We start from the raw sequence: 56,741 nt of genomic DNA, 5'->3' as shown, positions 1-56,741 counted from the left end.
GCCGTTCACCCTTGATGCCGGTGGAGGACGCGCTCGAGCAGTTGTTGCTCATGGCCAATGAACAACAACTGGCCGACAGCGAAGTGCTGGCGCTCGATGAGGCGCGCGGCCGGGTGTTGGCCAGTGATCTGGTAGCGACCCTCGATTTACCGCCGTGGCCGAACAGCGCCATGGATGGTTATGCGTTGAACCTGGCCGATCTGGATCAGCAGCCGCTAGCGGTGTCGCAACGGGTTTACGCGGGGGCCGCTCCTGAGGTGTTGTTGCCTGGAACTTGCGCGCGGATCTTCACCGGCGCGCCGGTGCCGCCCGGTGCCAACTGCGTGGAAATGCAGGAAAACATCGAGGTACTGGACGACGGTCGCGTGCGGTTTTTGCAGCCGTTAAAGGTCGAGCAGAACATTCGCGCACAGGGTCAGGAGAACCGCGTCGGCGATATTTTGCTGCGTGCGGGCAAGCGCCTCGGTCCGTTTGAACTGGCGGTGGCGGCGGGGCAGGGGCTGGCGCAGTTGCATGTGGTGCGCCGGCCGAGGGTGGCGCTGTTGTCGACCGGTGATGAGCTGGTCGAACCGGGTCTGCCGTTGCGCCCCGGCAGCATTTACAACAGCAATCGTGTGCTGTTGGGGCATTGGCTGCGTGAGTTGGGTTGTGAGGTGATCGACGCCGGGATCCTGCCGGATCACCCGGCGCAGACACGGCTCAAGCTTGAGCAACTGCAAGTGAGCGCGGATCTGATTCTGACCACGGGCGGCGTGTCTGCCGGTGATGCCGACTGCCTCGGGCAGGTGCTGCGCGACAGCGGCAAACCGCTGTTGTGGAAACTGGCGATCAAGCCAGGCAAACCGCTGACGGTCGGGCATTTCGGCACGGTGCCGGTGATTGGTCTGCCGGGCAATCCGACCTCGGCGCTGGTGACGTTTGGCTTGTTGGCGCGGCCGTATCTGCTGCGCATTCAAGGTGTCGAAGATGTCATGCCGCTGAGTTTTACGGTCGATACTGGTTTCGATTGGCACAAGGCGGGCGGCCGCCGTGAATACTTGCGGGTGAAGCTGGAAGCGGGGCGTGCGGTGCTTTATCCGAATCAAAGCTCCGGCGTCCTGCTCGGCGCGACCTGGGCCGACGGCCTGGTGGAAATCCCTGAGAACAGCACGCACAACCTCGGCGACCCGCTGCGCTTCATCCCCTTCAACGAACTCTTCTGACCTCAACACAAATTCAACCTGTGGGAGCGAGCTTTATGGCGCTCATCAATATCCGGGTGTGAATGCAAAACCTGTAGGAGTGAGCCTGCTCGCGATGACGGAGGGTCAATCGACGAAGATGTTGACTGGGCCGGCGCCATCGCGAGCAGGCTCGCTCCCACAATGGATTTGGTGGTCATCAATATCTGCGGTGTACGCGAACCCTGTGGGAGCGAGCCTGCTCGCGAATGCGGAGTGTCAGTCAACATCGATGTTGGCTGATACGGCCTCTTCGCGAGCAGGCTCCCTCCCACAGGGTTTTGGGGTATCTGGAGAGCTAAGGATCAGCTCAGCACATAGTCCACAGGCTTCAGCGCCGGCGGTACTTCTGCACCCAGTTCGCTGAGGATGTCACGTTCGATGGTGCGCACCAGTGCATCGGTGGGCAGGTCGTTTTCGTCGCGGCCGAAGGGGTCTTCCAGTTCATCGGCAATCGCATCCAGGCCAAAGAACGTGTAGCTGACAATCGCCGTGAACAACGGTGTCAGCCAGCCCAGCGGTTCAGCCATGGCAAACGGCAGCAGGATGCAGAAGAGATAAATCGTCCGGTGCAACAACAGCGTGTAAGGAAACGGCAGTGGCGTGGTTTTGATTCGCTCACACACCGCTTGCGCCTGGGTCAGGCTGGTCAAATGGTTGGCCAGCAACATGTAGCGCCACTCAGTCAGCTCACCGTTCTGATGCAGATCGGAACACTGCTGGCCGACCGTTTGCAGGATGCGCCCGCTGTAATCCGGCGTCTGCGGATCGGGTTTCGGCATGATCCATTGGTTGCTCGCATCGGCCTCGCTTTCCTTGCGTAATCGCGCGTTCAGCGCATGGGCAAAGCCGCACAGATTGAGCAACAACGGCTTGCGCTCAGCCGACTCCCGAATGACATGGGTTTCACGAATCACCGAACGAATGTGCACGATCACTTCGCCCCAGGCTTTGCGCGCTTCGTACCAGCGGTCATAGCAGGCGTTGTTGCGAAAATTCATGAAGATCGACAGCGACAAACCGAGCAAGGTAAACGGCGTGGCGTTGACCTTGGTGAAGTTGCTCGGATGGAGGATTTCCACCAGCACGATAGCCGAAGCGAGCAGGGTGACCATCAACGTGCGCATGGCGATGCGCTTGGCGATCGAACCCTTGAGGGTGAAGAGAATGGCGAACTGGTTGACCTTGGGTCTGATGATCATGCTGTGCGGTTCCGATAACCCTTGGAAGGGGCGGTCTAGCCGCCCGTCATGTTCATGAAGCGCACGACCTGAACATCATCGTTCACTTCGAAATTATGCCGATACGGCTTGAGTTTCATCGCCTCGATGATGGCTTTCTCCAGCCGCTGCGGTTGCCTCGGATGCGCACGCAGCACCGCTTTCAGATCCACCGCATGCTCGTTACCCAGACACAGTAGCAGGCGCCCTTCGACGGTGAGGCGCACACGGTTGCATGTGCCACAAAAGTTGTGGCTGTGCGGCGAGATAAAGCCCAGGCGAATCTCCGGCGCCTCGGCCAGCCGCCAGTAGCGTGACGGGCCTTGCGTCGACTCGGCAGAGTCAATCAGGGTGTAGCGCTCGGCAATCTTTTCGCGCACCTGTGCGCTGGAGAAAAATGACTCGGCACGGCTGTGTTCGCTGATGATCCCCAGCGGCATCTCTTCGATGAAAGAAACGTCGAGCTGACGGTCGATCGCGAAGCTGACCAGATCATTGATCTCTTGATCGTTACGGCCCTGCATCACCACGACGTTGAGTTTAGTGCGGGTAAAACCGGCCTTGCGCGCGGCATCGATGCCGTTGATCACCTGCGCCAGATCGCCGGTGCGGGTCATCTGTTTGAAGCGCTGCGGATCGAGGCTGTCGAGGCTGATGTTCAGGCGTTTGACCCCGGCATCGAACAGTGGAACGGCGAGTTTGCCCAGTTGCGAGCCGTTGGTGGTCATGCACAACTCGCGCAGGCCGGGCAGGGCGGCGATCTGCTCGCACAACTTGACCACGCCCGGACGGATCAGCGGCTCGCCACCGGTGAGGCGAATCTTGCGCGTCCCCAACGCCACAAAGCTTTGCGCCAGTTGATAGATCTCTTCCAGAGTGAGGATTTTCTGCCGTGGCAGGAACTGCATGTCTTCAGCCATGCAATAGACGCAGCGGAAGTCGCAGCGGTCGGTCACCGACATGCGCAGATAGTCGACACGGCGGTTGTAACCATCGATCAAGACACGCTCTGACATGACAGCCTCGCAGGAATGAAAACCCCGGTTGAAGGAGTTTGGTCAGCGCAGGTTATGGCTAACTTTAAGTGCCGTCCAATCACTGTTAATGAACAGCTGATTGATGCCGTCGATGATGAATTATTTTTCGCCGAAAGTTGTCTCGTTAGTTTCACAAAGTCCCGTAAATAAAGGGTTTTTGACCGTGATAGATGCTTTCGATAAGACGGTCATTAATAGCGATTAGACAATGTTTTGTAACGGTTCATATCCTTGCCCCGGCAAACCCAACGACCCCTTTTCAATCTTGAAAGTCGGCCGTCGCTGTTTAACCGAATCAGGTTCATCCCTGTGTGCATCGTCATGGAGAGTCCCATGTCACAAGTCGACCGTTACAAACCCTACAAAGGCGCCGCTGCCGGTTGGGGCGCTGTTATCAGCCTGACCAAGAGCTGGCTGGGCAGTGAAAACGCCCTGAAAAACATCCGCGCCATGCTCAAGACCAACCAGAACGGCGGCTTCGACTGCCCGGGTTGCGCCTGGGGCGAGGCGCCCGGCGCGAGCATGTTGAAGTTCTGCGAAAACGGCGCGAAAGCGGTGAACTGGGAAGCGACCGGGCGTTTGGTCGACCCAGCGTTCTTCAACAAGTACACGGTGTCGAGCCTGGCCGAGCAGAGCGACTACTGGCTGGAATATCAGGGTCGTCTGACCCACCCGATGCGCTACGACGCGCGGGTCGACCGCTATGTGGAAATCAGTTGGGAAGATGCGTTCGCGCTGATCGCTGATCACCTGAAAAACCTCAAATCGCCGCATGAAGCCGAGTTCTACACCTCGGGCCGCGCGAGCAACGAAGCCGCGTTTCTCTATCAATTGTTCGTTCGTGCATTCGGCACCAACAATTTCCCCGACTGCTCGAACATGTGCCACGAAGCCAGTGCGGTGAGCATGATCGAGACCCTCGGCGTCGGTAAAGGCACCGTGGTCTACGAGGACCTGCATCACGCCGACGCGATTTTTGTGATCGGCCAGAACCCCGGCACCAACCACCCGCGCATGCTCGAACCGCTGCGTGAAGCGGTGAAACGTGGCGCCCAAGTGGTCTGCATCAATCCGCTGAAAGAGCGTGGCCTGGAGCGTTTCCAGAACCCGCAGAACCCGATCGAAATGCTCAGCAACGGCTGGGAAGCGACCAACACCGCCTACTTCCGCCCGGCACTGGGTGGCGACATGGCGATGATTCGCGGCATGGTCAAATTCCTGTTGCAGTGGGAGCGCGAAGCACAGGCAACTGGCGGCGAACCGGTGTTCGATCACGCCTTCATTGCCGAGCACACCACAGGGCTCGATAGCTATCTGGCTGAAGTCGAAGCAACAAGCTGGGAGCACATTCTCGAGCAGTCCGGCGTGCCGTTGCATGACATCGAACTGGCCGCGCGCATGTATGGCCGCGCCAAAAGCGTGATCATGTGCTGGGCCATGGGCCTGACCCAGCACGTGCATTCCGTGGCAACCCTGCAGGAAGTCATCAACCTGCAACTGCTGCGCGGTAACGTCGGCCGTCCGGGCGCCGGGCTTTCCCCGGTTCGTGGCCACAGCAACGTGCAGGGCGACCGCACCATGGGCATCAACGAACTGGCGCCGAAAGACTTGATGGACGCGTTGGAAAAACGCTTCAACTTCGACGTGCCGCGCATGCACGGGCACAACACGGTGATGGCGATCGGCGCCATGGAACGTGGCGACGCCAAGGTGTTCATCGGTCTGGGCGGCAACTTCGCCCAAGCCACGCCGGACACCCCGCGCACCCACGCGGCGATGCGCAAACTCGACCTGACCGTGCACATTGCGACCAAGCTCAACCGCAGCCACTTGGTCACCGGTCGCGATGCGCTGATACTGCCGTGCCTCGGGCGCACCGACATCGATATCCAGGCCGAAGGCCCGCAAGGCGTGACCGTCGAAGACACCTTCAGCATGGTGCATTTGTCGTTCGGTCAGTTGAAGCCGAAGTCGGCGCAGTTGAAATCCGAGCCGGCGATCATTGCCGGGATCGCCGCCGCGACGCTGGGCAAGCATCCGATCGATTGGGAGTGGGTGGTGGGCGACTACGGGCGCATCCGCAACCTGATTGCCGACGTGATTCCGGGCTTTGAAAACTTCAACGAAAAACTGCTGATTCCAGGTGGTTTTCACCTCGGTAACGACGCTTCGGATCGGGTCTGGAACACCGCCAGCGGCAAGGCGCAGTTCACCCCGTGCGTGTTGCCCGAGCACTTGATCAGCGAAGGCGTGCGCAACTTGCCGGTCAAGCCGCATTTGATTCTGCAAACCATGCGCTCCCACGATCAGTACAACACCACGCTGTACGGTCTCGATGACCGTTATCGCGGGGTCTACGGCATGCGCGACGTGATCTTCGCCAACGAGCAGGACATCCAGCGCCTGGGCTTTGAACCGGGGCAGAAGGTTGATCTGGTGGCGCTGTGGGATGACGAACGCGAACGTCGAGTCAGTGGTTTTACCCTGATTGCCTACGACATTCCGCCAGGGCAGGCAGCGGCGTATTACCCGGAGACTAACCCTTTGGTACCGCTGGAAAGCTACGGCGACCGGACCTACACGCCGACGTCCAAGTTCGTCGCGATCCGCCTCGAAGCCGCGAAGGTCAGCAACCTGATCCCGTCGTCGGTGGCGTAACCCGCCACTCATAAAAATCATAGCAATTTGACTGGCTGCAGGCGTTCGCGCCTGGCGGTGGCCCGGGTTCGTGCTGCCGCTTTTCAGCCTGGATGAGGACATCATCATGTTCAATCTGGAGGCACTGGACCTGGCGCGAATCCAATTCGCGTTCACGGTTTCGTTCCACATTATTTTCCCGGCGATCACCATCGGCCTGGCGAGTTTTCTTGCGGTACTCGAAGGTCTGTGGCTGAGAACCCGTAATGACACGTACCGCGATCTCTACCATTTCTGGTCGAAGATTTTCGCGGTCAACTTCGGCATGGGCGTGGTCTCGGGGCTGGTCATGGCGTACCAGTTCGGCACCAATTGGAGCGGCTTCTCGGATTTCGCCGGGAGCATCACCGGGCCGTTGCTGACCTATGAGGTGCTGACAGCGTTCTTCCTTGAGGCCGGTTTCCTCGGGGTGATGCTGTTCGGCTGGAACCGCGTCGGCCGTGGCTTGCACTTCTTCGCTACGGTGATGGTCGCGATCGGCACGTTGATTTCGACGTTCTGGATTCTTGCGTCCAATAGCTGGATGCAGACGCCGCAGGGCTTTGAAATCGTCGACGGTCGGGTGATGCCGCTGGACTGGCTGGCGATTGTGTTCAACCCGTCATTCCCGTTCCGTCTGGCGCACATGGCGATTGCTGCGTTTGTGGCGACGTCGTTCTTCGTCGGTGCGTCGGCTGCCTGGCATTTGTTGCGCGGCAACAACACCGCGCCGGTGCGCAAGATGTTTTCCATGGCGTTGTGGATGGCGCTGATCATTGCGCCGATTCAAGCGGTGGTCGGTGACGCCCATGGCTTGAACACGCTGGAGCATCAACCGGCGAAGATCGCCGCCATTGAAGGTCACTGGGAAAACGCCGACAACGGGCCGACGCCGCTGGTGCTGTTTGGCATCCCTGATATGCAGGCGGAGAAGACCAAGTATGCGTTGGAGATTCCCTATCTCGGCAGCCTGATTCTTACCCACAGCCTCGATAAGCAGATCCCGGCGCTGAAGAGCTTCCCGAAAGAAGACCGGCCGAATTCGACCGTGATCTTCTGGAGCTTCCGCGTCATGGCCGGGTTGGGGATGTTGATGATCCTCGTCGGTTTGCTCGGTCTGGCGTTGCGCCGGGGCGGCAAGCTTTATCAGCATCGCGGCTTCCAGCGTCTGGTGTTGCTGATGGGGCCGAGCGGCTTGATTGCGCTGCTGGCCGGTTGGGTCACCACGGAAGTCGGGCGTCAGCCGTGGGTGGTGTACGGCTTGCTGCGCACCCACGACGCCGCGTCGCATCACTCGGTGGCGCAGATGAGCACGTCGCTGGCACTGTTCGTGGTGATCTATTTCACCGTGTTCAGCGTGGGCATCGGCTACATGATGAAACTGGTGAAAAAAGGCCCGCAGCCGCACCACGAACATCCGCCTGCGGGCGATGAATTGCAGACGCCGCGTCGACCGATTTCGGCGGCTATCACCCCTGTGAAGGAGCATTGAGTCATGGGTATTCAAGGTATCGATCTCTCGTTGATCTGGGGAGTGATCATCGCCTTCGGGGTGATGATGTACGTGATCATGGACGGTTTCGATCTGGGTCTCGGGATCCTGTTTCCGCTGATCCCGGACGAGCAGGAACGCGACGTCATGATGAACACAGTCGCGCCTGTCTGGGACGGCAATGAGACGTGGCTGGTGCTTGGCGGGGCGGCGTTGTATGGCGCGTTTCCGCTGGCGTACGGGGTGATTCTCGAAGCGCTGTACCTGCCGCTGATCCTTATGCTGTGCGGGTTGATTTTTCGTGGCGTGGCGTTCGAGTTTCGCTTCAAGTCGTCGCCGCAAAAACGCCATTGGTGGGACAAGGCGTTTATCGGTGGTTCGCTGCTGGCGACGTTCTCCCAAGGCGTGGTGATTGGCGCGTATGTGTCCGGGATCCCGGTGGTCGATCGGCAGTTTGCCGGTGGCGGTCTGGACTGGTTGGCGCCATTTCCGTTGGTGTGTGGCGTGGGCCTGGTGATTGCGTATGCGTTGCTTGGCAGCACGTGGTTGCTGGTCAAGACCGAGGGCATGCTGGAGTCGCGGATGCGTCTGTTCACCCGGCCGCTGGCCTTGCTGTTGATGGCGATGGTGCTGGTGATTGGCGTGTGGACGCTGCAACTGCATCCGGAGCTGGCGGCGCGTTGGTCGACGCACGGGCATCTGCAGGTTTTCGCCGGGTTGGTGGTGTTGGCGTTGCTGGCGCTGTTCGGGCTGCTGCGCACGTTGCGTCAGCGGCATACGCACTGGCCGTTCGTGTTCACGCTGGTGCTGATGCTGCTCGGTTACATCGGCCTGGCGCTGAGCATCTGGCCAAACATCATCCCGCCGTCGGTGAGCATTTGGGCCGCTGCGTCACCACCGTCGAGCCAGTTATTCGCGCTGATCGGTGCACTGTTCATCCTGCCGGTGATCCTGATGTACACCTTCTGGAGCTACTACGTGTTCCGCGGCAAAGTGAGGATTGGCGATGGCTACCATTGACTCGCGAGAAGTGAAATCCAGCCGCTGGTACAAGCGTTTGGGCTGGCTGTTGTTGATCTGGCTGGGCAGCGTGGTGTCGCTGGCGGTTGTCGCCAGTCTGCTGAAACTGGCGATGTACGCCGCGGGGATGAGGACCCATTGATCATAAAAAACCGGAGCCTGGCTCCGGTTTTTTATGGTCGGGGATTTTGGATGTACCACCGGACATTGTGGGAGCGAGCCTGCTCGCGAAAGCGTCGGGTCAGACAACATTGATGTTGAATGTAATGGCCCCATCGCGAGCAGGCTCACTCCTACAGGGATTTGTGGTGGTTGGAGAATATGTAAACACCGCCGGACACTGTGGGAGCGAGCTTGCTCGCGAAGGCGTCAGGTCAGACAACGTTGATGTTGAATGTACTGGCCTCATCGCGAGCAGGCTCAATCCTAAAGGGATTTGTGGTGGTTGGAGAATATGTAAACACCGCCGGACACCTGTGGGAGCGAGCCTGCTCGCGAAGGCGTCAGGTCAGACACATTGATGTTGACTGTAAAGGCCTCTTCGCGAGCAGGCTCGCTCCCACAGGTGTTGTGGTGTTTTTGAGATTTGAGTTATTGGGCGCCAAACATCGCGGTCCAGTAAATGCCGGCACTGCTTTTCGGGTCGGTCGCGTAGGCGGCGCCGAGTTCCTGGTATTGCGGGTTCATCAGGTTGGCGCAATGGCCAGGGCTGGTGAGCCAGCCTTCGACGACTTTGTGCACGGTGTCTTGGCCGGCGGCGATGTTTTCGCCGACCAGTTGACCGCTGTAGCCGGCGAGTTCTGCGCGATCGCCCGGGGTGCGGCCGTCGCGGTCCTTGTGGTCGAAGTAATTGTTGTTGGCCATGTCGCGGCTGTGATCCTGGGCGATCGTGCCCAGTGTCGCGTTCCAGGCCAGTGGTGCGGCAGCGGCGAAAGCCTGGCCGCCACACTGACGCGCCTGGCTGCGGGCGACGTTGAGTTCACTGAGCAATTTCTGCCCCTCACTTTGCGCATCGCCAAGCTTGGCCGACAGCAGCGGCCGCGCCAGCACGATGCGCCAATCACGGTCATCACGGCTGACACCGACATCGACGAACTGCGGATCGAGCACCACCTGACAGAAACTTTCCTGAATCGCTTTCATCGCCGACGCCGCATCACGCGGGCCGTTGAGCGTGATCGCCTGCACATTGACCATCGGGTAACTGGCGCTGGCCATGGCTTGTTGCAGATCGACAGCACCGGTGGCGCGTAATCTCAGCCGTGGATCCGCCGACAGCGGTGGCAGTTCATTCGATGCCTGCGAACCGCAACGCTGCGGCTGGCTGCGGTAGCTGTTGATCGACTCGATCAGTTGCGACTCATCGCCGGCCATGGCCGGAATGGCAAACACAACGCCCACGGACAACGCGGCACAACGCAAAACGAATGGCATGAAGCGCATGGAAATCTCCCTTGAGCTGAATGCGCCCATGATGCGCGAAAGGCCCCCGGGGAGTGCAATGTCTTTTTTCTTCATTCACTCGGTTTTCTGCGCAACTTTGCCTCTGGGTTTGCCGTCTACACTCACCGAAGAGCCCGGAAACCGGGTGTCTCCCCGACGTAACACCTTGCCCGCATCGGGCGCTGCCGGAAGAACAGACATGGGATTGAAAGGCTGGGCGGGTTGTCTCGTATTCACCCTGTTGGCAGGCTCTGCATGGGCCACCGATCAGGCCCCGATCAAAGCGAAGGCTGAAGAAAAAGCCCAAGTGCTGGAAGAGAAAGCGGCGGACAAGGTTAGCGCTGCACCGGCACCGAAAGCCGAAGCCATCACCCCGACCGAAGTGCAGGCGGTCGACCCGGCCGGCGCGGCGCCGCTGGATGATCCGATCACCTGTCTGGCGCGCAGTATCTACTGGGAAGCCAAAGGCAAAGACACGCCGGAAATGGAAGCCGTGGCCAGTGTGGTGATGAATCGCCTCGGCCATGAAGGCTTTCCTGACACGGTGTGTGCCGTCGTCAAACAAGGCTCGGAAAGCAAGAGCTGCCAGTTTTCCTGGTGGTGCGACGGGCGTCCGGATCAGGTCAAGGAAGATGCCGAATACACGCTGGCCAAGGATATCGCCCGCAAAGCGCTGAACCGCCAACTCAAGGATCGCACCAACGGCGCGCTGTATTTCCATGACCGTAATGTTCATCCGAGCTGGGCCAAGGAATACCGCAGAACCGCTGAAACGAAAAAATTCCTCTTCTATAAACCAGCCGGTGGCGACGCGCGTTAAGCGCAGACTTGCCGCACACATTCGCGCAACCAGCGATGCGCCGGGTCAGCGTCCATGCGCGGGTGCCAGAGCATCGACACACTGATGTCCGGCATCGCGAAGGGCAGGGCGAAACTGTGCAGGCCCGTGCGCAGTTTGCTCGTATGCCTTTGCGGGACCGTGGCGATCAGGTCTGATTCACGCACCAGCGTCAGCGCCGCCGAGAAACCGCCGAATGAGGTGACGATGTCCCGCGTCAGTCCGAACGTGAGTAGCGCTTCGTCGACCGGGCCGCTGTTGCGTCCGCGCCGTGAAATGAGAATGTGCTCGCCGCCGGCAAAGCGCTTGCTGGTGATTTTCCCCGCGCTCAACGGATGCCCCTCACGCACCACACCGATCCACTGATCCTGAAACAGGATGCGGCTGTGCAGCGTCGGGTCGGTGCTGTCGTCGACCACGCCGGTTTCCAGATCGACGCGGCCTTCGCGCAGCGGCGTGCTGTCCTTGTCGGCTTTCTGCACAAAGCGCAGGCGTACGCCGGGTGCTTCTTCAGCGATGCGCGCGAGCAGGGCGGCGGCGAAGGTTTCGACAAAGCCGTCGGTGTTGCGCAGCGTGAAGGTGCGTTGCAAGCGGCCGGGGTCGAGTACTTCGGCGGGCCGTAAAACCGCCTCGGCGTCCTGCACCAGATGACTGACCCGTTCGCGCAACTCGAGTGCGCGCGGCGTTGGCACCAGGCCACGACCCGCGCGCACCAATAACGGATCGCCGGTGGTTTCGCGCAGACGGGCGAGGGCGCGACTCATGGCCGACGGGCTCAACCGCAGGCACTTGGCGGCGCGGGCGACGCTGCCTTCGCGCAGCAAGACGTCGAGGGTGATCAGCAGGTTCAGGTCCGGCGCGGTCATGATATGGCGTTCCATGCAGGTATTGAGTGCAAAGCATGCGTCTTGCGCCGTGTGTTGTCGAGGCTCAGGCTATGACGCATCACCTATGCGTTGCGAGCCGATCATGCCCCGAGAACCCTTGAGCAGTCCCGCCCGATGGGCGCTGACCAGTCTGGCCCTGTCGATGTTGATGCCGTCGCTGGACACCAGCATCGCCAACGCCGGGTTGCCAATTCTGGCGACGGCGTTCGAGGCGACGTTTCAACAGGTGCAATGGATCGTGCTGGCTTATCTGCTCGCGATCACTACATTGATTGTCAGTGTCGGGCGTCTGGGCGATGGTTTTGGACGGCGGCGATTGCTGCTGATCGGGATCGGCATTTTCACCAGCGCTTCGTTGGCTTGCGCGTTGGCTCCGGGACTCGGTTGGCTGATCGGCGCACGGGCGGTGCAAGGTGTTGGCGCGGCGATCATGTTCGCCTTGACGGTGGCGCTGGTGGCCGATGCGGTGCCGAAGGCGCGGGCGGGCAGTGCGATGGGCTTGCTGGCGACAATGTCGGCGACGGGCACCAGTCTTGGGCCGTCGCTGGGTGGGCTATTGATGACGCATGTCGGCTGGCAGGCGATTTTTCTGCTCAACGTGCCGTTGGGTTTGCTCAATATTTGGCTGGTGTACCGCTTTTTGCCAGCGGATCGGGCCGCAGGGCCAGGGCCGCGTGTCGCGTTCGATTATTCAGGCAGCGCGGTGCTGGTGTTGACGCTGGCGGCCTATGCGCTGGCGATGACGCTTGAAGGTTTCACCGTGCCGTTGCTGTTGGCCAGCCTGTGCGGCGCGGGGTTGTTCTTCATGATCGAGAAGAAGGCCAAGGCGCCGCTGATTCGTTTGTCGCTGTTTAGCGATCCTCGACTGAACAGCAGTCTAACGCTGACGTTGCTGGTGACGACGGTGATGATGACCACGCTGGTGGTCGGGCCGTTTTACCTGCACCGGGGTTTGGGTCTCAGCAGCACAATGGTCGGAGTAGCGTTATCGATCGGACCGTTGTTGTCCGCAATGAGTGGGGTACCGGCGGGACGTTTGGTGGATCGCTTCGGCGCACGACGGATTGTGCCGGGCGCATTGCTCGGGATGGCCGGCGGTTGCAGCTTGCTGGCACTGTTGCCGATGAGTATGGGACTGGCCGCGTATGTACTGCCGATCATGGTAATAGCTGTCGGTTACGCGTTGTTCCAGGCGGCCAACAACACCGGATTGATGGCCGGGGTCAGTCAGGATCAGCGTGGCGTGGTTTCGGCGATGCTCGGGCTGGCGCGCAACCTCGGCTTGATCACTGGCGCGGCGGTGATGGGCGCGGTGTTTGCGCTGGCAGCGGGCGATCCGACACAGGCGCCGGCTACGGCCATTGCCAGTGGATTGCACATCACTTTTGGCGTAGCGGTGGCATTGATGGCTATGGCTTTGATCATAAGCCGAGCGCAGTTCAACTGTAGGAGTGAGCCTGCTCGCGAAGAGGCCGGCAATACCAACATCTCCAGTGACTGACACAGCGCTTTCGCGAGCAGGCTCGCGAAGAGGCCGGCACAGCCAACATCTCCGGTGACTGAAACACCGCTTTCGCGAGCGGGCTCACTCCTACAGGGGATCGGGTTGATCAGCAGAACTTCGGCCGAACCGAGATCAAATGTGGGAGCGAGCCTGCTCGCGAAGGGGCCGGCACAGCCAACATCTCCAGTGACTGACACTCTGCTTTCGCGAGCAAGCTCGCTCCCACAGGGGATCGGATTGATCAGTAGATCTTCGGCCGAACCGAGATCAAATGTGGGAGCGAGCCTGCTCGCGAAGGGGCCGGCACAGCCAACATCTCCAGTGACTGAAACACCGATTTCGCGAGCAAGCTCGCTCCCACAGGGGATCGGATTGATCAGTAGATCTTCGACCGAACCGAGATCAAATGTGGGAGCGAGCCTGCTCGCGAAGGGGCCGGCACAGCCAACATCTCCGGTGACTGACACTCCGCTTTCGCGAGCAAGCTCGCTCCCACAGGGGTCGAGTTGATCAGTAGATCTTCGGCCGAACCGAGATCAAATGTGGGAGCGAGCCTGCTCGCGAAGGGGCCGGCACAGTCAGCATCTCCGGTGACTGACACACCGCTATCGCGAGCAGGCTCACTCCTACAGGGGATCGGGTTGATCAGTAGATCTTCGGCCGAACCGAGATCAAATGTGGGAGCGAGCCTGCTCGCGAAGAGGCCGGCACAGTCAGCATCTCCGGTGACTGACACACCGCTATCGCGAGCAGGCTCACTCCTACAGGGGATCGGGTTAATCAGCAGAACTTCGGCCGAACCGAGATCAAATGTGGGAGCGAGCCCGCTCGCGAAGAGGCCGGCACAGCCAACATCTCCGGTGGCTGATACACCGCTATCGCGAGCAGGCTCACTCCTACAGGGGATCGGGTTGATCAGCAGAACTTCGACCGAACCGCGATCAAATGTGGGAGCGAGCCTGCTCGCGAAGGGGCCGGCACAGTCAGCATCTCCGGTGACTGACACACCGCTATCGCGAGCAGGCTCACTCCTACAGGGGATCGGGTTGATCAGCAGAACTTCGACCGAACCGCGATCAAATGTGGGAGCGAGCCTGCTCGCGAAGGGGCCGGCACAGTCAGCATCTCCGGTGACTGACACACCGCTATCGCGAGCAGGCTCACTCCTACAGGGGATTTGTGGTGGTCTGTTAGCTCGCGTGGGTATTGAGGATGCTCGCCACCTGTTGCGGCTGGCAGTTGAGGTACGGCGAAGACTTCAGCCAGCGCTGATCCGGGTACCACGAAAACATGAACTGGCCATTCTTCAACCGGTCGATCACCTGCTTGGCGATCTGCGGCCGTACCGCCGGGCAGCCCTGACTGCGGCCGATGCGCCCCTGTTTCTTGCTCCACAACGGGTTCACATAACTGGCGGCGTGAATGACGATGGCGCGATCGCGAGCCATGTCATTGAAGCCCGGCTCCAGACCGTCCATGCGCAGCGAATAACCGTGGGTGCCGCTGTAGCTTTCCTGGGTGCGGAACAGGCCAAGACTGGACTGGTAACTGCCTTCGACATTGGAAAACTGCGTGGCGAAGTTTTCCCCGGAATTGGAACCGTGAGCAACCAGATCGCGCAGCACCAATCGCTTTTTGCTGAGATCGAAGATCCACAGACGGCGTTCGGTGGACGGTTGCGAATAATCGATGATCGCCAGGTGGCGGGACGGTTTCGCACCGTTGTTGACCGCGCATTGCATGGCGTTCAACGCACCTTTCAGCGCTTGGGGATTGAGTTCTGGCGCGGCGTGCGCGAGGCTGGTGTAGAGAACCGGCGATGGTTTGCCGGCAGCAAAAACGGGACTGGACACCACGACAAGGGTCGCGGTGGTCAACAGAAGTCGGCGCAAAAACGTCAACATTTTATAAAGTGTCCTCACTTGCTACTTATTTGGCACTTTGGCTCCTGACTCCCAGTCAATACCCGCAAGCCCGTTGATCGAGCCTGACTCTCAAGCGCACCTGATGTAAGGTTGGCCATCATCTGGACGGCCATGGATTGGAGTAAAGCAGTTGTTCAAAAAGTACGCATGCTACTTGAGCATTTGTTTGCTCGCTGCGCCGTTTGTCGCTTGTGCCGATGAGCCGTTGCCGCCGCTGGAGACACTGCCAACGCCACCGGCCGAGATGCCGGTCGAGCCGCAAAGTCCGTTGCAGGCTGTAATGATCAATCTGCCGCAGTCGTGCCCGGCGATTGCCGCGCATCTCAACGGCCCGGCGCTGACGCAATTGCAGGCGTTCTACCAGCAGCAGGACTGGATGCCGTTGTGGGCCAGTGAGTCGGCACGATTGCCGGTGTTGCGCGCGCAATTGCAGCTGTTGGCCGATGATGGTCTCAATCCAAAGCGCTATCCGGTCGCGACCGCGGCGCCGCAGGATGGCGAGTTGTGTGCCGACATCGACATCAGCCGCAACTACCTCCAGGCCCTGCAGGATCTGCATTACGGAAGCCTGCTGCAATCACACTTCGAGCCGCTGTGGCATGCCGACGCCAGCCCGCGTGACCGTCAGGCGGAGTTGTTGGCGATCGCCGTACCGGGCATGCACGACATTCCCGCCGCGTTTGATCTGGCCCGTCCGCGTCTGGCGCAATATCAGGACCTGCGTCAGCTGTACGCGGCGCAACGGCTCAAAGCCTTGCCGCAATGGCAATCGGTGGGCAGCGGACCGCTGTTGCGCCCGGCCATGGAGGACAAACGTGTGCCAGAACTGGCTCAGCGGCTGTACAGCGAAGGCTATCTGACTCATGTGATTGGTACGCCTGACAATGCTTATGACGGCGTGCTGGTTGATGCGGTGAAGAGTTTTCAGGCCAACCACTCCTTGCAGGCCGACGGCGTGGTCGGGCCAGGAACGATTGCCGAACTTAACATCAGCCCGCTGATTCGCCGTGAACAATTGCGCGTCAACCTTGAGCGCTTCCGCTGGATGGCTCAGGACATGGAACCCAATGGCCTGCTGGTCAACGTCGCCGCCGCTGAGTTGACGCTGTATCAGGGCGGCGTGCCGGTGTGGCAGACCCGCACCCAAGTCGGTCGCGCGGAACGCCAGACGCCGTTGCTCAAATCGCGGGTCACGCGCCTGACCCTGAACCCGACCTGGACAGTGCCGCCGACCATCTGGAAGGAAGACAAGCTGCCGGCAATCCGCAAGGACCAGACCTTCCTCAGCCGGCAGAACCTGCAAGTGCTCGACGCCAACGGTCAGCCGCTGGCGGCCGCGGATATCGACTGGGACAACCCCGGCAACATCATGCTGCGTCAGGACGCCGGGCCGCGTAATCCGTTGGGGCAAATGGTCATCCGCTTTCCGAACCCGTTCTCGGTGTACCTGCACGACACGCCGAGCAAGGCGCTGTTCGAAAAAGGCCCGCGTGCTTTCAGTTCCGGCTGCGTCCGGGTCGAGCATCCGATGCAACTGCGCGATCTGCTGCTCACCCCGGCGGAAAAGGCCCGCACCGAAACCCTGCTGGCCACCGGAACCACCCACGAATTTCGTCTGTCGGCGCCGGTGCCGATCCTGATGACCTACTGGACAGCGCAGGTCGACAGCAGCGGCCGCGTGCGTTACTCACCGGACATCTACAGCCGTGACAGCGCCTTGCTCGTCGGGCTTGACCGGGCGCACTGAGCCTTAGCGGGTGCTTCTGTTCCAGAACACCCGCGCCAGCCACGCATCGACACTCAATTTGCCCGCCCCGGCGAACACCAGCGGCAGCAGCGCGGCCAGGTAAATCGCCGGCAGCTTGAAGTTGCCGAAGCCTTTGTTGGTGATCGCATAACCCTGCGCCAACTCGCTCAATGACGACCAGTCGGCCGGCCAGTGCACGGCAGCGGTGGCGACTACGGTCACTACGATCAGCGAGATCGCCGAAATACGCGTGCCGAAGCCGACCAGAATCGCCAGCGCGCAGATCAGTTCGGCCCACATCGACAGCTCCCAGTTCAGCGTTGCCGGTAGGTGGTCGAAGGGGAAGGGGAATTTGTCCTGGATGTCTTCAAACCAATTCTGCCCGTTGAATTTCTCCAGTCCGGACTCGAAGAATTCCCAGGTGATGAACAGGCGCAGGGTCAGCGGGGCGAGCCAGGTGCCAGCGCGATCGAGGTTCTGGTGCAGGTGTTTGACGGTGGTGGAAAGGGTGGTGGTCATGATGCAGCTCCGGTGGGTTGGGCAAGTTGGATCGACCGGGGTATTTCAGCGTCGGGGTGTATCGGGGATGTGTCGGCGGGGTGGCAGATTGTGCTTTTGGTGTGTCTGCGGCTTCGGGGTATACAGTGCGATACAGTCAAAAGCCCCTCACCCTAACCCTCCCGAAACGTCGGACCGCCCAGAGGGAGAGGGGACTGACCGTGGGATATTGAAGAGGTACGCCGACGTGAGAGTTTTCTTCTGAATCCATAATCGACTCAGTCTTTCAGGTCGATGTATCCGCCAGACACCTCGGTCGGCTCCCTCTCCCTCCGGGAGAGGGCTGGGGTGAGGGTGACAAGGCTGGACGCGCCCCCAAAGCGCAGTCAGCATGGCCAAAAAAACGGACCACCTCCATGCGAAGACTTCCCTCACTGGCCGCTCTGCGCACCTTCGAATGCGCCGCCCGCCACGCGCATTTCGGCCGTGCAGCCGCCGAACTCTGTGTCACCGACAGCGCCGTCAGCCATCAGATCCGCCAGCTCGAAGAACAACTCGGCGTCTCACTGTTCATCCGCGAAGGTCGGCAAATCCGCCCGACCATCGCCGCCGGCCGCTTGATGCAAAGCCTGCAACAGGCCTTCGAACTGATCGGCGAGGCCTGCGATGAGCTGCGCGATCCATCGTCACTGGCAGTGCTCAGGCTGGCCGTCACCGCCGAACTCGCGCAGAAGTGGCTGATGAGTCGACTCACCGATTTCTACGCGCGTTATCCGCACATCACCTTGCACCTCTATGAACAACCGATCGACGCCACAGCGCCCGGCGAAGACATCGATCTGGCGATCACCTACGGCACCGGTCCGGTGGACAGCAGCGCCTACTTCGTCCGCCCGTTGCCCGCTCTGCAGTTTTTCCCGGTGTGCAGCCCCGGCCTGTTCAACCAGGGCACCTTGAAAACACCCAAGGATCTGGCTCGCCACTGCCTGCTGCACGACGATCAGGACGGCAAGACCTGGACCGCATGGCTGACCAGTCACGCCGGTGATCTGCGCCCGCAGCGTCAGCTGTATTTCGCCCACGCCGGTCTGGCGCTGGAAGCGGCGGCGCAAGGGCAGGGCGTGGCGATGGGCGACAACCTCACCGCGCAGGAAGATCTGCAAAGTGGCCGGCTGGTGCGGCCCTTCGCCTCGAGCATGACCGCCCTCGGCCAATACGCACTGGTCTGCGAACGGCTGCGGCTGGAGCGCCCGGCGGTGGCGCAGATGCTCGAATGGTTCAACGATCAACTGGTCGATTGATGAGTTGAATTCAACTGTTCCGCAATATTCCTCGTTGGCGGGTATGCGGCCTGCGCCCTTAGCCTGTGGTCATTCCAATCCCATCGCGAAGACGAGGTTTGACCATGGCACGTTTGCTCGACTCCACCCCCAAACACGACGGCTTCCGTCTGCCCGGCGAATTTGAAGCCAAGTCCGGCTGCTGGCTGGGCTGGCCGGAACGCACCGATGTCTGGCGCAACGGCGCGAAACCGGCGCAGAAAGTCTGGGTGCAGATCGTCACCGCCATCTCCCACAGCGAACCGGTCACCGTGTGTGCGTCCGCCGCGCAATTCGCCACGGCGCGTCGGCAGTTGCCGCCGCAAGTGCGCGTGGTCGAGATGACCTGCAACGACACCTGGTTCCGCGATAGCGGCCCATGCTTTGTGGTCAACGATCAGAGCGGCGAAGTGCGTGGCGTCGACTTCGAATTCAATGCTTATGGCGGGCTCGACGGGGGCCTTTATTACCCGTGGGACAAGGACGACCAGATCGCCAGCAAGATCCTCGAAATCGAGCGTTTCGACCGCTACCGCGTACCACTGATTGCCGAGCTGGGCGGCATCCAGAGCGACGGCCAGGGCAGCATCCTCACCACCGAACAGTGTCTGCTCAACCGCAATCGCAACCAGCATCTGGGCAAGGACGAAGTTACCCGACGCCTGACCGATTACCTCGGTGCCGAGCAAGTGATCTGGCTGCCACGCGGCTGCAAGTTCGACGAAACCGATGGCCATGTCGATGACCTCGCCTGTTTCGTCCGTCCCGGTGAAGTGGTGCTGCAATGGACCGAAAACCGCGACGATCCGCAGTGGGAGATTTACCAAGAGGCCTACGACATCCTGCGCAGCACCCGCGACAGCCGAGGGCGCGAGCTGATCGTGCACAAACTGCCGCAACCGGATGTGCTGGAATGGACCGCCGAAGAAGCCGACGGCCTCGATCAGCAGGACAGCACCCACACCCGTCAGGCCGGCACGAAAATCTGCGCGTCGTACATCAACTACTACGCCGGTAATAGTTCGATCGTGGTGCCGTTGTTTGGTGATCGCAATGACAAGGTTGCCATGGCGACGTTGGCCGAACTGTTCCCGCAGCACAAGATCGTCGGCATCGAAAACTCCCGGGAAATCCTCCTCGGCGGCGGCAACGTCGCGTGCATCACCATGCCGCAATACGCCGGCCTGAAAAAAGGAGCCTGACCATGCGCCTGCACAAACTGACTCAAGCGTTATTGCTGGTGCTTGCACCCTTGTGTGTGCAGGCCGCCGACAGCGCGAAACCGGTAGTTAATCTGTACATCTGGGGCGAGTATCTGGCGCCGGATACGCTGAAGAATTTCGAGGCGCAAACCGGCATTCATGTGGTTGCCGATCACTTCGATTCACTGGAAACCGTCGAGACCAAACTACTTACCGGGCGCAGTGGCTACGACCTGGTGCTGACCGCCGGCCAGCATCTGTCGCGGGCCATCGAAAGCGGCGCGATCCAGCCGCTGGACAAGGCCCGGGTGCCACACTTTGCCGGGGTTGGCGAGGAGTTTCGCCAACACATGGCGGTGTTCGATCCGGGCAATCGCTACGCGGGGATTTACGCTTGGGGCACCACTGGCGTCGGCTATCAGGAAGAGGCGATCAAGCAGCGTTTGCCGGATGCGCCGACGGACAGTTGGGCGATGTTGTTCGATCCGGCGGTGGTGGCGAAATTCGCCGATTGCGGAGTGAGTCTGCTCAACGATCCCAACGAAGTATTCGCCGCTGTCATGAAGTACATGGGGCTGGACATCAATCGGCAGAACCTTGATGACTTGAAGCTTGCTGAACAGCAACTGGCGAAGATCCGGCCGTACATTCGTTACTTCGACAACGACCTGAACATCAGCGATCTGGCCAACGGTAATACGTGCGTGGCGATGTCGTGGAACGGTAATGTGGCGATCGCGGCGGGGCAGGCGGAAGCGGCGAAGAAGCCGTTCAAGTTGAGTTACCGGATTCCGAAAGAGGGCACGTTGATCTGGTTCGATGCCATGGTCGTGCCCAAGGACGCGCCGCATCCCCAGGCCGGGTTGGCGCTGATGGATTATTTGATGACGCCGCAGGTGATTGCGCCGATTACTGACACCATTCATTACGCCAATGCGATCACGGCGGCGGATGGTTTGGTCGATGCAGCGATTCGTAATGATCCGGGGACGTATCCCTCGGCCGACGTCAGGGCCACGCTGTACAGCAAGAATGACAATGGCAAGGCGTTCAATCGGGCTTTGATTCGGGCGTTCAGCCGATTGAAGTCCGGGTTGTGAAAAGCCGACCCTCACCCCAGCCCTCTCCCAGAGGGAGAGGGAGCCGACCGAGGCGTCTTGCGTTAAACATCGACCTGAAAAACCGAGTCGATTATGGATTTAAGTCTTGGCAATCATGGATTCACAGACGCTATTTCAAGTCGGCGCAAATCTCCAATATCCCCCAATCAGTCCCTCTACCTACGGGCGGTCCGACGTTTCGGGAGGGCTAGGGTGAGGGCGGTAGATTATGGGTTTGAAAAGTCTTGGCGTTCATGGATTCAAAGGCGCTATTTCAGGTCGACGTAAATCTCCAATCTCCCCCAATCAGCCCCCTCTCCCTCGGGGAGAGGGTTAGGGTGAGGGCGGTCGATTATGGGTTTGAAAAGTCTTGGCAATCATGGATTCACAGACGCTATTTCAAGTCGACGTAAATCTCCAATCTCCCCCAATCAGTCCCCTCTACCTCTGGGAGAGGGCTAGGGTGAGGGCAGTCGATTATGGGATTGAGAAGTCTTGGCGATCATGGATTCACAGACGCTATTTCACGTCGGCGTAAATCTCCAATCTCCCCCAATCAGTCCCCTCTACCTCTGGGAGAGGGCTAGGGTGAGGGCAGCAGTTTAGGCACCCGCCACAAATACCAGGCCGCCACCGTCCGATACGGCCGCCACCCCAACCCGATCTCAACCATCTGCCTGCGTGTCGGCTGCACCTCCAACCCCTTCAACCGCCGATAACCCTCGCGCACACCAAAGTCATCGGCCGGCAGAATATCCATGCGCTCCAGGCTGTAGATCAGCAACATCTCCACCGTCCAGCGACCGACCCCGCGCAAACCGACCAAACGTTCGATCAACGCCTCGTCATCCATCGCCAGCGCCGTGGCGTAATCCGGTACCACGCCATCCAGCGTCGCCTGAGCAATCCCCTGAATCGTCGCAATCTTGCCCGCCGAAAACCCGCAACTGCGCATTCGCTCGAAATCCGTCGCAAGGATCTCCTCGGGCCGCGGAAACGACTGCCCAGGAAACAGCCCCACCAACCGCCCGACAATCGCATCGCCAGCCTTGGCATGCAGTTGCTGATAAGCAATCGCCCGCACCAGCGACTCGTACGGATCACGCGACGGATGCGGTTGATGCAGGCACGGGCCGACCGCTGCGATATGTCGCTGCCAGTCCGCATCAAGCGCGGCCAGAAAGGCGCTGGCCGCTTGATAGGCATCAGGCATGTTATTTCAGCAAACCGTTGACTTCGCCGTAGCTGAACGCCTTGAGGTCATGGGTGTCGAGTTTGCCGCTGGCCAGAAAGCTTTTCACCAGCCCGCCCATCGCGCCATAGAGAAATTCGGCGATGCCGGAACCTGCGCTCAAGCGGCGCACGCCCAGCGTTTGCAGTTCTTCCGGTGAAGGCAGGCAAGCAAAGCCAAGCACGTTGACCGGCAGCGCAGAGCCCTTGCAGATGGCCTCGATTTCATAGGCCGACGTCACGCCCGCCGCGAACAATCCATCCGCTCCGGCCGCTTGATAGAGCGCCGCGCGGTGCAGGGTTTCGGCGACGCGATCCTCGGCCGGAACAAGGCTTTTCAGATAGACATCGGTGCGCGCATTGATGAACAGCTGCACATTGCGTTTGTTGGCAACCTGTCGCGCCACTTCGATCTTGCGCGCGAGCAGCTCCGGATCGGCAGAACCGTCCTCGATATTGATCCCCACGGCACCCGCTGCGATCACCGCATCGAGCACTTCTGCCACGCGCCCGAGGTCATCGGAATAGCCGGCCTCGACATCCACGGTCAACGGAATGCTGATCACCCGGGCGATCGATTCCACCGTCGACACCAGACGTTCGAGGGGCAGGGTGTTGCCGTCCGGATAACCGTGGGCCCAGGCCACCGCGGCGCTGCTGGTGGCCACGGCTTTACCGCCCAGGTGCTCGACCAGTCGCGCACCGGTGGCATCGGCGACGTTGGTCAGAATCAACAGGCCTTGCTGGTGCAACTGGTGAAACTGCGTAGCGAGCGCGTTCATCAAAAATCCTTCTTGTCAGTTGATTCGGTGGGTCAGAATGCCAGTTGTTGGGTGAGTTGCACGGCGGCGTTTTCCAGCCGCAGCAGAAACGCCTTGCGCGGCTGCCCACCACCATAGCCGGTCAGCGAGCCATCCGCGCCGATCACCCGATGGCAGGGCACCACGATCGACAGCCGATTGTGGCCGTTGGCCAGTCCGACCGCGCGACTGGCGCCGGGTTTGCCCAAACCGGCGGCGATGGCCCCGTAAGTGCTGGTGTGGCCGTAGGGGATTTGCAGTAACGCTGACCAGACCTGCCGGGCAAACTCGCTGCCGGGCAAGTGCAACGGCACAGTAAAGGTGTTCAGCTTGCCGGCGAAATACTGCACCAGTTGCTGCTCGATCTGCTGCAAATGCGCGTTGTGCCCCGGCGCGACTGCGTAGCCATAGCGATTTTGCAGCTCCTCGACTTCGCGGGTCAGCGCCGGGCGATCGAGAAACTCCAGTAACACCAGTCCACGGCGTTCGGCCATGGCGATCATCGGCCCCAGCGGGGTGGTCAGCCGGGAGAACAGCAGCGGTTCACTCTGTTCGGCGCGGCCCGGGGTGATGTGGAAGGACTTCTGGAAGGCATCACGAAAGCCGCTGAGCGACTCATAACCCGAATCAAACGCGGCGTGATCAATCGAGGTGCCTTGCTTGATCCCGCCCAGCGCCATGCCCAGCCGGCGCGTGCGCAACCATGCGTGGAAGGTCATGCCGAAATGCTGCTTGAACCAGCGCCGCAGCTTCAGCGGCTCGATGCCTTCGGCGAGCAACTGCGCATCGCTCCAGCGCACCTCGGAATCGGCCTCCACGGCTTTAAGCAAACGCTGCACCCAGTCCGGCGCGATGGCCGCGGCGTCCAGCGGCTTGCAACGCAGGCAGGCGCGATAGCCGGCAGACATGCATTCGTCAGCATGGGCGAAGAACTCGACGTTCTCCGGTTTCGGTTTGCGCGCCGTGCAGCTGGGGCGGCAGAAGATCCCGGTGGTTTTCACGGCCGTGAAGAACACGCCTTCGTAGGCAGTGTCGCGTTCGAGCATGGCGCGAACCATTTCGGCGTGGGGCGGCAGGACAGCGGTTTGTATGTTCATGGGCTGAGAGTAAAACCAGTTTGTCGATGGCTCCACCGAAAAATCGACAGTGAATTTTCAAATCCCCTGAACTACCGTGTAGGAGCTGCCGCAGGCTGCGATCTTGATCGTTCCCACGCTCTGCGTGGGAATGCAGCCCGGGACGCTCCGCGTCCCAAAATCCCAGATCGCCGCTATCGGCAGCTCCTACCGTTCGTTGAGGTGTGCCCGATGCATCCGTTTTCCATTCAATATATCGATCACATCGTCCTGCGCGTCGCCGATCTGCAACGCAGCATCGACTTCTACAACCAGGTCTTCGGCGCCGAAGTGGTCAAACGCAACGAACCGCTGGGCCTGATCCACCTGCGCGCCGGCACTTCGATGATCGACCTCGTCGACCTGCAAGGTGAACTCGGTCGCAAGGGCGGCGGGGCGGCCGGGGCCGAGCGGCGTAACGTCGATCACTTTTGCCTGCGCATCGAACCGTTCGACGAAGCGGCGCTGATTGCACACCTGCAAACTTTCGGCCTGAGTGTGGCAAAAGCCGAGTCGCGCTTCGGCGCCGAGGGCAAAGGCCTGTCGCTGTACTGCTTCGACCCGGATGGCAATCAGGTCGAACTCAAAGGCCCGTCGGATGCTTAAGCGCGTTTGGCCATCAACAGCGCCGAAGCCGCTGCCGACAGCAAACCCGCGCAGCAACGATTGAATATCCGCTTGCCGCGCGGCTCGGCGAACCAGCGGCGCATGTGCAGGCCCATCCACGCGTAGGCGCTGATGGCGATCCACTCCAGCAACAGAAACAGCACGCCCAGTACGGCAAATTGCGCCGGCATCGGGCGCGTCGGGTCGACGAACTGCGGCAGAAACGCGGTAAACAACAGGATCGCCTTCGGATTGCCCGCCGCCACCAGAAACTCCTGCCGCGCCAACGCAAAGAAACCAACGGTCGCGCCCGTTACCTGCTGCTCGGCCTCCGGATTGGCCCGCCACAACTGCCAGGCCAGATACAACAGATACGCCGCGCCAATGATCTTGATCGCATGGAACAGCCATTCCGACGTCTGCAACACCACCGACAGACCCGCGCCTGCCAGCGCAATCATCCCGGCGAACGCCAGAATCCGCCCGATACCCGCCGTGCAGGCGCGGCGAAAGCCATAACGCGTGGCGTTGCTGACCGACAGCAGATTGTTCGGCCCGGGGGCCATGTTCAGGGCGAAGCAGGCTGGGAGAAACAGGGTGAGGGTGGCGAGATCCATGACGGCACTCCAGTAACGAGAACGATATTTTTATCACAGCCCCCACGCGCCCAGACCCATACAGTCACGCAGCGCTGTCGCGGTACAGCGCCCGGCGCTGTTGGGCATCGCGGTCGAACTTTTTGCAGATGCCTTCACTCTGTATCAGTCATAGGGTGATGGTTTCGTCAGAAAAAACTATCCATCCGGTCAGAAACGGCGATAGCCGTGTAAGATTTCGCCGACGTTGTACCCACCCCCGTTTGGCCCCAGGCGGCCCCACCAAGAGCGATCTACATGCAAGCAAAGGCCCGTGAAGTTTATGTGCCACCGGTGCTGCAAGATCTGCGGGCCGGCACTGCCGAGCTGCACATCGCGCTGGAAAAACGCCTTCCTTTTTTCTCCCATACCCTCGATACCCAGGCTTTTGTGCGGTTGATGCAGGCCTATCACGGCTTCTATTCACCGCTGGAAAACGCGCTGCAACAGAGCAATGCAGTCCCGGCCGATTTTGATCTGGTGCCCCGTCTTAAAGCACAAACACTATTCACCGATTTGCAGGCGCTTGGCGTATCTGCCGAAGCGTTGCAAGGCCTGCCGCAGTGCGAGCAATTGCCGATCATCGACTCAAGCGCTGCCTGCCTTGGCGTGCTCTACGTCCTCGAGGGTGCAACGCTCGGCGGGCAGATTCTGCGCCGGGAAATCTCTTCACGATTAGGCCTGGAAGCCAATAACGGCGCGGCCTTTCTCGATATCTACGGCGCCGCCACGGGCCGGCGCTGGCGCGACTTCATTGAATACCTCGGTAGTCGGCCAATGAGCGCCGCCGAGCGCGCCGCTGTCGTCACGGCAGCACAAACCACATTCAGCTGTTTCGAGCACTGGCTCGAAAGCCGGGAGGTACTGGCATGAACCCGCAAGACAAACAAGACTTTGAAGAACTGCTGGCCAACTGTGCCGACGAGCCGATTCGTTTCCCCGGTGCGATCCAGCCCCACGGTTTGCTGTTGACCCTGAGCGAGCCTGAACTGGCGATCATTCAGGTCAGCGCCAACGTCGAAACCCTGCTGGCCCGGGAGCCGCAAAGCCTGATCGGCCAGCCGCTGGAAAGCCTGATCGGCGATGACGAAGCGGCGCAAGTGCGCGAAGCCTTGCTGCAACCGTCGCTGTCCGACTTGCAGCCGCTGCGCTTCAAGCTCAACGGCACCGCGTTCGAGGGTCTGCTGCATCGGCATCAGGGCGTGCTCATTCTGGAGCTGGAAATCCACGTCGAGAACTTCCAGCCACGCAACGTCGCCGGCAACCAGACGCATCTGGGGCGCATGCTCCAGCGTCTGCAAGCGGCCACCACGTTGCAGGCGCTGTACGACATCAGCGTCAAGGAAATCCAGGCCGTGACCGGTTACGATCGGGTGCTGATCTATCGTTTCGAGGAGGAGGGCCACGGTCAGGTCATCGCCGAAGCCTCCGACCCGTCGATGGAAGTGTTCAATGGCCTGTTTTTCCCGGCATCGGATATTCCCGAACAGGCGCGCGAGCTGTATCGCACTAACTGGCTGCGGATCATCCCCAATGCCGACTACCAACCGGTGCCGCTGCTGCCAAAGCTGCGCCCGGACACTGACACGCCGCTGGATCTGAGTTTTGCCACGCTGCGCAGCGTTTCGCCGATCCATTGTCAGTACATGAAGAACATGGGCGTGCTGTCGTCGATGAGCATTTCCCTGCTCAAGGGCGACAAGCTCTGGGGCCTGATCAGTTGCGGCAATCGCCAGCCACTGCACGTGCCGCACGAATTGCGCGCGGCGTGCCAGACCATCGGCCAGGTACTGTCGCTACAGATCAGCGCCATGGAAGCACTGGAAATCAGCCGCCAGCGTGAAGAGAAAGTCGAGGCCTTGGCGTTACTCAATCAAGCGATGATCGACTCGCCGCAGAACGTCTTCGACGGTCTGGCCAACCAGCCGCAGACCTTGATGGCGCTGACCAATGCCGGCGGTATTGCAATCATCGAAGACAAGCAGCTGCACCGCTACGGCAATTGCCCGGAGCCGGAAGAAATCCGCGCGTTGCACAAGTGGCTGCAGGACAGCGGCGAAGCGGTGTTTGCCAGTCATCACCTGGCCAGCGTCTACCCGCCGGCCGCGCAGTATCAGCAGGTGGCCAGCGGCGTGCTCGCCATGAGCCTGCCGAAACCGGTGGATAACGGCGTGTTCTGGTTTCGCCCCGAGGTCAAGGAAAACATCAATTGGAGCGGCGATCCGCGCAAGCCGCTGGACCTGGAAAACTCCGACGCCGGCCTGCGTTTGCGCCCGCGCACCTCGTTTGAAATCTGGAAGGTCGAGATGGCCGGGATCTCCACCAAGTGGAGCCACGGTGATCTGTTCGCCGCCAACGATCTACGGCGTTCGGCACTGGAAAATGATCTGGCGCGGCAAGTGCGCCGCGAGCAGGAAGCGGTGCGCGCCCGCGATGAGCTGGTGGCGGTGGTGTCGCACGATCTGCGCAACCCGATGACGGTGATTTCGATGCTTTGCGGCATGATGCAGAAGGCCTTCAGCTCGGACGGCCCGCACACATCGCGGCGCATTTCCACGGCGATCGACACCATGCAACAGGCTGCCGGACGCATGAATACGCTGCTGGAGGACTTGCTCGATACCTCGAAAATCGATGCCGGACGCTACTCCATCACCCCGCAGAAACTTGACGTCGGGCAGATGTTCGAGGAAGCGCAGGCGCTGCTCGCGCCGCTGGCGCTGGACAAGGACATCAGCATTTCCTTCGACGCCGATCCTGACCTGCGCATTCACGCCGACCCGGAGCGGCTGTTTCAGGTGCTGTCGAATCTGGTCGGCAACGCGATCAAATTCACCCCGCGCCTGGGCAGGGTGGGTGTGCATGCCACCTCCGTCGGCAATGACATCGTCTTCACTGTTCGCGATAGCGGCGAAGGCATTCCCAAGGAGCATCTGCCGCACGTGTTCGACCGTTACTGGACAGTGAAAGAAGGCAACCCGACCGGCACCGGCCTTGGTTTGTACATCACCCAAGGCATCGTCGAAGCCCACGGCGGGCGGATCTTCGCCGAGAGCGAACCGGGGCAGGGCAGCGAATTCCGCTTCACCGTGCCACGTTTGGACTGAGCGTCGATTTTCATGTGGGAGCGAGCCTGCTCGCGAATGGGATTGTTCTGTCAATGCAGCATTGAATGATCCACCGCTTTCGCGAGCAGGCTCGCTCCCACAGGGGATTTGTGTCGTCAGGGGCATTTTCTTCAATACCGGGGAACGGGCGCTGGCTAGGGTGTGCACCTTGTTCCTCGATTTGAAGCAGGTGTGCGATGAGTCTGATTGTTTCCATGGCGGCGTTTGCGTTGGCGGCGTCGATCACGCCGGGACCGGTGAACATTGTCGCGTTGAGCTCCGGGGCGCAGTTCGGTTTTCGCGCCAGTCAGCGGCATGTTGCCGGGGCCACGTTGGGGTTTGTGCTGTTACTGGTGTTGATGGGCCTGGGTTTGCATGAAGTGCTGAAATTCTGGCCGTTCATGACCCGCGTGGTGCAACTGGCGGGCGTGGCATTTCTGTTGTTCATGGCGTGGAAGCTGGCCATGGATGACGGGCAGCTGAGTGCCGGGGATTCCGGGCGGGCGCCGTCGATGCTGTATGGCGCGGTGATGCAATGGCTCAACCCGAAAGCCTGGCTGGCGTGTGTCGCGGGCATGGGCGCGTTTGTCGCTGATGGCGAGGCGCGGCTGGTCTGGCAGTTTGCGGCGGTGTATCTGGTGATCTGTTATCTGTCGGTGGGCTGCTGGGCGTATGCCGGGACGTTTTTGCGTGGGTATTTGAGTAATGCGGCGGGGATGCGTTGGTTCAATCGGGTGATGGCAGCATTGTTGGCCGTCAGTGCGATATACCTGCTGTTACCGTAAACCCTGTAGGAGTGAGCCTGCTCGCGATAGCGGCGTATCAGTCAATATAGATGTCGACTGATACGCCGCTATCGCGAGCAGGCTCACTCCTACAATGGATCGCGGGTAGCCGAGAGATTGTTCGTCACTTTCCGGAGCTAGTTGAACGGCTGCTGAAAAGCGCCTCCCTCAATGTGATAAACCTTCGGCTCGTCCGAAAAATACTCCTCCAGGCCCAGCATGAACAGCCGGTGGTCCCCACTCGCTTCAAACCCCGGCGTGTGATCCTCAAGGGACTGCCAGCGCACAATCAGATTGAACACCTCAGGCGTTTCGATGCCTTGCGCGAGCATGTGGCCGCCGTAACCCTTGGCGCGTTTGAGCAACGGCTCGACCTCGGCAAACGCACGCCGAAACGCCGCAGTTTGTTCTTTGTGAACGGGCAGTAAAGCGATCTCATAAATCATGGTGTTCTCCTTGCACTGAGTTCAGCGATTGGCGAGTTCGGACGACGGCGCGACAGCAATCGCGATCTTCCCTTGGACGCCGTTGTTGGGCGTTTCCAGCCGGGTATGGGCGAGGCCGATGTCGGCCAGCGGATAGACCGCGCCAACGTGCGGACGCAACTGACCGTTCGCGATCAATGCGCTCAGTTCATCGAGTTTGCCGCGGTTTTGCCGGGTGAACACGAAGTGGTAGCTGGCGTTCTTGCCCCAGGCCTGAATCAGGTTTTGCGGCTGGGCAAGGTCGACGATCGATACCACGCGGCCAAGCTGTGCGAGGGCGTCCGGGCTGCGTGTCAGGGTATTGCCGCCGATGGTGTCGAACACCACATCGACGCCGCGACCAGCGGTTTCGCGCAGGATCGCCTCGACGTAATCTTCCTTTTCGTAGTCGATCAGCACATCGGCACCCATGCGCCGGGCGAACTCGAAATTGCCTTCACGCACGGTGGTGAAGACCTTCGCGCCGATGGCTTTGGCCAGCTGGATTGCGACATGACCGACGCCACCCGCGCCGCCGTGAATCAGAATGCTTTCACCGACTCTGAGCGCCGCCCGCACGACCAGCGCTTCCCACGCCGTGCCGCCGACCAGGCTCAGGCTCGCCGCTTCAAGATGGCTCAGTGCGGGCGGCTTCCTGGCGATAATATTTTCCGCCGCGACGTGGTACTCGGCGTAACTGCCTGGCCCGCCGAAAATCTGCGGGGTGTACCAGACTTCGTCACCCGGCGCGAAAGCCGTCACCCCCGGTCCGACGGCTTCGACAACGCCAGAAACGTCGTGACCGGTAATGGCGGGGAGGGGCACCAGATCGGCATAGTCGCCACGGCGAACCTGATAATCCAGCGGGTTAATGGAAGTGGCGTGCACCCGCACCAGCACTTCGCCGGCTTGTGGCACTGGTTTGGGCACTTCACAAAGTTCGAACGATTGCGCGCCGCCAAATGAAGTAAGGATCATCGCTTTCATTGCATTGCCTCGTTTCGGTAAAAAGGGATATCGGGAAATCTCGATATCGTGGGGTAAAAAATTACAGCTCGCTGCCGATGATCTCGGCCAGCGCACTGATCGCTGCTTCGTTGCGTTTGTAATAGGTCCATTGGCCGATGCGCCTGACTTCCACCAGGCCGGCGCGTTGCAGCGTCGCCAGATAATCAGACACCGTCGACTGCGACAGCCCGACGCCTTCCTGAATACTGCTGACGCAAACGCCCACGGTGTGCACGTCACCCTCATCCTGGGGAGGAAAGTGTTTCTCGGGATCCTTCAGGCCTTTGAGGATTTCCAGGCGTGTGCGGTTCGAGAGGGCTTTGAAGATTTCGAGTAGTTCCATGTCGCGACGATATCGGAATTTACCGATATGTCAATATCTGAATGTGAAACCGATCAGGCAATCACTCTGACCCTGTGGGAGCAGGCTCGCTCCCACAGGGGAGGTGTTGAGTTTCAGATGACGTGTCAGCCGCGATATTGGCCGGGTGTCGCCGCCAGATGTTGCTTGAACGCTCGCTGAAAATGCGCCTGATCGGCAAACCCGGCCTCAAGCGCCACATCAGCGATCAACTCCCCGCTGCGCAAACGCTCGCGGGCGAACTGGATGCGCTGGTTGACCAGAAACGCGTGGGGCGTCATGCCGTAATGCTGTTTGAAAGCGCGGATCAGGTAGGACGGTGACAGCTGTGCCGCGGCGCAGATGTCGTCGAGGTTCAGCACTTCGGTGCAGTGCTCGCGGATGAAGTCAGCCGCGCGTTCCAGTTTGAAATTCGGCTCGCGCAACGACGGTCCGGCAGGGTTGAGGCGCAGTTGCAGATCGCTGAAAAACTCCACCGCAGCGCTTTGCTTGCGCAGCACATCCTGTTGCGAATCGACTAACGTTTGATACAGCCCGTTCAGTTCTTTGAACAGCGCAGCGTCATCAAGGTGTGTGGTGGAAAAGCGCCGAAACTCAAGATCACTGGCAAAGCCCAACTGATGCTGCAGATCCGTCAGCCAAGGCGTCTCGACATACAGCATCACATACGACCACGGCTGATCATCGATCGGATTGCACGCATGCACATCGCCGGGATTCATCAGCACCACCGTGCCCGCCGCGACCTCGAACTGCGTCTGCTCATGCACATAGCTGCTGCGCCCGGCGGTGATCGCACCGATGGAGAAATGCGCGTGGGAATGCCGCGCATAGCAGACCTCGCGGCCATCGGCGATGGCCCGCGCTTCAATGAATGGTAGCGCCGCGTCGCGCCAGAAGCGCGGGGCCTTTTCAGGGTTTTTGGCGGCAGCGTGTTTCATCGTTGTTATTCCCGGCAGGCCAGTGCGCCAGTGTATTAGCTCTGGCTGGCAAAGGCCCGTTCGAGTTCGGCAATGTCGAGTTTTTTCATCGTGAACATGGCCTGCATGGCGCGCTGCGATTTGCTGGTGTCGGCATCCAGCATCATCTGCATGAACGCCACCGGGACGATCTGCCATGACACCCCGAACTTGTCCTTGAGCCAGCCGCATTGCTGGGCTTCGACAGGGCCACCCTCGGACAGATTGCCCCAGAAATGGTCGACTTCTTCCTGATTCTGGCAGTTGACCTGAAACGAGATCGCCTCGCTGAATTTGAACATCGGCCCACCGTTGAGCCCGGTGAAGGTCTGGCCGTCGAGCTCGAAACTGACGGTCATCACCGCACCTTCCGGCTTGCCGTGAAATTCCTGGCCGACCTTGCTGTAGTGGGTCAGGCCGGTGATTTTCGCGTGATCGAAGATCGAGCAGTAAAACTTCGCGGCGGCTTCGGCCTGATCGTCGAACCACAGGCAGGGCGTGAGTTTCTGAAAGCGTTGCATGGCAGTCATCCTCGGCAGGTTAGACACGCTGGATTAACAGCGTAGTCAGTCCTTGGTCGATTGCCGGTGCCGTAGATCGACAAGTTGCCGTGTGTCAGAAATCCCAGCGCGCGGACAGTTGCAGGTTGCGCGGTTCGCCGTAGAAACCGGTGCCGAAGTTGCCAAGGCCCGTGTAGTAGCTCTTGTCGAAGAGGTTCTTGATGTTGAGCGAAGTGCTCAGGTGCTCGTTGAAGCGATAGCGCGCCATCGCATCGACCAGGTAGTAACTGTCCTGCGTGATGCGCACGTTCTGGTTGGCGCCGGGCTGGAATACGTCGCCGAAGAATTCGCTCTGCCAACTGACACCGCCGCCCAGGGTGAGGTTTTGCCAGACGCCGGGGAGGCGATAGCTGCTGAACACCCGCACCAATTGCTCGGGCGCGGTGGTTTGTAGAATCGAGGCGTACACCGGATCACCTTTGGCATCGCGGGTGTGGTTGTAGGCGTAGCCGGCGGAGAGATTCCAGCCGTCGGCGATTTCACCGGCCAGTTCGAACTCGAAGCCCTTGGTCGTCGCGCCTTGCACGGCGCGGTACACCGCTTGATTGTCGAAGCCGCTGACCTGTTCGGCGACGTTGTCCTGCTCGATGCGGAACACGGCGAAACTGGCGTTGAGCCGTCCGTCGAAGTACTCGGCTTTGATCCCCGCTTCGTAGCTGTCGCCTTGCACCGGGTCGAGTATCTGGCCCGTGGCGTCCTTGCTCAGTTGCGGTTGATAAATGCGCGTGTAACTGGTGTAGAGCGAGTAGGTGTCATCGAGGTCGTAGACCGCGCCGGCATACGGCGTGACCACCCCGGTCTGGCGGTAGCCGTCGCGGACATTGGTCGTATTCGGGTCGCTGTAGTCGAGGTGATCGCTGGCGCTGAAATCGCTGATCCGTCCGCCGAGAATCAGCGCCAGATCGTCGCTGGCCATGAAGCGGCTCGAGAGGTACGCGCCGGTCTGGTGCTGACGGATGGCGTCCGTGCCAATCTGCGGGATATCCGGTTTGGCGAACTCGCCATGCCAGTCGAAAATACTGGCGTTCAGCGGCGGGTACACCGAGCCGTAGACCGGGTTGTTTTGACGGGTGTTCATCGCCATGAAACCGACAAGTAATTGATGCTCGCGACCGAACAGGCTGAACGGCCCGCCGAGGTTGAGATCGACATTGTCTTGCACCTCGTCGCCCTTGAATTTACCCATGTACAGAAACATGCCATCGCCGCTCACCGGGTCCGGATTGCCGCCACTGGCCGAGCCGAGCAGGGTGTCGTGCTCGCGGTGTTTGCGGTCGTAGCTGATTTTCAACGCCCAGTCGTTTTGCAGTTGCCGGGTGACGGCGGCAAACAAGGTCTGGTTGATAAAGTCGCGGCGGCTCCAGTCTGTGGCCGGGTTGAACGAGCGCGAGAAATGCGTCCGCGAGCCGTCGCTGTAGAACATCGGGAAACCGGTCCAGGTGGCACCGCGTGAGCGGGTGTTCTGTTGATCGAAACCAACGGTCAACAGAGTGTCCGGGTTCAGATCGGCTTCGACGATGGCGTAGGCGATGTCCTTGCTGTTCTGGTAGTGATCGGCGTAAGCGCTGCGCTGCTGATGAACGCCGACGAAGCGGGCGCGCAGGTTGTTGTTCAGCGGCCCGGAGACATCGAACTCACTGCGGTAGTTGTCCCACGAACCGATGCTGCCGCTGAGTGAGGCTTTGAACGCGGGGGTAGGGCGTTTGCGGATCAGGTTGACCGTGGCCGACGGGTCGCCCGAGCCGGTCATCAAACCCGAGGCACCCTTGATGATTTCGACGCGGTCGAAGATCGCCATATCGGTGCTGGTGGTGCCGTAATCGTAGACGCCGTCGTAATCGGTGTTGACGCCGTCGTACTGGAAATTGGTGATCGGTGCACCACGGCTGGAAAATTCCCAACGCTCGCTGTCGTAGTTCTGCACGCTGATGCCCGGCGCGCGGCGCAACACGTCGGCGATACCGTTGGCGCCCTGATCGTCGAGTTGCTGACGGGTGATCACCGTGACCGATTGCGGGGTCTCGCGCAGGGACAGCGGCAGGCCGGTGGCGGAGGCGCTGAGGCCGGTGGTGTAGGCGTGAGTGTCTTCGGTGATGGCGCCGAGGGTTTTGCCGCTGATGGTGGTGGCGTCCAGTTGCAGCGGATCCGCAGTGGCTATGCTGCGCAGGACATAACCGCCGCCGCTCAGGCGCTGCGTTTGCAGGCCGCTGCCCTTGAGGAGGATTTGCAAGGCCTGTTGCGGGGTGTAATCACCGCTCATACCGGCGCTGCGTTTGTCTGCCGCCAGATCATTGTGCCCGGCGATAAACACGCCGCTCTGCTCGGCGAAATGGTTGAGCACTGTGACCAATGAGCCGGGAGCCACTACGTAATGCTGCTTCTGCACATCTGCCAGCGCCATCGACACGCACAACCCCGGCACGGCAGATGCCATGGCCAGAGCAAAACGACAGCGGGCGAGGGTGGCGCGCAACATGGAATTTCCGGGGGCAATCAACGAAATGAGGGCTGCTGAGGGTTAACCGAATGAACCCGCAAAAAGGGAACCGTGATGGGAGAAACCCTCAGGCTGTGGGTCCGACGCTGACCCACCAGTTGAAGGTTTTACTGATGCGGATCGGCAGTGCAGCTTCCAGCAGACGCAAGGCCTGATCGGTGTCCTTGAGCGGGAACGACCCCATCACCGGCAAGTTCGCCACCGTCGGATCACAATGCAGATGCCCCGGGCGATAGCGACTGAGTTCTTCGATCAGCTCGCCCAGCGGCAAGTTATCGGCCAGCAACACGCCGCGCCGCCAGGCTTCGCGGGATGAATCCGCTACGGTCCGGGTGTTCAAGCGGCCTGCGCTGAACACCAGTTGCTGACCAGCCTGCACCACTTGGCTTTCGCCTTGGTGGTTAGTGGCTTCAACCGCGCCCTCGTAGACATTCAGCAGCGTGTTGCGATCCGTCTGGCGCACGCTGAAACGCGTCCCCAGCGCACGCATCCGGCCCTGTTCGGTCTCGACCCAAAAGGCGCGACCAAGGTCTTTCGCGGTGTCGATCAGCACTTCGCCGGCGCGCAGTTGCAGCAAACGCTGGCGGGCATCGAAACGCACATTCAACGCGCTCAAGGCGTTGAGCCAGATTCGACTGCCATCACTTAACGTGGCTTCGCGGGTTTCCCCAGTGCCGGTGGAGAGGTCGGCGCTCAAGCGTTCTACCGAGTCCAGCAGCGGGGTGTTGCGCCCGACCGCCCAACCCGCGAGCCCGGTGGCCGCGAGAATCAGCAAGCCTTTAAGCGACTGACGGCGGCTGATCGAAGTGCGCGCGCTGTTGCGCAGGGTGTGGCTGACGGCTTCGCTTTCGCTCTGCAATGGCGCAAAACGCTGGCCGACCCGTTCGACATAGCGCCACGCCGCCTGATGCTCGGGACTTTGCGCCAGCCACGCCTGCCAACGCAGACGCTCAGGCTCGGCAACCTGCTCGTCATGCAATTGCACGTACCAGTTGGCCGCCTGCTCAAGGCTGGCGTGGCTGAGCGTATTCACCGGATTACTCAATCAGCAACCCGTCGAGTTCAGCTTCGAGGATCGCGCAATGCATCATCGCCTGCGCCAGGTACTTCTTGACCATCCGCTCGCTGACGCCGATCTGTGCGGCGATCAGTTTGTACGGCATGCCGTGCAGTTGGGCGAGGATGAACGCCTCGCTGACCCGTTGCGGCAAGCGCTGGAGCATGGCGTCCACTTCGTGCAGGGTTTCGACGATGATTGCCTGTTGCTCGGGGGAGGGCTGCAAGGCTGGCGGGCGGCTGGCGAGGGTGTCGAGCCAGGTCTGCTCGAGTTGCCGACGGCGCCAGTGATCGACGCACAACCCCCGGGCGATGGTCGCCAGATGGGAGCGCTCATGGACTTCGCCATTGAAGGCCTGCGGGCGCTTGAGCACGCGCACGAAGGTGTCGTGGGCGAGGTCGGCGGCATCCATCGCATTGCTCAGGCGTCGACGCAATAGCTCGTGCAGCCAGCGATGGTGGCTGAGGTAGAGATTGTGCACGAGCGAGGCATCGGCGACGGTCATTTGCGCAAGCGTCCAGGGCGACCGTTACCGGTCTAAATAAGAATGGGTCGCGATTAAAGCAAAAGGACGGGGAGTGCGCAAATGATATTGGTTTGCTTTTAGGTGGAGGGTTTTTGGTTTCTGGCTTGGCGTAGTCGTAATGACCAGTGATCCGCCACCTTGCTTGATTCGTGTGGGAGCAGCGTTCCCTGGATATTTGGTTAACGCAAAACCCTGTGGGAGCGAGCCTGCTCGCGAAGACGTTGGCACAGTCTGAATCTGTATTGCCTGACATACCGCTATCGCGAGCAGGCTCACTCCTACAATGGATGGTGGAAAATCTGGGAGCTCAGCGGCGCTCAGCCATCATCAGCAATGACTGTGGTACTCGGCTTTGCGGGTGTTGTGGCTCTTGCAGGCTGGCCAGTTGGAACCCGGCCATGTCCAGCGCATTAAGCCAGCTCGACAGTGTGCGGAAATACCAGGGCATCGGCTGCCACTGGCCTTTGAATCCGGCGAAGGTTTCTTCGCGCCAGCCATCCTGATAATCACCTGCCGCGACGGCCCATGGATGCAATGTCTGGATAACCAAAGCACCGCCAGGAATCAGCAACCCATTCATCGCGGCCAGCAGCGGAATAATGTCCTGATGCAGCAATGAGAAATTGGCGCAGATCAGGTCATAGTCACGGCCAATATCGACCTTGCCATCGACCAGCGCTTCATAGTTCGCGACATGCACTCGCGCCGCCCCCGCCAAACGTGCCGCCTCGATCAGCTGCGCATCGCCATCCACACCGACCGCATCAATCCCGCGATCCGCCAGCGCCCGCAACAACCAGCCTTCGCCGCAACCCAGATCCAGCACACGCTGCGGCTGCCGGCTCATGATCGCCAGCAGAATTGCCTGATCGGTAACCTGCTGACGGCTTTCGATGGCGCCGCTGCGGATCACTTCGATCCAGGCCTCAGCGTTGTCGTGCCAGCTCTGCAAAAGGCTGGATTCGGGGGAGGGCATGACGGTGTCCACTGTATCGAAAACCACAGTATGGACGTTGATCGCCAGGCGAGCCTTACGCGCACCAATCGCAACCCTAAACAGTGACGAATGCTCACGGCGATTTGGATAGTAAAGAAGGTGACTGTGCGGATCAGCACGATGGCTTGATGGGTTTTGCTCATCAAGCGACGGAGGGGCGAAGCGAAAGTGAGGGGCAGGTAACCCCTCACTCATTCGGTCTGGTGATTATTGCGGTACGCGCAGCTTGTCCAGCAGTCGATTGACCAACAGCTCGTTCAGCATGATCACCTGTTGCAGCGCCAGCAGCGGTTTGCGCTCCGGGCCGCCTATCGAGTTGGCGATGTTACCGGCCATGGAGTGGGCGTAGGAAAGCGACTCACAGGCTTCGACCAGCAGGGTTTCTTCATCCAGCGTGGGGTCGACTAGGTAGACGGGGCGAAATGGGGGCGAGCTTGGTGGAGCACCCAGTGCTTCGGGTCGCAGGTAGTAGTCGAGGGCGCGGTCGGTGGCTTCTTTGACCTTTTGCGGGTTAAGCGCGGGGTCGTGAGGGATTGGATCGGTGGGCGGTGGATTTGGCGTGATTTTGAACATAGATAAAGCTCCAATTTGAAAAAATGGGAGCCATCACCCTCGCTACCAAACGGCGGGTGGCGGCCATGCGCGGGTTGGTAGACCGGTCAAATTGGGTAACCCGGCGCTCACGGATGAGCCCCACGCATGCCCACCATACAAAGCCATACCTCAAAAAAAGGAGACAGCATCGACGGTGTCGCAACAACGACAATTTAAAGCGGGCTACCAAACCCGATCACTGTTCTGCAGTGACAAGCAAACGATATAGCCCGGCCCATAGCCGTGTAAGCCGGCGGATTCTGGCGTACGCGTAGGTAACGACGCAAGGTGTTGTAGGGAGGATGGCGTAACGGTTTGTGTGCTTTAAACGCGATAACCGGATGACGTTTACCAATGGGCATTACCGAGCAATGAGATCTAAATTCAGGAGTTTTACGGACTACAATTTTGGGTGTAATGACCTACAGATCTGCAAGAATCCGCCGACTTGTCTGCCTTGAAACAAGATCCTATCGTTTGCCGGTCAAAACTTAATCACTTAAGCTGGTCAGCATGAATACACAACCTTCGGAGGCTCCGATGGCCACCACCAGAAAGACCGACAAACCTGACAAGAAGGAAGTTCGTGATGAGCTGACATTCCTTGATGTTCGGCAAGCCGCGCGTGATGGGCAGAAAGTGTTCGATAAATTTGTGATCACTGGCAGGCTACCTATTACAAAGTAGGCCTGAATGCCAGCCATCAAGATTTCTGCGCTTTTTGAAAAAATCACTAACTGGCAAAACTTCGCTGCACATTTTTATAACTACAAGGTGTGCGGTGAATTACCCGGGATTTTCGGGCGTGACGAACGACTCGATCTGACCGATATGCACCATATCCACCTTGCCAGTACTTCGTCACTGCAAGCTCGATGGGCAAAAATAAATCGTCAGTATTACCGCACTGTATTGGTTGACGACGCTGATAATGACTTTTGGCTGATCTATGCCTATGACGCGTTTCGGGATGAATATCTGTTACTGACGGTCACCGGCCCGGATGCCCATAACCGAAGCGAGTGGAGCTCATTTCTGCGCAATGTGCATTGCCAGATTGTTGAGCCTTGGACGCTGGGCAGGATTGCCTTTCCCGATTTGGACGATCTGTAATTTGCAGTCGAGCAGAGGAGGTGTGACATGAATCGATTGACTGGCGGTTGCCTGTGCGGCGATGTCCGTTTCGAAGTGACAGGCCAGCCCTACCGAGTCGGCATCTGCCACTGCCTCGACTGCCGCAAACGCCATGGCGCGCTGTTCGGCACCTCGGCCATATTTCCCGAGGATGCGTTGAAGGTCACCGGCGAAACCCGCGACTACAACGGGCGCTTTTTCTGCCCGCGCTGCGGCTCTCCAGTGTTCGCGCGTTCGGCAGATGAAGTGGAGGTCAACGTCGGATCGCTCGATGAGCCTAATCAGTTCAAACCCACCTACGAACTCTGGACCATCCGCCGCGAGTCGTGGCTACCGGCGTTTCCACTGGCCCACCACTACGAGCGTGATCGCGAGAGCACGGAGCGTACAGAGGATTAGAGGGGGCAGAAAACTTCTGGGACTTGGAATGGAGTGACGATTTTTGGCATGTCACGTAGCCCCTGTGGGAGCGAGCTTGCTCGCGAAGGCGTCGTGTCAGTCGACATCAATATTGAAAGTAATGACGCTTTCGCGAGCAAGCTCGCTCCCACAGGGTGCAGTACATAAACTTACAGATCTTCACCGCGAATAAACGCCAGCAGATCCGCGTTGATCGTCTCGGCCTCCGTCGTCGGCATCCCGTGCGGGAATCCCGGATACGACTTCAACGTGCCATTGGGCAGTAACTTCGCCGACAACGGCCCCGAATCCGCATACGGCACAATCTGATCATCCTCGCCATGCATCACCAGCACCGGCACCGTGACCTTCTTCAAGTCCTCGGTGAAATCGGTCTGCGAAAACGCGACGATCCCGTCGTAATGCGCCTTCGCCCCCCCAATCATCCCTTGCCGCCACCAGTTGGCAATAATCCCCTCTGAAGGTGTGGCACCCGGCCGGTTGTAGCCATAAAAAGGCCCCGTCGGAATATCCCGATAGAACTGCGCGCGATTCGCCGCCAGTTGCGCCTGAAAGTCATCGAACACCGACTTCGGCAAGCCAGCCGGATTGCTCTCGGTCTGCACCATCAACGGCGGCACCGCACTGATCAGCACACCTTTGGCGACGTTGGCCTGACCATGCCGGGCGATGTAATGGATCACCTCACCGCCACCGGTCGAATGGCCAACATGCACGACGTTCTTCAGACCCAGATGATTGACCACCGCCAGCGTATCGTCGGCGTAATGATCCATATCGTGGCCATCCCAGACCTGACTCGAACGCCCATGCCCACGGCGATCATGGGCAACCACCCGGAAGCCTTTGCCGAGGAAAAACAGCATCTGCGCATCCCAATCGTCGGAACTGAGCGGCCAGCCGTGGTGGAAGTGGATCACCGGCGCGTCTTTCGGGCCCCAGTCCTTGTAGAAAATCTCGACGCCGTCTTTGCTGGTGACAAATCCCATGTTCGCAACTCCAGACCAATCTGATGGGTAACCCGCGCAGTCAGCGCGGACCGGTTTCGCTCATGACGAGTTTTCCACTGCGATGGCTCAGTGCGAGCCGTTATCAACTGTAGGATTAAAGTCGACATCTGCATGACCGGTGGTCGCAACGTCTGGCTTCGTGCGCAAATTAGGCTTTGCTGAAAGGGATAAGCCGAGGCGTGCGTAGGCATTGATGGCCACAGCGACGCCCCTTCAGAACACCGTGAGTCTGAGGAATTTCCCCGATGCTGACCTTGAATATCAATGGCAAGGATCAGGAGCTCGATGTCCCCGCGGACATGCCGTTGCTCTGGGTCCTGCGCGATGTCGCGCACCTGACCGGCACAAAATTCGGCTGCGGCATGGCCCAGTGCGGGGCCTGCACCGTGCACGTTGACGGCGCGCCATTGCGCGCCTGCATCACCCCCGCAACAGCGGTGGCCCACGGCCAGAAAATCCTCACCATCGAAGGTCTGTCCACCGACGGTTCACACCCGGTGCAACAAGCCTGGGCCGAACTCGACGTGGTGCAGTGCGGTTACTGCCAGTCGGGGCAGATCATGTCTGCGGCGGCACTGCTGGCGAAAATCCCCAAACCTACCGACAGCGATATCGATCAGGCGCTCTCCGGCAACATCTGCCGCTGCGGCACCTATCCCAGAATCCGCGCGGCTGTAAAACGTGCGTCGGAAATCGGCTGATGGCTTTTGTGGGAGATAGGCGATGAACAGTCCTGTATCGCGTCGGGGTTTTCTCAAAGGCAGTGCCGTGTTGGGCGGCGGGCTGGTGGTGGCGTTTGTCGTCCCCGGCGGGCACAAGTTTGCCTATGCGGCCGAAAATGAAGGCAAGGTTTTCGCGCCGAATGCGTTTTTGCGCATTGCCGCAGACAACAGCGTCACCGTGCTGCTCGGGCATTCGGAAATGGGGCAGGGCATCTGGACCGGCCTGACCATGCTGATTGCCGAGGAGCTGGACGCGGACTGGTCGAAAATCCGCGTTGAACACTCGCCAGCGTCAGCGGCGGATTACGGCATGCCGGGGTTTGGCGGCATGCAGATTACCGGCGGCTCGACGTCGACGTGGATGGAGTTCGACCGTTATCGACTGGCAGGCGCGACCGCTCGGCAGATGCTGGTCGAGGCGGCGGCGAAACGCTTTGAGGTGGCGCCATCGGCGATTCGCACCGAATCGGGCGTGGTGATCGCCGGCGACAAACGTGCGACTTATGGTGAGTTAGCGGACGCCGCCGGGCAACTGCCGGTGCCGGATCCGAAGTCGATCACCTTCAAGGAGGCCAAAGACTGGAGAGTCATTGGCAAACCAACCAAACGCCTCGATACGCCGGAGAAAATCACTGGCCGCGCCAAGTTCGGCATGGATGTGCAATTTGAAGGTTTGATGACGGCGATGGTCGCGCGCCCACCGGTATTCGGCGCCAGCGTTAAATCCTTCGAAGGGGCTGAAGCGCTGGCGGTGCCGGGCGTGCACAAAGTGCTGCAAGTGCCGACGGGCGTTGCGGTGATCGCTGATCATTACTGGGCGGCGAAACTGGGTCGCGATGCCTTGAAGATTGATTGGGATCTGGGCCCGCATGCCGATCTGAGCAGCGAAAAACTGCTGGAAAGTTTCCGCAAACTGGCCGCCACGCAAGGCACATCGGCGAGTCAGGCCGGTGATGCCAAGGGCAGTTTTGGTAAAGCGGCGAAGAAAATCGACGTCGAATACAGCGTGCCTTATCTGGCTCACGCGCCGATGGAGCCGCTCAACTGCACGGTGAAGATCAGCGCCGAGAAATGCGAAATCTGGACCGGCACGCAATTTCAGACGCTTGATCAAATGGTCGCCGGCAAGATCACCGGGCTGAAACCGGAGCAGGTGGAAATTCACACCGAATTCCTTGGCGGCGGTTTCGGGCGCCGGGCCAACCCAACGTCAGACTTTGTCGCCGAAGCCGTGCAAGTGGCGAAAGCCGCCGCCATGCCGGTGAAAACCGTGTGGTCACGTGAAGACGATATTCGCGGCGGTTATTACCGTTCGATGTTCCTGCATCAGGCGAAGATCGGCTTGGGCGCCGATGGTTTGCCGTCGAGTTGGCAACATGTGTTGGTCGGGCAGTCGATCATGACCGGCACGCTGATGGAGGCGACGATGGTCAAAAACGGCATCGACCCGACCTCGGTCGAAGGCGTTTCCGACAGCCCTTACGTCAAAGGCCTGGCCAATCATCAGGTCGATCTGCATTCGCCGCAAACCGGCATCAATGTGCTGTGGCTGCGCTCGGTGGGCCATAGCCACACCGGTTTCGTCATGGAATCGCTGATCGATGAAATGGCTACGGCGGCAGGAAAGGATCCGGTGGAGTACCGACGAACCTTGCTCAAGGATCATCCTCGGCATTTGGGCGTGCTCAATCTGGCGGTGGAGAAGGCCAACTGGAAAGCCCCGTTGCCGGACGGCCATGCGCTGGGGGTGGCGGTGCACGAGTCGTTCGGTAGTTATGTGGCGCAGGTTGCCGAGGTGTCGCAAGACAATCTGACGATTCGCGTGCACCGCGTGGTTTGTGCGGTGGACTGCGGGATTGCCGTGAATCCGCAGAGCATCGCCGCGCAGATGGAGTCGTGTATCACTTTCGGTCTGGGCATGGCGCTGCACAGCAAACTGACGCTCAAGGACGGCGCGGTCGTTCAGTCCAACTATCACGATTATCAGGTGCTGCGGCTTAACGAGATGCCGGTGGTGGAAGTGCACATCGTGCCCAGCAGCGACAAACCTGGCGGCATCGGCGAGGCCGGTGTGCCGCCGACTGCGCCAGCCGTGGCCAATGCGGTGTTCGCCCTGACCGGGCAGCGCCTGCGCGAGTTGCCGCTGCAACTGTCGGGGGTGTGAGATGAAACGACATCTAGTGTTGGGCACGGTGATTTTGCTGGGGCTGGGCGGTTATGCCTCGGACCTGTTTGCCGATGATCAGGAAGCGCTGAAAGCCTTCACCACGGTGCAGAAAGTCTTTCAGAGCCCGCGTTGCCAGAACTGTCATATTCCCGGGGATTCGCCGTTGCAGTTCGACGCTGGCATCCCCCACGCGATGAACGTGGTGCGCGGTATGGACGGCAAGGGTGCCGCCGGTTTGCCCTGTGCAACCTGCCATGCGGAAAACAATCCGCCGGCCAGTTACGGCCCGCATGCGCCGCCGGGCGCGCCGCACTGGAGCCTGCCGCCGGCGGCACACAAAATGGCCTGGATCGGCCTGCCACCGGACAAGCTCTGCGCGATGATCAAGGATCGCTCGAGCAATGGTGATCGCGACTTCGCTGCGCTGATCAAACACGTTAGCGAAGATAAATTGGTGCTGTGGGGCTGGAATCCCGGAGCAGGGCGCGCCCCGGTGCCGGTGCCGCACGATATTTTCGTTACGCAATTCAAACTGTGGGCCGATGCGGGCGGGCCTTGTCCGGTGGCGCAAATGTGAGCCATTGCCAAATTAGCGCTACGCTTAAAAGCATTGTTGCCAATGGAGTGTGCTGATGCTGGTTCCAGGAAAACCTGCGAATGAAACGGCGCGAGTTCAAGCGCTGCACGGTCTCGAACTGCTCGATTCCGCCCCTGAAGAGCGTTTCGACCGACTGACACGATTGGCGAAACGCCTGTTCAATGTGCCGATTGCACTGGTGACGCTGGTCGACACCAATCGGCAGTGGTTCAAGTCCTGTGTGGGCCTGGATGCCACTGAAACGCCCAGGGATGTTTCATTCTGCGGACACGCGATTTTGCAGAACGATCTGCTGTTGGTGCCCGACGCCCGTGAGGATGTGCGCTTCCATGATAATCCGCTGGTGACTGGTGCACCGAATATCCGCTTCTACGCCGGCTACCCGTTGACCGTGCCCAACGGCAATAAAATGGGCACGCTGTGCCTGATCGACACCAAACCCCGTGATCTCGACGACGAAGAGCGCGCGTTGTTGCGTGATCTGGCCGAGATGGCCGAGCAAGAGCTGACCGCCGTGCAGATGGCGAGCATGGACGAGCTGACGCTGCTGTCCAACCGACGCGGCTTCAAGCAACTGGCCCAGCATGCGCTGGACGCCTGCGCACGGCTGGAGCGGCCGGCGACCTTGCTGTTTTTCGACCTCAATGACTTCAAGCAGATCAACGATCTTTATGGGCATGCCGAGGGTGACAGTGCGCTGAAGACCTTCGCTGATGTGCTGCGCATTGCCTTTCGCGAGAGCGATGTGGTCGGGCGTTTGGGTGGGGATGAGTTTGTCGCGTTGCTGACCGGCTCCAGCCATGTCGAAACCACGGCGATCATGGCGCGGCTCAAGGAAATCCTTGAAGAGCGCAACGCCACACTGCATCGCGGGTATGCGATTCGCTTCAGCGTGGGCCAGATTGAATATGATTCGAAACGCCATGAAACCGTGGATCGCTTGCTGGCGGATGCCGATGGCGCGATGTATGCGCACAAGCAGGCGTTGAAGGGTTGTTAGTGAATGCACCGCAGATCCCCTGTAGGAGCGAGCCTGCTCGCGATGGCGTCCGCACATTCAACATCTTCATTGCCTGACCTACCGCTATCGCGAGCAGGCTCACTCCTACAGGGGTGTCGGGTGTTCTCAAAATCCCGGTTCACCACAAATCCATGTGGGAGCGAGCCTGCTCGCGATGGCGTCCGGCCATTCAACATCTTCATTGCCTGACACACCGCTATCGCGAGCAGGCTCACTCCTACAGGGGGGCGGGTGTTCACAAAATCCCGGTTCACCACAGATCCATGTGGGAGCGAGCCTGCTCGCGAAGGCGTCCGGCCATTCAACATCTTCATCGGCTGACCCACCGCTTTCGCGAGCAGGCTCGCTCCTACAGGGGTGTCGGGTATTCACAAAATCCCGGTTCACCACAAATCCATGTGGGAGCGAGCCTGCTCGCGAAGGCGTCCAGTCAGGCAACATCTCTGTTGAATGTGCCGGCCTCTTCGTGAGCAAGCTCACTCCCACAGGTCCTTCGGTGTTCACAAATCCCGGTTCACCACAAATCCATGTGGGAGCGAGCTTGCTCGCGAAGGCGTCCGGTCAGGCAACATCTCTGCTGAAGGTGCCGGCCTCTTCGTGAGCAGGCTCGCTCCCACAGGGGACAGTGTTGCAGGCATAAAAAAACCCGCCTGAACAGGCGGGTTTTTTATTGGCTAAGCGAAGATCACTCTTCGATGTTGCCCATGGCGGTGGTGTTGAAGCCGCCGTCGACGTACATGATTTCGCCGCTGATGCCCGACGCCAGGTCGGAGCACAGGAAGGCGCCGGCGTTGCCGACTTCGTCGATGGTGACGTTGCGACGCAGCGGGGTTTGCGCTTCGTTGGCGGCCAGCATTTTGCGGAAGTTCTTGATGCCCGAGGCTGCCAGGGTACGGATCGGGCCAGCCGATACGCAGTTGACGCGGGTGCCGTCCGGGCCCAGGGAGCCGGCCAGGTAACGTACGCCAGCTTCCAGCGAAGCCTTGGCCATGCCCATTACGTTGTAGTTCGGCATGGTGCGCTCGGCGCCCAGGTACGACAGGGTCAGCAGGCTACCGTTGCGGCCTTTCATCATTTCGCGACCGGCTTTGGCCAGGGCCACGAAGCTGTAGGCGCTGATGTCGTGAGCGATGCGGAAACCGTCACGGGTGGTGGCTTCGGTGAAGTCGCCGTCCAGTTGGTCGCCCGGGGCGAAACCAACGGAGTGAACGATGCAGTCCAGGCCGTCCCACTTCTTGCTCAGTGCTTCGAAGACCTTGGCGATTTCTTCATCGCTGGCCACGTCGCACGGGAAGCACAGCTCAGGGCTCGAACCCCAGCCTTGAGCGAACTCTTCAACACGACCTTTCAGTTTGTCGTTCTGATAAGTGAAGGCAAGCTCAGCGCCCTCGCGATGCATGGCGGCAGCGATGCCGGATGCGATGGACAGCTTGCTGGCGACACCGACGATCAGTACGCGCTTACCGGCGAGAAAACCCATGTGTTGCTCCTCTTTCAGGTTATTGCGCAGTGGCTGGTGCCAAAAAAGCGGCTTCCAGCAACTGCTGTGTATACGGATGTTGGGGGGCGGCAAAAATACTTTGCGCGTCTCCCTGTTCGACCACTTGGCCATGCTTGACCACCATCAACTGGTGGCTCAGCGCTTTGACGACAGCCAGGTCATGGCTGATAAACAAATACGTCAGGTTGTACTTGGCTTGCAGTGAACGCAACAGCTCCACCACTTGCCGCTGCACCGTCCGGTCGAGCGCCGAAGTCGGCTCGTCCAGCAGGATCAGCGCCGGTTTCAGCACCAAAGCCCGGGCAATGGCGATTCGTTGCCGTTGCCCACCGGAAAATTCGTGGGGGTAGCGGTGCCGGGTTTCCGGATCCAGACCTACCTCCTTCAATGCCGCAATAATCGCCGCTTCTTGCTCCTCGGCGGTGCCCATCTTGTGAATCCGCAGGCCTTCGCCAACGATGTCGCTGACACACATGCGCGGGCTCAGGCTGCCAAACGGGTCCTGAAACACCACCTGCATCTGCCGACGCAACGGGCGAACCTCGTTCTGCGTCAGGCAGTCTAGCTGCTTGCCTTGAAAACGGATCGCGCCTTTGCTACCGATCAGCCGCAAAATCGCCAGACCCAGGGTGGATTTACCGGAACCGCTTTCCCCGACAATCCCCAGAGTCTGACCCTGCGGCAGGCTGAAATTGATGCCGTCCACTGCCTTGACGTGATCCACCGTGCGTTTGAGCAGGCCTTTCTTGATCGGGAACCAGACTTTCAGGTCCTCGACTTCAAGCAGCGGCGCGCCGATTTTATTGCTCGCCGGGCCTCCGCTGGGCTCCGCGCCGAGCAATTCCCGAGTGTACGGATGCTGCGGCGAACGGAACAGCTCTGCGCACGATGCCTGTTCGACGATGCAACCGCGCTGCATGACACATACACGATGCGCAATTCTTCGCACCAGGTTCAAATCGTGACTGATCAGTAACAGCGACATGCCCAATCGGGCCTGCAATTGCTTGAGCAAATCGAGAATTTTCAGCTGAACGGTCACGTCCAGAGCGGTGGTCGGCTCGTCGGCAATCAGCAGTTCAGGCTCGTTGGCCAGGGCCATGGCGATCATCACCCGTTGGCGCTGACCGCCGGACAATTCATGGGGCAGGGCCTTGAGGCGCTTGTGCGGCTCGGGGATGCCAACCATCTCCAGCAGCTCCAGCGTGCGCTTGGTGGCGACTTTACCGGTCAGGCCCTTGTGGATGCCGAGGACTTCGTTGATCTGCTTCTCGATCGAGTGCAGCGGGTTCAGCGAGGTCATCGGCTCCTGAAAGATCATCGCGATGCGGTTGCCGCGAATGTGCCGGATGGTTTTTTCGCTCAGGCCCAGCAGATTTTGCCCGGCGTAGTTGATGCTGCCGGCCGGATGGCGGGCCATCGGATAGGGCAGCAGGCGCAGGATCGAATGCGCGGTCACCGATTTGCCCGAACCGGATTCGCCCACCAGCGCGAGGGTTTCGCCACGCTTGATATCGAAACTCACGCCCTCGACGACGCGGTGCACGCGCTCGCCGAAACCGAATTCGACGGCGAGGTCGCGCACTTCGATCAGATTGTCCTGATTCATTTCACTTCCTCGGGTCGAAGGCATCGCGAGCGGACTCGCCGATAAACACCAGCAAACTCAACATCAATGCGAGCACGGCAAAGGCACTCATGCCCAGCCACGGCGCTTGCAGGTTGGATTTGCCCTGCGCGACCAGTTCACCCAGCGACGGGCTGCCTGCCGGCAAACCGAACCCGAGGAAGTCCAGCGCGGTGAGGGTGCCGATGGCGCCGGTGAGGATGAACGGCATAAACGTCATGGTCGAGACCATCGCGTTGGGCAGAATGTGGCGGAACATGATCGCGCCGTTCTGCATGCCCAGCGCCCGCGCGGCGCGCACGTATTCAAGGTTGCGACCCCGGAGGAACTCGGCGCGCACCACGTCGACCAGGCTCATCCAGGAGAACAGCAGCATGATCCCCAGCAGCCACCAGAAATTCGGCTGGACGAAACTGGCGAGAATGATCAGCAGATACAGCACCGGCAGCCCCGACCAGATCTCCAGAAAACGCTGCCCGGCCAAGTCGACCCAGCCGCCATAAAAGCCCTGCAAAGCACCGGCAATCACGCCGATGATCGAACTCAATACGGTCAAGGTCAGCGCGAACAGCACGGAAATGCGGAAACCGTAAATCACCCGCGCCAGCACGTCGCGACCCTGATCGTCAGTGCCGAGCAGGTTGTCCGCCGACGGTGGCGCTGGCGCCGGGACTTTCAGGTCGTAGTTGATGCTCTGATAGCTGTAGGGAATCGGCGCCCACAACACCCACGCATCCTTGGCCTTGAGCAGTTCGCGGATGTACGGGCTCTTGTAGTTGGCTTCCAGCGGGAATTCGCCGCCGAAGGTGGTTTCCGGGTAGCGCTTGATCGCCGGGAAATACCAATTGTTGTCGTAATGCACCACCAACGGCTTGTCGTTGGCGATCAGTTCGGCGCCGAGGCTTGCGCCGAACAGGATCAGAAATAGCCACAGCGACCACCAGCCACGCTTGTTGGCTTTGAACAGTTCGAAGCGGCGGCGGTTGAGAGGGGACAGGTTCATCTCAATGCTCCCGGCTTTCGAAGTCGATGCGCGGATCGACCAGGGTGTAAGTGAGGTCGCCGATCAGTTTCACCACCAGCCCGAGCAGGGTGAAGATGAACAGGGTGCCGAACACCACCGGGTAATCGCGGTTGATCGCTGCTTCGAAACTCATCAGGCCGAGGCCGTCGAGGGAGAAGATCACTTCCACCAGCAAGGATCCTGTGAAGAAGATGCCGATGAACGCCGACGGGAATCCGGCAATCACCAGCAGCATGGCGTTGCGGAACACATGGCCGTAGAGCACGCGATGGCGGGTCAGGCCTTTGGCCTTGGCGGTGACCACGTACTGCTTGTTGATTTCGTCGAGGAAGCTGTTTTTGGTCAGCAGGGTCATGGTCGCGAAGTTGCCGATCACCAGTGCGGTCACCGGCAGCGCGAGGTGCCAGAAGTAATCGAGGATCTTGCCGCCAAAACTCAGTTCATCGAAGTTGTTCGAGGTCAGGCCGCGCAACGGGAACCAGTCGAGATAACTGCCGCCGGCAAACACCACGATCAGCAGGATCGCAAAGAGGAACGCCGGGATCGCATAGCCGACGATGATCGCCGAACTGGTCCACACATCGAAGTGGCTGCCGTGCCGCGTGGCCTTGGCGATCCCCAGCGGGATCGACACCAGGTACATGATCAGCGTGCTCCACAGCCCCAGCGAGATCGACACTGGCATCTTTTCCTTGATCAGGTCGATGACCTTGGCGTCGCGGAAAAAACTGTCGCCGAAATCCAGCTGCGCGTAGTTCTTGACCATGATCCACAGGCGTTCCGGGGCCGACTTGTCGAACCCGTACATGTGCTCGATTTCCTTGATCAGCGCCGGGTCCAGCCCCTGCGCGCCGCGATAGGACGAGCCGGCCACGGAGACCTCGGCACCGCCGCCGGCAATCCGGCTGGTAGCGCCTTCGAAGCCTTCGAGCTTGGCGATCATCTGTTCCACCGGGCCACCGGGCGCGGCCTGAATGATCACGAAGTTGATCAGCAGAATGCCGAACAGCGTCGGGATGATCAGCAGCAGTCGCCGAAAAATATACGCCAGCATCTGATTACTCCGTGCCCACAGGGTCGGCTTGCAGTTTGGTTTCGACTTCTATCGCCGGTTTTGCGTTCGGCTTGACCCACCAGGTGTTAATCCCGATGTCGTACTTGGGCGAGACTTTCGGGTGGCCGATGTGGTTCCAGTACGCCACGCGCCAGGTCTTGATGTGCCAGTTGGGGATCACGTAGTAACCCCATTGCAGCACACGGTCCAGCGCACGGGCGTGGGCCACCAGGCTTTTGCGCGAGTCGGCGTTGATCAGGTTCTCGACCAGTTGATCGACGATCGGATCCTTCAAGCCCATGGTGTTGCGGCTGCTCGGTTTATCGGCGGCGGCACTCATCCAGTATTCGCGCTGTTCGTTGCCCGGCGAGTTGGACTGCGGGAAGCTGCCGACCATCAAGTCGAAATCACGCGAACGCACGCGGTTGATGTACTGCGAAACGTCGACGCGGCGGATTACCAGATCGATGCCGAGGTCGCTGAGGTTGCGCTTGAACGGCAGCAGTACGCGTTCGAATTCGGTCTGCGCGAGCAGGAACTCGATCACTACGGGTTTGCCGGTGGCGTCGACCATTTTGTCGTCGACGATCTTCCAGCCGGCCTCCTGCAGCAGTTGATAGGCCTCGCGCTGCTGGGCGCGGATCATGCCGCTGGCATCGGTCTTCGGATTGTCGAAGGCTTCACTGAACACCTGCGCCGGCAGTTTGCTGCGGAACGGCTCGAGGATCGTTCGTTGATCGGCGTCGGGCAGACCGGTGGCGGCCATTTCCGAGTTTTCGAAATAGCTGCGAGTGCGGAAGTAGGCACCGTTGAACAGCTGTTTATTGGTCCACTCGAAATCGAACAGCAGACCCAGCGCCTGACGCACGCGCGCGTCCTGGAACAGCGGGCGGCGCAAGTTGAAGACGAAACCCTGCATGCCGGTCGGGTTGCTGTTGGTGATCTGTTCCTTGATCAGGCGACCTTCGGTGACCGCCGGAATGTTGTAAGCGTTGGCCCAGTTCTTCGCGGTCATTTCCAGCCAGTAATCGAACTGCCCGGCCTTCAGTGCTTCGAGGGCGACGGTGTTGTCGCGGTAGTAATCGGTGGTCATGGTGTCGAAATTGTAGAAGCCACGATTGACCGGCAGGTCCTTGCCCCAGTAATCCTTGACCCGCTCGTAGCGCACCGAACGCCCGGCCTTTACTTCGGCGACCTTGTACGGGCCGCTACCGAGCGGGATCTCCAGATTGCCTTTGCTGAAATCGCGATCAGCCCACCAGTGTTTTGGCAGCACCGGCAACTGGCCGAGGATCAGCGGCAACTCGCGGTTGTTGCTGTGCTTGAACTTGAACAGCACTTTCAGCGGATCTTCGGCGATCACTTCGGATACATCGCTGTAGTAACCGCGAAACAGCGGCGAGCCTTCCTTGGTCAGCGTATTGAAGCTGAACACCACGTCGTCGGCGCGCACCGGGTGGCCGTCATGGAAACGTGCTTCGGGGCGCAGGTAGAAACGCACCCAGCTGTTGTCCGGGGCTTTTTCGATTTTGCCGGCGATCAGGCCGTATTCGGTGAACGGCTCGTCGAGGCTGTGCTTGGTCAGGGTGTCGTAGATCTGCCCGATGTCATCGGCCGGCACGCCTTTGCTGATAAACGGGTTGAGGCTGTCGAAGCCGCCGAAACCGGCCTGACGGAACACGCCGCCCTTGGGCGCATCGGGATTCACGTAATCGAACTGCTTGAAATCGGCCGGGTATTTCGGCGGCTCGTTGTACAGGGTCACGGCGTGTTGCGGGGCGGCAAAGGCCAGCCCGGCGAACAGCAAGCCGCTGGCCTGGACGAGCAGGGCGCGGATCGGTTTCATTGATCTTTCTCCGAAGACTTCAGCCACCACGCGCTCAGGCCCAGGGTGTAGGGCGGCGTGGTGACGAAGGCCAACCGGTTGCGGTAGGCCAGACGGTGATAATTGAGGTACCAGTTGGGAATGCTGTAGTGCTGCCAGAGCAGCACGCGGTCGAGCGCTTTGCCGGCGGCGACCTGCTCGTCGCGGGTGCGCGCGGCGAGCAGTTGTTCGAGCAGGTGATCAACCACCGGATTGGCGATGCCCGCGTAATTCTTGCTGCCCTTGACGTTCACCTGACTGGAGTGGAAGTACTGCCACTGCTCAAGGCCCGGGCTTAAGGTCTGGTTGAGCGTCATCGAGATCATGTCGAAATCAAATTGATCGAGGCGCTGTTTGTATTGGGCGCGATCGACCGTGCGCAGGCGCGCGTCGATGCCGATGCTGTTGAGGTTCTCGATGTAGGGCTGGTACAGGCGCTCGAGGTTCGGATTGACCAGCAACAGCTCGAAGCGCAGCGGTTGGCCGTCAGCGTTTTGCAGGCGCTGACCGTTGAGTTTCCAGCCGGCCTCGGCGAGCAACGCCAATGCCTTGCGCATGGTTTCCCGGGGAATGCCGCGACCGTCGGTTTTTGGCAGGGTGAACGGCTCGGTGAACAGCTTGGCCGGCAGTTGTTCCTTATACGGCTTGAGCATCAGCCATTCCCCCCCGACCGGCAGGCCGGAGGTTGTGAATTCACTGTTGGGGTAGTAACTGCTGGTGCGTTTGTAGGCGTCGCTGAACAGCGCGCGGTTGGTCCACTCGAAGTCGAACATCAGGCCCAGCGCTTCGCGGGTCTTTACGTCCGAGAACGTCGCGCGGCGGGTGTTCATGAACAGACCCTGACTCTGGGTCGGGATCTGATGCGGGATCTGTGCCTTGATCACGTCGCCACGGCGTATCGCGGGGAAGTTGTAGCCATTGGCCCAGTTCTTCGCCTGATGCTCGATGTAGATGTCGAATTCGCCAGCCTTGAACGCTTCGAAGGCCACATCGCTGTCGCGGTAGAACTCGACTTCCATGCGATCAAAATTGTACTTGCCGCGATTGACCGCCAGGTCCTTGCCCCAGTAATCCTTGACCCGTTCGAAGATCAACTGCCGACCCGGCGTCACCGAAGTGATGCGATAGGGGCCGCTGCCCAGTGGCGGTTCGAAGGTGGTGGCCTTGAAGTCGCGGTCTTTCCAGTAATGCTGCGGCAGCACCGGCAATTCGCCGAGGCGCAGGATCAACAGCGGATTGCCCGAGCGCTTGAGCACGAAGCGGATGCGCTGTTTGTTGAGAATGTCGACCCGCAGTACTTCTTGTAGGGCAGTGCGGTACAGCGGATGACCGTCCTTGAGCAGCGTTCTATAGGAGAACGCTACGTCATAAGCGGTGATCGGCGTGCCGTCGTGAAAACGCGCCTCGGGACGCAGGTTGAAGACAACCCAGCTGCGATCTTCGCTGTACTCCACCGATTGCGCAATCAAGCCGTAACTCGACGCCGGCTCGTCGCCGGACGGCGAATACTGACCGGTACCGACCATCAACGGCTCGTTCAGCTCATTGATGCCGTACTGGAGGAAATTCGCTGTGGTGACGGGACTCGTGCCCTTGAAGGTGTACGGGTTGACCGTATCGAAGGTGCCGAACGCCATTACCCGCAACGTACCGCCCTTGGGCGCTTGCGGGTTGACCCAGTCGAAGTGGGTAAATCTGGCCGGGTACTTGAGCGTGCCGAACTGCGCATAACCGTGACTTTCGGTAATCGTCGCGCTTGCGGTTGAGCTCAAGGCCAGGCTGATCAGGAGCAGGAGGAGGGGACGCTTCAAGTCAGATCCGATCCAGGCGGCTTGGGCTTTGTGGGCCGTACAGTAACAGCTTGTCTGGACAGGAAAAAGATGCGGGTTAATGCGCGGTTAATCGTTTGCGCGAAGAGCCCCTCACCCTAACCCTCTCCCGGGGGGAGAGGGGACTGACTGCGGTGTTTGGGAGGGTTGCACCGACGTGCGATACCGAGTCGAACTCACGTTTTGAAAAGCCCCCGATCGGCTCCCTTTCCCCCTCGCCCCCTTGGGGGAGAGGGCTGGGGTGAGGGGGATGGATCTAAAGCGCACCACAAAATCCGAACCAAAAAAAAGCCCCTGAAAACTCAGGGGCTCTTCCATCAGTGCGGCTGATAAACCGTGAGCATCTGCCCCGGCTTCAGTGCTTTACCCGCACCCGGATTCCAGCGCTTGAGATGCTGCATCTCAACGTTAAAGCGCTTGGCCACGACGTACAGCGTGTCGCCGCGCTTGACCTTGTACTGGGTCTGCTGCGCGCTGTCGTCCTTGCCTTTGCTCTTGCTGTTGGACGCAATCACCGTGTTGACCCGGCCGGACTTGCGAGCCGGCGCACGCTTGGTGGTGTCTTGCATCACCAAAGTCTGGCCGACCTTGAGGTTCTTGCCGGTCAGCTTGTTCCAGCGTTGCAGATCCTTGACTTCGACCTTGTTGGCCCTGGCAATGGAGCCGAGGTTGTCGCCACGCTTCACGCGGTAAGCACGCTTGAGCTGCGCCACTTCCGACGGATCAGCGCCTTCGAATACTGGCTTGAGCGAACGCGGGCTGATCAGTTCGTCAGGTCGCATGGTCTGCAAACTGGCGGTGAGCAGTTGCGCCTTCGAGGTTGGCACCAGCAAATGCTGAGGGCCATCGATGGTGGTGCGTTGCTTGAACGCCGGGTTGAGCTGGAACAGTTCGTCTTCGTCGATGTTGGCCACCGCAGCAACCTTCGACAGGTCCATGCGCTGGTTGATTTCGACGACCTGGAAGTACGGTTCGTTGGCGATCGGGTTGAGGTTGACCCCGTAGGCTTCCGGCGCCAGTACCACTTGCGACAGTGCCAGCAGTTTCGGCACATACGCCTGGGTTTCTGCCGGCAGCGGCAGGTTCCAGTAATCGGTTGGCAGGCCAAGCTTTTCGTTACGCTCGATGGCGCGGCTGACGGTGCCTTCTCCAGCGTTATACGCCGCCAGGGCCAGCAACCAGTCACCGTTGAACATGTCGTGCAGACGGGTCAGGTAGTCCATCGCTGCCGTGGTCGAGGCGGTGATATCGCGGCGGCCATCATAGAAGCGGGTCTGACGCAGGTTGAAGTAACGCCCGGTGGACGGAATGAACTGCCACAAACCGACTGCATCGGCCCGCGAGTAGGCCATCGGGTTGTAGGCGCTTTCAATCACTGGCAGCAGGGCCAGTTCCAGCGGCATGTTGCGTTCTTCTAGGCGTTCGACGATGTAGTGAATATAGAGACTGCCGCGTTCGCCGGCGTTCTCGAGGAAAGAGGGATTGCTGGCGAACCACAGGCGCTGTTGCTCGATGCGCGGGTTTACGCCGAGGCCTTCCTGCAGCTGAAAGCCCTGGCGCATGCGTTCCCAGATATCCTGAGGAACCTGTGGGCTGGGCTTTTCGGTCAGCCAGATCGGCTTCTGCTTGGCTCGCGCAGCAATGTTCGGCGTATGGGTCGCTTCAGTCTGCGGAGCATGGCTGGAACAGCCCGCCAGCGTGGCGGACACAGCCACCGCGATGGCTTGCGCCAGGCGGGTCAATGCGTCTGAATTGACGGACTTACGTATGGATGACGACATTGGCTGGAAGTAAGTTCCGGGCAAAAATGTCGGGCGATTCTAGAAAGCGCACCCCCTGCGGTCAACCATTCAGAATTTTTGTACCAAGTGGCGGGGCACTTAGAACTTATCTTTCCAGGCCCGCAGAGCCGCAAATACCTCACTCGGCGCCCGGTTTTGAGCGCCTGCCCGTTCGTCCACTTTTTGTGTAACCAATGTTTCAGAGGTGCGCAAAAACGGGTTTGTGAGCTTTTCCAGAGCGAGGGTCGAGGGCAGGGTCATCACGCCGTTTTGCCGTTGCTGGGTGACTTTTTCCAGACGGGCGGCAATGTCCGGGTTGCTCGGTTCGACAGCGGCGGCAAACTTCAGATTGCTCAGGGTGTATTCATGGGTGCAGTAGACCAGCGTATCTTCCGGTAACGCGGCGAGGCGGCTGAGCGAGTGGTGCATTTGCTCCGGCGTGCCTTCGAACAAACGTCCGCAACCGGCAGCGAACAGCGTGTCGCCGCAGAACAGTAGGCCGTGGTGGTAATAGGCAATGTGTCCCAAGGTGTGACCGGGCACCGCATAGACGTCGAAGT

51 protein-coding genes (2 of these 51 cut by a window edge) are annotated in these 56,741 nt (G+C 60.1%); 22 read left to right on the top strand and 29 right to left on the bottom strand.

The window, feature by feature from the left end; all coding sequences use genetic code 11:
* On the top strand, positions 1-1,202 hold the 3' portion of the coding sequence (locus VY732_RS17965) for a molybdopterin molybdotransferase MoeA (RefSeq protein WP_331691363.1). It extends 4 nt beyond the left edge of the window; the window shows 1,202 of its 1,206 coding nt (coding positions 5-1,206); the start codon falls outside the window, past its left edge; the stop codon is at positions 1,200-1,202.
* Positions 1,203-1,525: 323 nt separating this feature from the next.
* Here the strand turns inward: VY732_RS17965 and VY732_RS17960 are convergent, their stop codons facing one another.
* A complete protein-coding gene (locus VY732_RS17960; RefSeq protein WP_331691362.1) occupies positions 1,526-2,422 on the bottom strand; it encodes a bestrophin family protein in 897 nt (298 codons plus the stop codon).
* A gap of 35 nt (positions 2,423-2,457) precedes the next feature.
* Positions 2,458-3,456: a GTP 3',8-cyclase MoaA gene (gene moaA / locus VY732_RS17955; RefSeq protein ID WP_331691361.1), complete on the bottom strand. Its 999-nt coding sequence runs from the start codon at positions 3,454-3,456 to the stop codon at positions 2,458-2,460.
* Between the two features lie 354 nt (positions 3,457-3,810).
* Here moaA and VY732_RS17950 point away from each other — a divergent pair, with 354 nt between their 5' ends.
* The 4 genes from VY732_RS17950 (at position 3,811) to VY732_RS17935 (ending at position 8,807) form a co-directional block, all read left to right on the top strand.
* The gene (locus VY732_RS17950; protein WP_331691360.1) at positions 3,811-6,135 is read left to right on the top strand and encodes an FdhF/YdeP family oxidoreductase; all 2,325 of its coding nucleotides are present in this window, start codon (positions 3,811-3,813) and stop codon (positions 6,133-6,135) included.
* Positions 6,136-6,241: 106 nt separating this feature from the next.
* Entirely contained in the window at positions 6,242-7,645 is a 1,404-nt protein-coding gene (locus tag VY732_RS17945; RefSeq protein ID WP_331695881.1) for a cytochrome ubiquinol oxidase subunit I, read from the top strand.
* 3 nt (positions 7,646-7,648) lie between these two features.
* The gene (cydB, locus tag VY732_RS17940; protein WP_331691359.1) at positions 7,649-8,665 is read left to right on the top strand and encodes a cytochrome d ubiquinol oxidase subunit II; all 1,017 of its coding nucleotides are present in this window, start codon (positions 7,649-7,651) and stop codon (positions 8,663-8,665) included.
* Positions 8,652-8,807: a DUF2474 domain-containing protein gene (locus tag VY732_RS17935; RefSeq protein WP_081265204.1), complete on the top strand. Its 156-nt coding sequence runs from the start codon at positions 8,652-8,654 to the stop codon at positions 8,805-8,807. The genes cydB and VY732_RS17935 overlap by 14 nt, the downstream gene beginning before the upstream one ends.
* Positions 8,808-9,256: 449 nt before the next feature.
* On the opposite strand, the gene VY732_RS17930 is transcribed toward VY732_RS17935, so the two are convergent.
* The gene (locus VY732_RS17930; protein WP_419789262.1) at positions 9,257-10,099 is read right to left on the bottom strand and encodes a CAP domain-containing protein; all 843 of its coding nucleotides are present in this window, start codon (positions 10,097-10,099) and stop codon (positions 9,257-9,259) included.
* 208 nt (positions 10,100-10,307) lie between these two features.
* Between VY732_RS17930 and VY732_RS17925 the strand changes: the two genes are divergently transcribed.
* Positions 10,308-10,928: a cell wall hydrolase gene (locus tag VY732_RS17925; RefSeq protein WP_122600324.1), complete on the top strand. Its 621-nt coding sequence runs from the start codon at positions 10,308-10,310 to the stop codon at positions 10,926-10,928.
* Here VY732_RS17925 and VY732_RS17920 read toward each other — a convergent pair.
* A complete protein-coding gene (locus VY732_RS17920; RefSeq protein WP_331691358.1) occupies positions 10,925-11,812 on the bottom strand; it encodes a LysR family transcriptional regulator in 888 nt (295 codons plus the stop codon). The genes VY732_RS17925 and VY732_RS17920 overlap by 4 nt on opposite strands.
* A gap of 103 nt (positions 11,813-11,915) precedes the next feature.
* Here VY732_RS17920 and VY732_RS17915 point away from each other — a divergent pair, with 103 nt between their 5' ends.
* Entirely contained in the window at positions 11,916-13,334 is a 1,419-nt protein-coding gene (locus VY732_RS17915) for an MFS transporter (protein ID WP_331691357.1), read from the top strand.
* 1,193 nt (positions 13,335-14,527) lie between these two features.
* On the opposite strand, the gene VY732_RS17910 is transcribed toward VY732_RS17915, so the two are convergent.
* A complete protein-coding gene (locus VY732_RS17910; RefSeq protein ID WP_331691356.1) occupies positions 14,528-15,241 on the bottom strand; it encodes a murein L,D-transpeptidase catalytic domain family protein in 714 nt (237 codons plus the stop codon).
* Between the two features lie 151 nt (positions 15,242-15,392).
* Between VY732_RS17910 and VY732_RS17905 the strand changes: the two genes are divergently transcribed.
* Entirely contained in the window at positions 15,393-17,009 is a 1,617-nt protein-coding gene (locus tag VY732_RS17905) for a L,D-transpeptidase family protein (protein ID WP_331691355.1), read from the top strand.
* 3 nt (positions 17,010-17,012) lie between these two features.
* On the opposite strand, the gene VY732_RS17900 is transcribed toward VY732_RS17905, so the two are convergent.
* Positions 17,013-17,528: an HvfX family Cu-binding RiPP maturation protein gene (locus VY732_RS17900; protein ID WP_331691354.1), complete on the bottom strand. Its 516-nt coding sequence runs from the start codon at positions 17,526-17,528 to the stop codon at positions 17,013-17,015.
* Between the two features lie 395 nt (positions 17,529-17,923).
* Here VY732_RS17900 and VY732_RS17895 point away from each other — a divergent pair, with 395 nt between their 5' ends.
* The 3 genes from VY732_RS17895 (at position 17,924) to VY732_RS17885 (ending at position 21,128) form a co-directional block, all read left to right on the top strand.
* A complete protein-coding gene (locus tag VY732_RS17895) occupies positions 17,924-18,808 on the top strand; it encodes a LysR substrate-binding domain-containing protein (RefSeq protein WP_123594299.1) in 885 nt (294 codons plus the stop codon).
* Between the two features lie 104 nt (positions 18,809-18,912).
* Positions 18,913-20,028, top strand: a complete 1,116-nt coding sequence (gene aguA / locus VY732_RS17890) for an agmatine deiminase (RefSeq protein ID WP_331691353.1) — start codon at positions 18,913-18,915, stop codon at positions 20,026-20,028.
* Positions 20,029-20,030: 2 nt separating this feature from the next.
* Complete coding sequence (locus VY732_RS17885) at positions 20,031-21,128, top strand: extracellular solute-binding protein (RefSeq protein ID WP_331691352.1); 1,098 nt, start codon at positions 20,031-20,033, stop codon at positions 21,126-21,128.
* A gap of 583 nt (positions 21,129-21,711) precedes the next feature.
* Here VY732_RS17885 and VY732_RS17880 read toward each other — a convergent pair.
* Genes VY732_RS17880 through VY732_RS17870 form a run of 3 tightly spaced genes read right to left on the bottom strand, consistent with a single transcriptional unit; the run spans position 21,712 to position 24,255 of the window.
* Positions 21,712-22,341, bottom strand: a complete 630-nt coding sequence (locus VY732_RS17880; protein WP_331691351.1) for a DNA-3-methyladenine glycosylase family protein — start codon at positions 22,339-22,341, stop codon at positions 21,712-21,714.
* A 1-nt stretch (position 22,342) separates the two neighbouring features.
* Positions 22,343-23,140: an isocitrate lyase/PEP mutase family protein gene (locus VY732_RS17875; protein ID WP_331691350.1), complete on the bottom strand. Its 798-nt coding sequence runs from the start codon at positions 23,138-23,140 to the stop codon at positions 22,343-22,345.
* A gap of 32 nt (positions 23,141-23,172) precedes the next feature.
* Positions 23,173-24,255 (bottom strand): bifunctional transcriptional activator/DNA repair enzyme AdaA, encoded by a 1,083-nt coding sequence (locus VY732_RS17870; protein WP_331691349.1) that lies wholly within the window; start codon positions 24,253-24,255, stop codon positions 23,173-23,175.
* A gap of 210 nt (positions 24,256-24,465) precedes the next feature.
* Here VY732_RS17870 and VY732_RS17865 point away from each other — a divergent pair, with 210 nt between their 5' ends.
* On the top strand, positions 24,466-24,879 hold the full coding sequence (locus tag VY732_RS17865; protein WP_077572340.1) for a VOC family protein: 414 nt from the start codon (positions 24,466-24,468) through the stop codon (positions 24,877-24,879).
* Here VY732_RS17865 and VY732_RS17860 read toward each other — a convergent pair.
* The gene (locus tag VY732_RS17860; RefSeq protein ID WP_331691348.1) at positions 24,876-25,496 is read right to left on the bottom strand and encodes a LysE family translocator; all 621 of its coding nucleotides are present in this window, start codon (positions 25,494-25,496) and stop codon (positions 24,876-24,878) included. The two genes, VY732_RS17865 and VY732_RS17860, sit on opposite strands and share 4 nt — an antisense overlap.
* Positions 25,497-25,772: 276 nt before the next feature.
* Here VY732_RS17860 and VY732_RS17855 point away from each other — a divergent pair, with 276 nt between their 5' ends.
* The 3 genes from VY732_RS17855 (at position 25,773) to VY732_RS17845 (ending at position 29,406) form a co-directional block, all read left to right on the top strand.
* Complete coding sequence (locus VY732_RS17855) at positions 25,773-26,387, top strand: biliverdin-producing heme oxygenase (protein WP_331691347.1); 615 nt, start codon at positions 25,773-25,775, stop codon at positions 26,385-26,387.
* Positions 26,384-28,621 (top strand): ATP-binding protein, encoded by a 2,238-nt coding sequence (locus tag VY732_RS17850; RefSeq protein WP_331691346.1) that lies wholly within the window; start codon positions 26,384-26,386, stop codon positions 28,619-28,621. The genes VY732_RS17855 and VY732_RS17850 overlap by 4 nt, the downstream gene beginning before the upstream one ends.
* Before the next feature lie 197 nt (positions 28,622-28,818).
* On the top strand, positions 28,819-29,406 hold the full coding sequence (locus VY732_RS17845) for a LysE family translocator (RefSeq protein WP_331691345.1): 588 nt from the start codon (positions 28,819-28,821) through the stop codon (positions 29,404-29,406).
* Positions 29,407-29,543: 137 nt separating this feature from the next.
* On the opposite strand, the gene VY732_RS17840 is transcribed toward VY732_RS17845, so the two are convergent.
* From VY732_RS17840 to VY732_RS17795, 10 genes are all read right to left on the bottom strand, one after another.
* A complete protein-coding gene (locus VY732_RS17840; RefSeq protein WP_331691344.1) occupies positions 29,544-29,852 on the bottom strand; it encodes an antibiotic biosynthesis monooxygenase family protein in 309 nt (102 codons plus the stop codon).
* A gap of 21 nt (positions 29,853-29,873) precedes the next feature.
* Positions 29,874-30,857 (bottom strand): zinc-dependent alcohol dehydrogenase family protein, encoded by a 984-nt coding sequence (locus tag VY732_RS17835; RefSeq protein WP_331691343.1) that lies wholly within the window; start codon positions 30,855-30,857, stop codon positions 29,874-29,876.
* Between the two features lie 61 nt (positions 30,858-30,918).
* A complete protein-coding gene (locus VY732_RS17830; protein WP_077572353.1) occupies positions 30,919-31,221 on the bottom strand; it encodes an ArsR/SmtB family transcription factor in 303 nt (100 codons plus the stop codon).
* A gap of 125 nt (positions 31,222-31,346) precedes the next feature.
* Positions 31,347-32,180, bottom strand: coding sequence for an AraC family transcriptional regulator (locus VY732_RS17825; protein WP_331691342.1), 834 nt, complete (start codon positions 32,178-32,180; stop codon positions 31,347-31,349).
* A 35-nt stretch (positions 32,181-32,215) separates the two neighbouring features.
* Entirely contained in the window at positions 32,216-32,719 is a 504-nt protein-coding gene (locus tag VY732_RS17820; RefSeq protein WP_331691341.1) for a VOC family protein, read from the bottom strand.
* A gap of 94 nt (positions 32,720-32,813) precedes the next feature.
* Complete coding sequence (locus tag VY732_RS17815) at positions 32,814-35,234, bottom strand: TonB-dependent siderophore receptor (RefSeq protein WP_331691340.1); 2,421 nt, start codon at positions 35,232-35,234, stop codon at positions 32,814-32,816.
* Positions 35,235-35,322: 88 nt separating this feature from the next.
* Positions 35,323-36,288 carry a FecR domain-containing protein gene (locus tag VY732_RS17810; RefSeq protein WP_331691339.1) on the bottom strand — a complete coding sequence of 322 codons (966 nt, stop codon included), beginning with the start codon at positions 36,286-36,288 and terminating at the stop codon, positions 35,323-35,325.
* 4 nt (positions 36,289-36,292) lie between these two features.
* Positions 36,293-36,817, bottom strand: a complete 525-nt coding sequence (locus tag VY732_RS17805; protein WP_331691338.1) for a sigma-70 family RNA polymerase sigma factor — start codon at positions 36,815-36,817, stop codon at positions 36,293-36,295.
* A gap of 328 nt (positions 36,818-37,145) precedes the next feature.
* Positions 37,146-37,814, bottom strand: a complete 669-nt coding sequence (locus VY732_RS17800) for a class I SAM-dependent methyltransferase (protein ID WP_331691337.1) — start codon at positions 37,812-37,814, stop codon at positions 37,146-37,148.
* A gap of 228 nt (positions 37,815-38,042) precedes the next feature.
* Entirely contained in the window at positions 38,043-38,408 is a 366-nt protein-coding gene (locus VY732_RS17795) for a DUF6124 family protein (RefSeq protein ID WP_077572365.1), read from the bottom strand.
* Positions 38,409-38,969: 561 nt separating this feature from the next.
* Between VY732_RS17795 and VY732_RS17790 the strand changes: the two genes are divergently transcribed.
* From VY732_RS17790 to VY732_RS17780, 3 genes are read left to right on the top strand one after another with little or no spacing between them, the layout of a single operon-like run.
* Positions 38,970-39,116, top strand: a complete 147-nt coding sequence (locus VY732_RS17790; protein WP_162835975.1) for a hypothetical protein — start codon at positions 38,970-38,972, stop codon at positions 39,114-39,116.
* A gap of 6 nt (positions 39,117-39,122) precedes the next feature.
* Complete coding sequence (locus VY732_RS17785) at positions 39,123-39,542, top strand: type II toxin-antitoxin system YafO family toxin (RefSeq protein WP_212621680.1); 420 nt, start codon at positions 39,123-39,125, stop codon at positions 39,540-39,542.
* 27 nt (positions 39,543-39,569) lie between these two features.
* Positions 39,570-39,962, top strand: a complete 393-nt coding sequence (locus tag VY732_RS17780) for a GFA family protein (RefSeq protein WP_331691336.1) — start codon at positions 39,570-39,572, stop codon at positions 39,960-39,962.
* A 170-nt stretch (positions 39,963-40,132) separates the two neighbouring features.
* Here VY732_RS17780 and VY732_RS17775 read toward each other — a convergent pair whose 3' ends face one another.
* A complete protein-coding gene (locus VY732_RS17775; RefSeq protein ID WP_331691335.1) occupies positions 40,133-40,972 on the bottom strand; it encodes an alpha/beta fold hydrolase in 840 nt (279 codons plus the stop codon).
* A gap of 266 nt (positions 40,973-41,238) precedes the next feature.
* On the opposite strand from VY732_RS17775, the gene VY732_RS17770 reads away from it, so the two are divergent.
* Genes VY732_RS17770 through VY732_RS17755 form a run of 4 tightly spaced genes read left to right on the top strand, consistent with a single transcriptional unit; the run spans position 41,239 to position 45,480 of the window.
* A complete protein-coding gene (locus tag VY732_RS17770; RefSeq protein ID WP_003224136.1) occupies positions 41,239-41,694 on the top strand; it encodes a (2Fe-2S)-binding protein in 456 nt (151 codons plus the stop codon).
* 22 nt (positions 41,695-41,716) lie between these two features.
* Complete coding sequence (locus tag VY732_RS17765) at positions 41,717-43,879, top strand: xanthine dehydrogenase family protein molybdopterin-binding subunit (RefSeq protein ID WP_331691334.1); 2,163 nt, start codon at positions 41,717-41,719, stop codon at positions 43,877-43,879.
* Position 43,880: 1 nt separating this feature from the next.
* Positions 43,881-44,459 carry a hypothetical protein gene (locus VY732_RS17760; protein WP_160058415.1) on the top strand — a complete coding sequence of 193 codons (579 nt, stop codon included), beginning with the start codon at positions 43,881-43,883 and terminating at the stop codon, positions 44,457-44,459.
* 55 nt (positions 44,460-44,514) lie between these two features.
* Positions 44,515-45,480, top strand: a complete 966-nt coding sequence (locus VY732_RS17755) for a sensor domain-containing diguanylate cyclase (RefSeq protein WP_116029618.1) — start codon at positions 44,515-44,517, stop codon at positions 45,478-45,480.
* Positions 45,481-46,186: 706 nt separating this feature from the next.
* On the opposite strand, the gene fabI is transcribed toward VY732_RS17755, so the two are convergent.
* From fabI to gloB, 8 genes are all read right to left on the bottom strand, one after another.
* Positions 46,187-46,981, bottom strand: coding sequence for an enoyl-ACP reductase FabI (gene fabI / locus VY732_RS17750; RefSeq protein ID WP_007910591.1), 795 nt, complete (start codon positions 46,979-46,981; stop codon positions 46,187-46,189).
* A 19-nt stretch (positions 46,982-47,000) separates the two neighbouring features.
* Positions 47,001-48,611: an ABC transporter ATP-binding protein gene (locus tag VY732_RS17745; RefSeq protein ID WP_331691333.1), complete on the bottom strand. Its 1,611-nt coding sequence runs from the start codon at positions 48,609-48,611 to the stop codon at positions 47,001-47,003.
* 1 nt (position 48,612) lies between these two features.
* On the bottom strand, positions 48,613-49,632 hold the full coding sequence (locus tag VY732_RS17740; RefSeq protein WP_038366044.1) for an ABC transporter permease: 1,020 nt from the start codon (positions 49,630-49,632) through the stop codon (positions 48,613-48,615).
* 1 nt (position 49,633) lies between these two features.
* Entirely contained in the window at positions 49,634-50,707 is a 1,074-nt protein-coding gene (locus VY732_RS17735) for a microcin C ABC transporter permease YejB (protein ID WP_007910584.1), read from the bottom strand.
* 4 nt (positions 50,708-50,711) lie between these two features.
* Positions 50,712-52,553, bottom strand: a complete 1,842-nt coding sequence (locus tag VY732_RS17730; RefSeq protein ID WP_331691332.1) for an extracellular solute-binding protein — start codon at positions 52,551-52,553, stop codon at positions 50,712-50,714.
* Positions 52,550-54,382 (bottom strand): extracellular solute-binding protein, encoded by a 1,833-nt coding sequence (locus VY732_RS17725; protein ID WP_331691331.1) that lies wholly within the window; start codon positions 54,380-54,382, stop codon positions 52,550-52,552. The genes VY732_RS17730 and VY732_RS17725 overlap by 4 nt, the downstream gene beginning before the upstream one ends.
* Positions 54,383-54,717: 335 nt before the next feature.
* Positions 54,718-56,181 (bottom strand): transglycosylase SLT domain-containing protein, encoded by a 1,464-nt coding sequence (locus VY732_RS17720; RefSeq protein ID WP_116029623.1) that lies wholly within the window; start codon positions 56,179-56,181, stop codon positions 54,718-54,720.
* A 99-nt stretch (positions 56,182-56,280) separates the two neighbouring features.
* Positions 56,281-56,741 carry the 3' portion of a hydroxyacylglutathione hydrolase gene (gene gloB, locus VY732_RS17715; protein ID WP_116029760.1) on the bottom strand. 307 nt of this gene lie beyond the right edge of the window, so 461 of the gene's 768 nt are visible here — the last part of the coding sequence; the start codon falls outside the window, past its right edge; its stop codon occupies positions 56,281-56,283.

It is taken from the genome of Pseudomonas sp. ZY71 (assembly GCF_036542145.1).
GTDB lineage: Bacteria > Pseudomonadota > Gammaproteobacteria > Pseudomonadales > Pseudomonadaceae > Aquipseudomonas > Aquipseudomonas koreensis_A.
Note: the sequence above shows the minus strand (reverse complement) of the source record. Positions and strands in the feature narration are given on the sequence as shown.

Excerpts from the sequence above, each read along its gene's own strand:
- VY732_RS17880 (WP_331691351.1), bottom strand. The coding sequence starts at position 22,341 with ATGCCTGATGCCTATCAAGCGGCCAGCGCCTTTCTGGCCGCGCTTGAT.
- VY732_RS17730 (WP_331691332.1), bottom strand. The coding sequence starts at position 52,553 with ATGAAACCGATCCGCGCCCTGCTCGTCCAGGCCAGCGGCTTGCTGTTC.
- VY732_RS17865 (WP_077572340.1), top strand. The coding sequence starts at position 24,466 with ATGCATCCGTTTTCCATTCAATATATCGATCACATCGTCCTGCGCGTC.
- VY732_RS17900 (WP_331691354.1), bottom strand. The coding sequence starts at position 17,528 with ATGACCACCACCCTTTCCACCACCGTCAAACACCTGCACCAGAACCTC.
- VY732_RS17815 (WP_331691340.1), bottom strand. The coding sequence starts at position 35,234 with ATGTTGCGCGCCACCCTCGCCCGCTGTCGTTTTGCTCTGGCCATGGCA.
- VY732_RS17830 (WP_077572353.1), bottom strand. The coding sequence starts at position 31,221 with ATGGAACTACTCGAAATCTTCAAAGCCCTCTCGAACCGCACACGCCTG.
- VY732_RS17895 (WP_123594299.1), top strand. The coding sequence starts at position 17,924 with ATGCGAAGACTTCCCTCACTGGCCGCTCTGCGCACCTTCGAATGCGCC.
- VY732_RS17760 (WP_160058415.1), top strand. The coding sequence starts at position 43,881 with ATGAAACGACATCTAGTGTTGGGCACGGTGATTTTGCTGGGGCTGGGC.
- VY732_RS17755 (WP_116029618.1), top strand. The coding sequence starts at position 44,515 with ATGCTGGTTCCAGGAAAACCTGCGAATGAAACGGCGCGAGTTCAAGCG.
- VY732_RS17885 (WP_331691352.1), top strand. The coding sequence starts at position 20,031 with ATGCGCCTGCACAAACTGACTCAAGCGTTATTGCTGGTGCTTGCACCC.
- VY732_RS17720 (WP_116029623.1), bottom strand. The coding sequence starts at position 56,181 with ATGTCGTCATCCATACGTAAGTCCGTCAATTCAGACGCATTGACCCGC.
- VY732_RS17825 (WP_331691342.1), bottom strand. The coding sequence starts at position 32,180 with ATGAAACACGCTGCCGCCAAAAACCCTGAAAAGGCCCCGCGCTTCTGG.
- VY732_RS17920 (WP_331691358.1), bottom strand. The coding sequence starts at position 11,812 with ATGACCGCGCCGGACCTGAACCTGCTGATCACCCTCGACGTCTTGCTG.
- VY732_RS17765 (WP_331691334.1), top strand. The coding sequence starts at position 41,717 with ATGAACAGTCCTGTATCGCGTCGGGGTTTTCTCAAAGGCAGTGCCGTG.
- VY732_RS17930 (WP_419789262.1), bottom strand. The coding sequence starts at position 10,099 with ATGCCATTCGTTTTGCGTTGTGCCGCGTTGTCCGTGGGCGTTGTGTTT.
- VY732_RS17915 (WP_331691357.1), top strand. The coding sequence starts at position 11,916 with ATGCCCCGAGAACCCTTGAGCAGTCCCGCCCGATGGGCGCTGACCAGT.
- aguA (WP_331691353.1), top strand. The coding sequence starts at position 18,913 with ATGGCACGTTTGCTCGACTCCACCCCCAAACACGACGGCTTCCGTCTG.
- VY732_RS17795 (WP_077572365.1), bottom strand. The coding sequence starts at position 38,408 with ATGTTCAAAATCACGCCAAATCCACCGCCCACCGATCCAATCCCTCAC.
- VY732_RS17945 (WP_331695881.1), top strand. The coding sequence starts at position 6,242 with ATGTTCAATCTGGAGGCACTGGACCTGGCGCGAATCCAATTCGCGTTC.
- VY732_RS17860 (WP_331691348.1), bottom strand. The coding sequence starts at position 25,496 with ATGGATCTCGCCACCCTCACCCTGTTTCTCCCAGCCTGCTTCGCCCTG.
- VY732_RS17790 (WP_162835975.1), top strand. The coding sequence starts at position 38,970 with ATGGCCACCACCAGAAAGACCGACAAACCTGACAAGAAGGAAGTTCGT.
- VY732_RS17850 (WP_331691346.1), top strand. The coding sequence starts at position 26,384 with ATGAACCCGCAAGACAAACAAGACTTTGAAGAACTGCTGGCCAACTGT.
- VY732_RS17735 (WP_007910584.1), bottom strand. The coding sequence starts at position 50,707 with ATGCTGGCGTATATTTTTCGGCGACTGCTGCTGATCATCCCGACGCTG.
- VY732_RS17745 (WP_331691333.1), bottom strand. The coding sequence starts at position 48,611 with ATGAATCAGGACAATCTGATCGAAGTGCGCGACCTCGCCGTCGAATTC.
- VY732_RS17925 (WP_122600324.1), top strand. The coding sequence starts at position 10,308 with ATGGGATTGAAAGGCTGGGCGGGTTGTCTCGTATTCACCCTGTTGGCA.
- VY732_RS17910 (WP_331691356.1), bottom strand. The coding sequence starts at position 15,241 with ATGTTGACGTTTTTGCGCCGACTTCTGTTGACCACCGCGACCCTTGTC.
- VY732_RS17870 (WP_331691349.1), bottom strand. The coding sequence starts at position 24,255 with ATGAACATACAAACCGCTGTCCTGCCGCCCCACGCCGAAATGGTTCGC.
- VY732_RS17875 (WP_331691350.1), bottom strand. The coding sequence starts at position 23,140 with ATGAACGCGCTCGCTACGCAGTTTCACCAGTTGCACCAGCAAGGCCTG.
- VY732_RS17780 (WP_331691336.1), top strand. The coding sequence starts at position 39,570 with ATGAATCGATTGACTGGCGGTTGCCTGTGCGGCGATGTCCGTTTCGAA.
- VY732_RS17785 (WP_212621680.1), top strand. The coding sequence starts at position 39,123 with ATGCCAGCCATCAAGATTTCTGCGCTTTTTGAAAAAATCACTAACTGG.
- VY732_RS17775 (WP_331691335.1), bottom strand. The coding sequence starts at position 40,972 with ATGGGATTTGTCACCAGCAAAGACGGCGTCGAGATTTTCTACAAGGAC.
- VY732_RS17855 (WP_331691347.1), top strand. The coding sequence starts at position 25,773 with ATGCAAGCAAAGGCCCGTGAAGTTTATGTGCCACCGGTGCTGCAAGAT.
- VY732_RS17805 (WP_331691338.1), bottom strand. The coding sequence starts at position 36,817 with ATGACCGTCGCCGATGCCTCGCTCGTGCACAATCTCTACCTCAGCCAC.
- VY732_RS17840 (WP_331691344.1), bottom strand. The coding sequence starts at position 29,852 with ATGATTTATGAGATCGCTTTACTGCCCGTTCACAAAGAACAAACTGCG.
- VY732_RS17800 (WP_331691337.1), bottom strand. The coding sequence starts at position 37,814 with ATGCCCTCCCCCGAATCCAGCCTTTTGCAGAGCTGGCACGACAACGCT.
- VY732_RS17960 (WP_331691362.1), bottom strand. The coding sequence starts at position 2,422 with ATGATCATCAGACCCAAGGTCAACCAGTTCGCCATTCTCTTCACCCTC.
- VY732_RS17820 (WP_331691341.1), bottom strand. The coding sequence starts at position 32,719 with ATGCAACGCTTTCAGAAACTCACGCCCTGCCTGTGGTTCGACGATCAG.
- fabI (WP_007910591.1), bottom strand. The coding sequence starts at position 46,981 with ATGGGTTTTCTCGCCGGTAAGCGCGTACTGATCGTCGGTGTCGCCAGC.
- VY732_RS17845 (WP_331691345.1), top strand. The coding sequence starts at position 28,819 with ATGAGTCTGATTGTTTCCATGGCGGCGTTTGCGTTGGCGGCGTCGATC.
- VY732_RS17770 (WP_003224136.1), top strand. The coding sequence starts at position 41,239 with ATGCTGACCTTGAATATCAATGGCAAGGATCAGGAGCTCGATGTCCCC.
- VY732_RS17740 (WP_038366044.1), bottom strand. The coding sequence starts at position 49,632 with ATGAACCTGTCCCCTCTCAACCGCCGCCGCTTCGAACTGTTCAAAGCC.
- VY732_RS17935 (WP_081265204.1), top strand. The coding sequence starts at position 8,652 with ATGGCTACCATTGACTCGCGAGAAGTGAAATCCAGCCGCTGGTACAAG.
- VY732_RS17950 (WP_331691360.1), top strand. The coding sequence starts at position 3,811 with ATGTCACAAGTCGACCGTTACAAACCCTACAAAGGCGCCGCTGCCGGT.
- VY732_RS17835 (WP_331691343.1), bottom strand. The coding sequence starts at position 30,857 with ATGAAAGCGATGATCCTTACTTCATTTGGCGGCGCGCAATCGTTCGAA.
- moaA (WP_331691361.1), bottom strand. The coding sequence starts at position 3,456 with ATGTCAGAGCGTGTCTTGATCGATGGTTACAACCGCCGTGTCGACTAT.
- cydB (WP_331691359.1), top strand. The coding sequence starts at position 7,649 with ATGGGTATTCAAGGTATCGATCTCTCGTTGATCTGGGGAGTGATCATC.